This is a genomic window from Chryseobacterium sp. Leaf405, from assembly GCF_001425355.1.
Taxonomy (GTDB): Bacteria; Bacteroidota; Bacteroidia; order Flavobacteriales; family Weeksellaceae; genus Chryseobacterium.
This window is the reverse complement of the sequence record NZ_LMQN01000020.1, coordinates 1-57,671: the sequence shown is the minus strand read 5'-3', so window position 1 is coordinate 57,671 and position 57,671 is coordinate 1. Positions and strand designations below refer to the sequence as shown.

The window sequence follows — 57,671 nt, the reverse complement described above, 5'->3', positions numbered from 1 at the left end:
ACAAAAAAAACAATGGACTCTACTTGTAACAGCTTTTCTATGTATAGCTTTTACAAGCTTATCGGCACAGAAAAAAAAATTGAAGGACAGCACTCCGGAACAATGCGCAAAGATGCAGACCGAGTGGATGAAAACTAAATTAGCCTTAAATACTACGCAAGTTCAGCAGGTCGCTGCTCTTAATCTTCAATATGCTCAAAAGAATGACCCCGTTATTCAAAGTAATGAAGGTAAGATCTCTAAATTCAAAAAACTGAAAGCCCTTCAGAAAGAAAAATCTGATGCACTCAGCCAAATTCTGGATGCAGAACAATATAAAAAATATCAGGAGCTTAAAGATCAGATGGTTCAAAAACTTAAAGAAAAAAGAAAATGAAAAAACTATTTTATCCATGGGTAATGATCATTTTCATTACCACTTCAGCGTGCTCTCAGAGCAGTAATAACGATAATGATGAAACTGCTTTACAGGCAAGACCCGGTAACAGCCTTCAGGGACCTATACAAAAACCGACATCAGGATACGGTGCAGATGGGAACTATGAAGTAGCAGAAGTTACTTTTAATAATCCTCAATATGCAGGGACAAAAGTTTCAATTTTTTATCCGGAAGGGATCACTTCCCCCAGACCTACCATATTCTTTTCTCATCCGTTTGGCGGTGAGGATAAAGATTATAATATAGAGCTGTATAATTTTATTGCAAAGAAAGGCTATGTGGTGGTATTTGTACCCTACCGTACGATAGATATTAGTATTGATCACCGCTATCAGACCCTATGGGAAGGATTCATAAAGGCTGCCGCAGATTATCCTAACATTATTGATACCCAAAAAGTAGGTTTTATGGGACATTCTTTTGGTGGTGGCGCAAGCATCGATCTTGCCTACAAAGCATTTACAGAAAAAGGATGGGGGCAGAATGGCCGTTTTCTTTTCACCATGGCACCGTGGTATTCCTTTAACTGGAACAGTCCTTTAACCACTCAACAACAATTGCAGAATTTTCCAGCCAATACCAAAATGATAACACAAGTTTACGACGAAGATGATGTTAATGACCATCGAATGGCAATTGATATCTTTAAAAACATCAATATTGCCAATTCTGAAAAAGATTTTATCTATTTTAAATCATCCACCATTAACGGATATAATTACGTAACGGATCATGCTATGCCAAGCTCCCGCAGTGCCTTTGATGCATTAGATTATTATGGAGTCTACCGTCTTTTAGATGCCATGATGGATTACAGTTTTAATGGAAATTCCAATGCCAAAAATGTAGCTTTAGGTAATGGCTCGACTGCACAAGTTACAATGCCTTCCTACAACGGACAATCCATGACTCCACTGGAAGTCACTGATAATCCTATACCCAAGTATCTGCAAGTAAAATATCAGTTTCCTTGCGGAAGCAGCACTAATCCGAGAAGCGGCTATTGTAATTAATTTGTAACAACATTCTAATAATAAAGATAATTGCCCGCAAAAAGGAAAAATATTTACTTAAATAAGAAACAAATTACAACAGCCCATTCAAAGTTTTGAACGGGCTGTTATTATTTAAGGTTAAGATCTTTTAGATTCTGTATCCACCAGAAACTTCTAATCTCTGAGCATTAATCCATTTGGAGTCATCCGAACAAAGGAACGCTACAACACTTCCAATATCATCAGGTAAGCCTACTCTTCCTAAAGCTGCTTCTGCCGCTAAGTATTTATTTACATCCGACATATCACGTACAACACCACCATCAAAATCAGTTTCGATGGCACCCGGAGCGAGTGCATTCACCCGTATTTTTCTGTTTCCGAGTTCCAAAGCCTGATATCTCGAAAGCGCATCCAGCGCAGCTTTCATAGCTCCATACGCAGAATATCCGGAAGCTGAGAATCTTGCCAATCCGGAAGAAACGTTTACAATACTGCTTCCATCGTTTAATAAAGGCAATAATTTCTGTGTCAGGAAATAAGGTCCTTTGAAATGAATATTGGTCATTTTATCCAAAATCTCTTCTGTCGTCGTTTCATAACTTTCATTGATTCCAATTCCTGCATTATTTACTAATGCGTCTAGTTTTGCAGAGTCAAGTTGGGTATCCAAAATATTTTGTACCTCACTTACAAATTGGTCGAAACCTAAAGTAGTAGATATATCCAAAGACAATGCAAATGCTTTTTGTCCAAGCGTTTCTATCTCTTTTACTACTTCATCCGCAAATTCTTTTTTGGTTTGATAGGTAAGGATAATATCGAATCCCTTTTTTGCTAATTGTAAAGCTGAATCTTTACCCAGCCCGCGGCTTGCGCCTGTTACTAATGCTATTTTACTTGCCATTGTTTTTATTTTAAATATTTTTTAGAATTATTTTATTATTTAACTGCTTTTGTAACTAAAAAAAGAGTTAAATGTTTAATTATCAGTTAAGAAGATTCCCTTTGAATTGGTTGGGTGAAATTCCCACTTCTTTTTTGAAAAGCCTTGAAAAATAGGTGGTATTCTCAAAACCTAAAAGATGTGAGATTTCAGCAATATTCAGTTCTCCTTCTGTGAGTAAATTCTTGGCTTCACCAATCAGGAACAGATGGATAAGCTCTAGGGCTGTTTTTCCGGTTTCTTCTTTAAGAAGATCAGTTAAATAGCGTGATGATATATTCAGTTTTTCTGCCATTTGCGACACGGTTGGCAAACGGATCTCTTTTGTTTTTCTTTCTTCAAAATTTTCGTTGAGCAACGTGTGGAACTTTGTTACCGTTGAGCCGGTCAACGGTTTTCGGTTGATAAACTGTCTTCTGTAAAAACGTTGAGCATATTTCAAGAATAAATCCAAATGACTGATAATGATAGATTTGCTGAGCTCATCGGTATTATTGTGATACTCTTTTTCCATATTGAAATATAGATTCCAGATGATCTCCTCTTCCGCAGGTGAAAGATGTAAGGCTTCATTGACTTCATAATCAAAATACCCGTATTTCTTAATTTCGTGGTAAAGGGAAGTTCCGGGTAAAAAATCTTCGTGAATGATAATCAGAAACCCTTTTTCCTCCAGCATCACATTCTGAAACGCAACTTTCTGATTGGGCTTAATGAAAGAGAGCGATCCGAGATCGTGGTCATATTTGGTTTTACCGTAAGACATACTACCCGACTTCAATTTTTTAAATCCGATGATATAAAATCCTGAAGAAAATTCAAGTTTATTGTCTCCTTTGCACATCTCTTTTTCTCCATAAACCAAACTGAAAAGTGGATTTTCCGGTGGTTTGATGCCAAAAGCATTATGCAGGTCGCTGATTTTGGTGAAATGTTCCATTTTTTTAATTTACAGCAGAACTCAAAAAAAGGAGTTTGCTTATTTTTGTATTTGTCTTATCCGTGAGCCTCTACAGAAACATCCTGCCAGGATTCCCAAGTCTTAAGACGTTCCGAATAAGTATGCTGAACCCAGGCGAAAGTATTTTTTCCTAAGAGCAGTCTCAAAGGTGGATTTTCTGCATCAACAAGACTGAAAATTGCGGGAACGGTCGCACTTGGATTCCCGGAATCCTGGTCTTCTGCGTGTTCATAAAAATCTTTTCTTATCGTATCATAATCAGAAATTGTTGAACTAAGTGCCAAAGAATTATTCCCAAAGAAATCAGTTGAGAATCCACCCGGTTCTACAATCGTGACTTTAATGCCGAAACCGCTCACTTCGCCGGCAAGCGTTTCCGTAAGACCTTCCACAGCAAATTTAGCAGCACTGTAAAGCCCCATTAATGGTACTGTGTTGATTCCCAATGCACTGGAAAGCTGAATAATGTGACCTGATTTCTGCCCACGCATTACGGGCAGAATGGCCTGCATCATCCATAATGAACCTAATACATTGGTCTCAAACTGTGCTCTGACATCTTTTTCATTAAGCTCTTCAACTGCTCCAACGTGACCGAAACCTGCATTGTTGATCAACACATCGATCCTGCCAAAGTGGCCTTTTGCATTCTCAACAGCTTCGAAGCTTCCTATTCTATCTATAACATCCAGTTTTACAACCAAAAGGTTTGATGAAAATTCCTGTTTTAATTCTGCGAGTGCTTCAGGTGTACGGACGGCAGCAACCACATTGTCGCCGCGTCTTAAAAATGCTTCTGTCCAGATTCTTCCGAATCCTCTTGATGCACCGGTTATAAAAATTGTTTTTGCCATAATATTATTTTAAATATTTGATATGGACAAAGTTCCGCCAATTCTCAGTTACAAAGATGATACAAAAGTAGGCAAAAATGAAACGTTTTTACAATATCCATTACTGTAAGCATCGAAATTCAAATCAAGTGAATGATGATAATCCAAATAGCTACACAATTTATTTTGTGTGAGGATTTTTATTGAACAATTCTCTGTTAAATTTAACAACATCCGGATGAGAAGGATAATCAGACAGTGCCATTAGTTCAGCAACGGCTTTATCTCTTATCAATGGAGCATCTTCTTTCACACCATCCTTCAACGCATTTTTTAAATCTTGAATATCCAATTCCGTACAGTAAGCCGGCGTTCCCGGCTGATGCCTCCAAGATTCTGAAAGACTGCCTGAATCCACGACATCAAAGCCTACATCATTGACCAATCCGGCAATTACTTTTTTTGCTTCAACGTTATCACCTGCAATGGCCATTGCAATTCTATGGTCTTCACCTGGATTTTTCCCGCCATTTGCAAGTGTTTCGGCCAGTAAATTATTGAACGCCTTGATGACTGGTCTTCCCAATTGTTCAGATACCCAGATACTTTCTACTTTTCCGTTTTTGATTTCTTCAATATCCTCATCACGGAATGGATAATAGTTGGACGTATCTACTATAATCACATCTTCCGGCACTTCCGCTAATAAATTTTCAGGTAAAGTGGAGATTGCCGAAGTTGGAACAGACAGAATGATCACATCAACATCTTTCACAACATCTTTCTGACTGGCCGCTGTTACACCCAATTCTTCAGCTACTTTATTTAGTCTAGTCAAGTCGCCTGAATTATTAATTTTTACAATATGACCGGCTTCTGCCATTTTTTTAGCAATTATACCACCAATGGCCCCAGTACCTATTATTCCTATCCTCATTTTAATTTATTTTACTATTTGTAATAGTGCAAATTTACCAATATTCGCTTTCTTTTTTATAGTCCTTTCCTGAAGGAAAGTAGAATTGATTTTGGATGCCATTTTAACAACCTTACTTTCTTTTAGGAAAGCACTATCTTTTAGTAACCTATTTCTGTTTATTTTTGTATAATAAAATATGATGCTAAAGGGCGATATTTAAAATAATAATGGTTACAAAAAAGAAACTTAAATTATCTGCCGGAATTGCCGGCACCGGCTGGAATTTTACCTCGTGGATGCACAAAGATATGCCTGCTGATGCGGGCGAAAACCTGGATTTTTATATAGAACAGGCAAAAATTGCCGAAGATGCCAAATTTGAGACCTTATTTCTTTTTGATGTAAGCCACGTTGGGCCGGGAAATATTCCGCATTATTTAAGTATGTTCGACGGGGTGACCATTATGTCGGCCATTGCGATGAAAACAAGCCGAATAGGAGTATCTTTTACGGCAGCAACTTCGTATACAGACCCTTACAATATTGCAAGACAGACTTTATCTCTTGATAAAATCAGCAAAGGGTGGGCTTCATTGAATGCCGTCACTTCCAATCCCGGCGGGATGGTCAATTTTAGCCGGGGACATTTGGGAAAAGCCGACCAGTATCCGATGCAGCGTGAATTTTTAGAAATAGTGCTCGGCCTTTGGGATACGTTATGAAGATCATGCTTTCCCAAGGAATAAAGAAACGGGTGAGTTTTTAATTCCCGGTAAAATGCACACGATTAATTACCGTGGCCAATATTTTTCGGTAGACGGACCATTAAATCTAAGCCGCTCGGTACAGGGAAGACCAGTTTTGTATACTGCGGGAGCTTCACCTGCATTTGTAGAAATGGCGGCAACTTACACCGATGGCGCTTTCATACCCGGCTCCAGCTTGGAACAGGCTTTACACATTGCAAATGCGCTGCGAACCAAACTAACCGAAAAGAACAGAGCACCTGAAAATTTTATAGTGGCCACTGCACAGAACCCAATTGTAGCGAAAACCGATGCAGAAGCTCAACAAAAATATCTTGAACAGGTGTCATTAAACAGATACCGGGCGATGCCTGCACCATTATTTTTCGGTTCGGCAGAGCGGGTGGCCAACCAGGTACAGCAATGGTATGAGGCCGGTGCAATGGATATGCTGATTGTCAACCAGGATTACCCAACAGGACTGGCTGATTTTGCAGAATTGGTTGTACCGATTTTACAGGAAAGAGGCATTTTTCACACCGAATATGAAGCAGACACGCTGAGAGGGAACCTCGAATTGCCCAGACCGAAATTCAGAAAAATATAATCACAGGAAAAATTAAACTACCGGAAATTGGGAGAAAATTATTCATAAAATGAAAAACAATATAAAATATTCCATTTTGGAATTGGCAACGGTATCACAAAATACCACCGTCAAAGAAACATTGAATAATAGTCTGGCGCTCGCTAAAGTGGCAGAAGAAAACGGTTATGAAAGATTCTGGTTTGCCGAACATCACAATTCTGAAACAGTTGCAAGCTCTGCAACCGCTGTATTGCTGGGATATGTTGCGGAAAATACCAGCCGGATAAGAGTCGGTTCCGGCGGGATTATGTTACCCAACCACTCCCCATTAATCATCGCAGAACAGTTTGGAACATTGGCGCAGCTATATCCTAACCGTATTGATCTGGGATTGGGATAGAGCACCAGGTACGGATACAGCAACTGCACAGGCCATACGAACTGACTTTATGAAAGCAGCACATTCTTTTCCTGATGAAATTTAGAAAATTGAAAATTATTTTTCTCAGGCCAACAGAACTTCGAATGTTCGAGTTCCCCTGGCAGAAGGGACAGAAGTTCCCATTTATATACTGGGCTCGAGTACCGACAGTGCTCATTTAGCAGCCAAAAAAGGGCTGCCTTATGCATTTGACAGCCATTTCGCTACCACGCATCTGCACAATGCACTGCGTATTTATGAGCAGGAATTTCAGCCTTCCGAATTTTTAGGTGCACCCTACAAAATTGCAGGCATCAATGTTTTTATGGCGGAAACCAATGAAGAAGCAGAAAAATTATTCACTTCGCTGATCGGAACATTTTACGGGATGCTGACTGGAAAAATGCAAAGAGTACAACCTCCAACTGAAATGACCGAAGAATGGCGACAGATCTTTAACCATCCAAGCGTACATCAAATGCTGAAATATTCTTTTGTGGGCGATAAGGTGACCGTTAAAAAACAGGTAGTCAACTTTCTGAGCGAAACAGGTGCCGATGAACTGATTGCTGTCTCATCTATGTATTCATCTGAAGACCGTATCAAATCGGCTCAGCTGTTTGCAGAAGTAATGAAGGAAATTAATGTAAATTTGGCGACAGCTTAATCATTAAAAATGGCTCAAAAAAAAATACACTGCGACTGTCTGGATACCATCAAACCGGTGAGAGATACACTGGATGTCATCAACGGCAAATGGAAAATACCCATCATTATTTCCGTAGGCGTCGGGAATGAACGTTTTACCGATATTCAGGAAAGTATACCTGGCATTACGCCCAAAGTTTTAGCGAAAGAACTTAAAGATTTAGAACAACATAAATTGTTAAAGCGGATTATTATTGATGATTATCCAATAAAGATTTCTTACAAACTCGAGCCTTATGCCGACACTTTGACTCCTCTCATTTATGCTATGAAAGATTGGGGGATTAACCATAAGAGAAAGGTAACAGAATAACTGTTTTTTTTAAGTGGCAGATTATCTCAACATAATAAGAAAGCCAATTTGAAAAGTTATTTCCAGATTGGCTTTCTGTCGATTCGAAAATCTCTAAAGATCACCATTGTTACTAAGTCCGTTGAATTTTAGGAGTAATTATTAGCTGTCAATTTAGATCAATCAGTAAGAACCTGAGTAATAATTTATGCCAAATGGATTCCTAAAATATTAATTCATCAAAATAATTCATCAATGGGGCAGCCTGTCCTTAAAATATCCATACACCCAAGTTCCCACTACAGCACTGGTCAGCGTCACTATTACCGCCAATGCGCCTGTTCCGATCTGCGCAAACAGTGGTCCCGGACAGGCACCTGTAATTGCCCACCCAAATCCGAAGATCAAGCCTCCATAAATTTGTCCTTTGTTGAAAGTCTTAGGAGCAATGGAAATTTTCTCTCCGTAAATGGTTTTGATATTAAATTTTTTGATAATTAAAACTGAGATCATTCCTGTAAGCACAGCACTTCCGATGATGCCGTACATATGGAACGACTGCAAACGGAACATCTCCTGAATTCTGAACCAGCTGATCACTTCCGATTTCACAAATATGATTCCGAATAAAATTCCAACGATAAGGTATTTAAGATTGTGATACCATTTGTGCTGAAGATGGCTTTCGTTAGTGCAAATACCGTTCTTATGACGAATGTCTTTTTCTTTTGTCATTATTAAATACTTTTAGAGTGAAAGAATGAGTGGCAAAATCACGTTTGCCATAAAAAAACCACCAATCATAAAACAAATCGTTGCCACCAAAGATGGCCATTGCAGATTGGAAAGTCCCATTATGGCGTGCCCGCTGGTACAGCCGCCTGCATAACGAGTTCCGAAGCCAACGAAAAATCCGCCGACCACCATCAGGATAAAACCTTTTAACGTTAATAAACTTTTAAAATTCATCAGTTGGGTTGGGACAAGATTACTATAATCAGTAACTCCATAGGTTGCCAGTTCTGATTTAAGATATGGATTGACTGTAATTTCGCCGGGATTCATCAGAAATTGTTCGGCAAGCATTCCGCCGAAGAAAATTCCTAACACAAAAAACAGATTCCAGGATTCTTTTTTCCAGTCGTATTTGAAAAAACTGATATTTGCCGGAATGCAGGCTGCGCAAATATGCCGCAATGATGAGCTTATTCCGAAAGATTTATTGCCTAAAATCAGCAAAGCGGGAACAGTAAGACCAATTAGCGGACCGGCAATATACCACGGCCAGGGTTCTTTTATGATATCTAACATTACTAATATTTTTAATTTAAATTATTTCAAAACTTTACTCTGACAGACGAAATCACTTTTAGGAATATCAGTCTTTGTAATTGCATTAAATCCGCCTTCAATTTCGGAAAAATTTCGGTAACCTCTTGCCTGAAGAATGCTTGCCGCCATCATACTTCGGTAACCGCCTGCGCAGTGAAGATAAAAATGTTCGGTGGGGTCAATTTGTGTCATCCATTCGTTAATATACGCTAAAGGTCTGTTATAAGCTTCATTCACGTGTTCCGAACGGTACTCACTTTCTTTTCGCACATCAATAATTTTCACTTTTTTATTTTTGATTTCATCTTCAAAATCCATTGCAGAAATACGGTGGACAGTATCAATCTCATTTCCGCTGTTTTTCCAGACTTCGAAACCACCTTTTAGAAAGCCGACAACGTTATCAAAACCTACCCTGCTCAATCTTGTAACCGTTTCCTCTTCTTCGTTTTCATTTGTAACTATAAGAATCGACTGTTTTACATCGACGATCAAAGCGCCGGCCCAAGGTGCAAAATCTCCGTTTAAACTAATATTAATGGATTGAGGAATAAAACCTTTCGCAAACTTATCATTATTTCTAACATCAAGAATTAATGCTCCTGAATGTTCTGCCCTCTGCTCAAATTCTTCAGGTGGAAGTGCGTGAAGACCTTTAGACAAAACCTTATCAAAACTATCGTAGCCTTTTTTATTCATCGCCACATTCATCCCAAAATAGGCTGGCGGCGGAAGAAGTCCGTCTGTCACGGCGTTGATAAAACTTTCTCTATCTTTTTGATTCAAGGCATAATTGGTTTTCTTTTGATTTCCTAAAGTATCAACTGTCTCTTTCTGCATATTTTTTCCGCAGGCAGAACCCGCTCCGTGTGCCGGATAAACGATAATTTCATCATCTAGAGTCAGTATTTTTTGATATAAACTTTCATAAAGAAGCCCTGCCAAATCTTCCTGAGTCATATTTTCCGCTTTCTGAGCCAAATCCGGACGACCAACATCGCCGAGAAACAAAGTATCTCCACTGAAAAGTGCTTTTTCTTTCCCATTTTCATCAATTAGTAAAAAACAGGAACTTTCCATTGTATGTCCGGGTGTGTGCAAAACTTTAATTTTGATTTTTCCGATTTCAAAAATCTGGTTATCTTTGGCTATAATGGCTTTAAATTCAGGTTTTGCCGTTGGTCCGTACACGATTGGCGCATCTGTTTTTTCACTTAAATCGATGTGACCGCTTACAAAATCTGCGTGGAAATGGGTTTCAAAAATGTATTTGAGTTTTACATTATCCTTTTCCAGTCTGTCGATATAAGGCTGAGTTTCTCTTAATGGGTCAATGATGATTGCTTCACCATCTGAAACGATGTAGTAAGCGCCCTGAGCGAGACATCCTGTATAAATCTGTTCTATTTTCATTTTGATATTTTTTTATTTTTTAATCTCATACAAATTTCCGGGTTTGCATTTCTCTGTACAGCTACTTTTGTTACATAAGAATTTTAAAGAAAAAGTTCTTTTACGATAATGTATATTCCCATCATTAGAATAAACCATCCGAATGCAGGTTTCAGCTGTTTGCCATCAATTTTCTTTGATAACTGTGAACCGATTAGAATACCGACGATGGCAATTGCGGAGATGGTTGCCAATAAGCTCCATTCAATTCTGACATTATTCATTGAAGTAAAAAATCCGATAAGAGAATTGAATGAAATAATGACGAGTGAAGTTCCGATGGCCACTTTCATAGGGATTTTCAGTAAATTGACCAATGCCGGAATAATCATAAAACCGCCTCCTGCTCCTACCAAACCGGTCAAAATTCCGACAACAGAACCTTCTCCTACCGCCAAAATGGGATTGCTCTTTTTTGAAGGAAAAGCTTCTATTGCTACTTCTGCCCTTTTCTGAATCATTTTATAGGAGGCAATAATCATCAATCCTGCAAAAATCAGAAGCAGGAAAATATCTTTGGTCATCAAAAAATTTCCTATTTTAAAAATTTCATTGGGAATTAAAGGAAGAAGAAAATTGCGGGTAAGGAAAATGGAAATAATGGATGGAACGCCAAAAATTAAAGCAATCTTAAAATCAACCAAACTTTTTTTAAAGTAAGATACAGAACCAAACAGGCTGCTGATTCCGACAATAAAAAGGGAATATTCTGTCGCCAGAAAAGCATCAACGCCGAAGAGATAAACCAGAACGGGAACGGTAAGAATACTTCCGCCACCGCCAATTAATCCCAAGGAAATGCCAATAAAAACCGATGCGATATACCCAAAAACTTCCATTCTTTAAATTTTATGAAGCAAAAATGGAAATAATGACGAAGCTGTACCGCTACTTTTGTTACATAAGAAATTTATATTGAATCTAAGAGTGTAATTTTGTTTCTTCCCAATTTTAGTTTCCCTGAATCTTCCAATTGTTTCAGCAGTCTTGAAACGACTACTCTGGCTGTTCCAAGTTCATTGGCAAGCTGTTCGTGGGTAATGATGATGGTTTTAGATTGGGAGATTTCAGATTTTTTACTGAGAAGATTCAGTAATCTTTCATCTACTTTTTTGAAGGCAATCGCATTGATGATATCCAGTAATTCTTCAAAGCGTTTGTGATACAATCTGAAAATATAATCCAGCCATTCTGGATATTCTTTGATGAAAAGTGAAACCTTGTCGATAGGCAGAAAAAGAATTTCAGACACTTCTTCTACTTCGGCTTTCACAATGCTTTTCTCATTGTGCATCCCGCCAAGAAAAGACATAATGCAGCTTTCGCCAGCTTTGATATAATAAAGTAAAATCTCCCTGCCGTCTTCTTCCGTTCTGATAACTTTCAACAAACCTTTCATTACAATAGGAATAGAGCGGATGGACGCATTTTCATCTAAAATGATTTCGCCTTCCTGATACGTTTTCAGGATACTGTTTTGATTAAGTTTATCCAATAATTCTGGGGAGGAACTGAATTCGGAAGATAAGATTTGATTCATTTTTCATAGAATATCAGACAAATTTACATTTATTTTAATAGCAAAATGGCGGCACTTAAAATAAGTGGCGCCATTTTTTATTCGTTATTTCATATATTTTTATAAAACAACATCACATGGTTGTGGTCTTTCAGCAATTACCCTTAAAGATTTTGTCACATACAATCTCAGGAAACAACGTGGCTCAATATTATATATGGTTTTGCCATATATTTTTACTTCCATCGAACCGTCATTATCAAAGTTATAAATGACTATATGTTGTTTAGGATAAATATTTCTGAAATCAACAGCCATTTTGGTATATTCTCCAATAATATGAATGATCCTGTTTCTGTCATCTACTTCCAGGAAACTATACGAATCTATTAGATATTCATGTGGATCTAATCTAATCGCATAATCTGATTCATCATTAACAATTTCATCTCTTAAAGTAGCCGTATTGCCATTAGGGATAAATAAAGTATCCGGTCTTTCTTCTTCCGATTTAAAATTCTGACTGGCTTTTACAGATCCTTCTACAGTTAATTTATCATTGTAATTAGCTTCTCTCCCCATTCCGAAGAGTTCTCTTTTGGAATTAAAATTTAAACCTTCAAATCCACTATGCTTAGAACCATAAAAATAATATTCTTTTATTTTCGTTGCTAAAGATCTACCCTGCTGAGTATCTATAATCCCTGATTCACTTCCAAAATAATTATCCGAAAGAATTAATCCTGAATTTGTATTGATGGTGAATTCCGTGTTCAATTTTATTGCATTAACAATTCTAGGATCATTTCCTTGAGCTATTGTTCCCGCTACTGTACCAAAGTTAGCACTGAATTGAGTTCCTGTCAGATTGATTCCTTCACCATTTGAATAAGTAGTATTGGTATCTACCCATGGTACATTAACAACCATTTGTTTTGAAGAATTCATTTGGACCCCATACGTTCTTTTTCCTGCAGAATATAAAGAATCTACTGCAACTGTTTGTACTGCGTCACTTATTAATCTAACACCTCCAAAAACAGAAGATGACGCAACTGGTAGCGTATAACTAGCTTGAGTTAATGACCATTGTCCATTTCCATCTTTTCTTAAGTAACCATCTGTTCCCGCTAAGGCTTCAATAGCAGCTAAATCCGGATTATTGGTTGTAAAATTATTTGCAAATGAATAAGCATTAGTCCAGTTATTTATTTGTGTTGATGTTATTCCGTTAGCAATGTGATTGGTAGACATGGCATCAGTTATTCCAAAGCCACCCAAAGTAGTAGGATTAGAACCTCCGGTAATTCTACCTTTAGGATCAACCGTTACCATTTTATAAGAATCAGCTATAACTCCTGTATTGGATAAAGACAAAGAAAAATTTGTATTGGCAGACCCGTCAAAGGTGTTTGATCCACTTACATCTCCGTTAAAAGACAAACTTCTGTTATTCTGCAACTTGGTAGCTGTAGATGCATTCCCAACGAGTCCCTCAACACTTGTTATCTGGTTAGCAGTTATGGGTGTGTGGATCTTATTGTCTGACATCACCAAAACATCAGATCCCGGTTGAATTAAAACTGGTGCGGCATTAGCATCATTATTCACATTACTTATATACTGATTGGCTACAGCCGGTGTAACACTACCATCAGTAGCCGGATTATACATAACCTGCCCTTTTGGAAACTCTCCATTAAATCCTTCAAAAGAAATATTAAATCTACCTGCAAATATATTACCACTGGTTACAGAAGTTCTCGGTGAACCAATAAAAACATTTCGGGCATTTCCTCTTACAAGAATATCCCTAGAGTTGACTGTAGTTCCATTACTTGCTGATGGTCTGCCTGCATTAGTTGATGCACAGTTGATTAAATTAATACCCTGACCACCCGTAATTACATAACTCGTTCCTCTAAATAATCCCACGTTATCAGAACCTACATCTGAAATAGACACAACGGTAGTACCGTCTCCGGCTAATGTCGTAATATTTGTATTGGGCACAGTAGCACCCCTATTTCCATTACTTTCCGCACCACATGAAAGAAGAGTGACATTGAAACATCCACGAAGCCAATAACCATTACCACTAAACTCTGCAGCACACGCATTCATAACACTATACGAATGAGCGTAAAGAGCATAAGCTGTTTTATGGGTTGATGATACATAACAGTTTTCAATTCTCATGGAAGTTCCTCCGTTTATGAAAATACCGTGACCGCCGCCCTGAGATATTCTGACATCCTTTATGCTGCCTAAAATAGGTGTATCTAAATAAATAGCATGTGCTCTGGTCCCATGAATAAGAAGATTTTCAAGGATGATATTTGATATTGTATTACCTCCTCCGGTCGTTCCGGGATTTGATTTTTCAATATAAATACCTCCAGATCCGTCGATAGGTTTGGTAGCACTATCCTGCTGAGCATCATAGTTTGTGGTTCTAACTCCCGTTATATCCATATTGGATACTGTGATAACGTTCTGACCTCGAGCATAAAAATGATAACCACCATTACCATTAGGGTAAGTAATATTGGTCGTTACAATTCGGAGATCTTCACGAGAGCTTCTTCCCGTTCCATAAAATCTTACATTGGATGCATTGATGTTAAATATATTGCCTGAACCCAAAAAGTTTATAATTCCGGCAGGAAATTTTATATTAATTGGTTTAGTAATATTAATACTGGAATTAATCGTATACGAATCTGGTGCATCGAAGGGTGTATTAAGTGCGTTAATAGTATCGCCGTTATTCGCAGAATTAATAGCCTGCATTAATTTTTCCCCAAAATTTCCTGTAAATTCTGATAATGTGATTTCAAAACTTGATGGTAATTGATGAGCAGGCACTATCCCAGCAGCACTTAAGCTAGGAACACCGTTAGGTATTCCTATCAACACATTAGGTATATAATCTGAGAGCTTTGAGTTTAACTGTCCTAAATTAACCGAATGACTATTTAATGTTGCATTCGGAATAACCGGACTATGAGTGAAGGTTTTTGTATCAGCAATAGTTTCAACACCGTTTTTTCCTACAAACTGATTTAATGATTCAGATTTAGTATAATAATTTAAGAGATCGCTATTTGATAAAAATTGACCATTTGCCCACTCCCTAGAAGCGAACATTTCCCAATTAGATTCATTGTTTGACCCTGAGAATGTTTTGAAATAAATCTGACTAGCCAAACCACCAGAAAAAATATCAAACCCTCTTTGGTCGGCAGCAGACGAAAATCTCTCAACTCTCATACCCATCCCGAAATTCGTTGGATAATTAGCAGAACCAGCTGATGTAAAATATGGTGCCATTTCCATCCTTAAAGAACGAACGAATGCATCAGGTCTGCTTATAGGCAATATCGTCTGTAGAGTAGCTGATGTCCCCCCACCCGAAATATTAATAGTACCTGCGTTTGTAGTATTGGTTGATAGATTCTGTACAGCAGGTATTGCTTGTGTTTGTAAAACACCACTTGCCGTTGCAACAACCATTCTTGTACCTATACCTCCTAATGCAGTAGCTTTTAATACATCGGTATCACCTTCCCACCCAAAAAAACCATCATTACCATTAACAGTTCTATTATTGAGCCATTTATGTAGTCCCCAACTAGCCATTGAAGCTACTGTTGAACTGCTTGTACCGCCAATACCAAAAGTTTGGTTATTCGCAGACCAATTATGTCTTAAAATCATTTCTGCTCTTGACGTATTGGTTGTTGTAGAAATACTAAAACCACCTCGGTCTCTTGCAGTTAAGGAAGAACCGCCAACCTGTCCTTGTAAATTAGCTGAAAAAGTAGGACTATCAATCCAAAAATATCTGTTTGGCAAAGCTAAGTTAGGATTGTTTCCTATTGCAAAAGTATTACTATCAGCTAATCCTATATAATGACTTGCTGTATTGAATCCCATAGCAATACTATTGTTAATAGTATTATCCGGCCTTAGTATGGTTAGGCTATTAGCTGCGGCACCATTTAATGTTAAATTTCCTGATGTTGTTTTATTCCCTGTTAATCCAGATTGAGCAGAATTTGAAGTAATATAGTTTGAAGCTAATTGAGTAGCAGCCCACTCTCTTGAAGCTAATCGCTGTAATGGGATATTAACCAATGTAAATCCAGTGGTATCAGTTATAACGGATGATGCCCAACCGCTCGCCCAATCTAATGCACCGCCGGTGTACTTAGTGTCTATCCTTTCGATTTCATAAGATGGATAATTTCCCCAAATTGTAGTAGGTTCTCCAATATTAATCACCATCTTACCCTCCGGATCAAAGCCTACATTCACTACATCCGTCATGAAGTTTTCACTACACCATATTTGACCCGCCTTTCCCGCTGTTGCATGTATTCCGGCTGATAAGGTTTTATAAAAGCTTATTCTCAACTCTGCGAAGGTACCATTTGCATAACAATACATTTTAATAGTCACATCAAACATAGTTGCAGTGGATGCCGGTGGGGTAACACTGAATGATAATATTCCTGTTTGGGTGACGGCAAATGAGCCATTATAAACTTTATTGTGAACCCTTTCAAAATTATTTCCTACTCCGATCCTTGTTAATGATTTTCCTAAATTATACGTTGCATAATCATTAATATCCACCGAACCGTCTGCCTTTAAAAATTGGGCAGCAGTACCTCCTACAACTTTAAAGCCTTTCGAGGAGCTGTAGAAGGAATATTTGATATCACTCATATTACAAGTCTTTTCTGGTTACAGTGATTGATACTGGATTCGGCAAAGCAGAATCAAACTCAATATCTATTTTATTCGGATCGGTTAATTTTATTCTGCCATCGATTTTGTAAAATGTCACAGTATCATACATTGTTACATCCACATTTCTAGTTCCTAAGTTATGTCCTACAGTTGCGGTTCCGGAAATAGCTGTGCTGTATGATTTTAAAACATTACTTCCAGTAGTCACTCTACCTTTAGAATCAACTGTAACCTGATCGTAATTACCGGCAACTACACCAGTATCGGCTAATGTTAATGCTGAAGTAACATTTCCGGAACCGTCGAAGGTAACATTCCACGTTCCGTCACCTGTAGCAGAAATAGTTCTCGCTGTTGTCAGTTTTGCTGCTGATCCGGTAGTACTGATTGATGCAGTTCCTGTTAGTAATGTCGCAGGAACAGCGGTAACCGGGATTGCAACATTTCCGGAACCGTCGATTGTTTGTGTTGTTGCAGTAACTCCGGAAAGCGTTATAGTTCTTGCTGCAGTCCATTTTGTAGCAGAAAGAACACTTTTTGCTGTATCGGCGGTGTTATCGACATTCGGTAAACCAATATGAGACTTATTAAGAACCACAACACCAGTTTGACCGTTAACAGAATCTACAGCACCGGAAGTGATATAAACGAATGTTGTTCCGGTCCATCGGTACGTTTTATTAGTATCAAGAGATACATAAATTTTGCCTGTTTCCCCAGTGATAAGATTAGTATATGCCGCTTCTTTGTAAAACTTTCCGTCTGCAGCTCTATAATATCCTTCCAAAACATCATCCACATAAGATGGCAATTGAGATGCAGGCACCTGTCCTGATGCATCCAGCGCAGCAACTCCATTTGCTGCCCCTTTTTGTGATAACGGAACATAATTAGCCAAATCTGATGAAGTGGGCATAGAACCCAAATTCACTGTTATCCCGTTGGCTGTCTGATTAATTCCAGTAACCACATTCCCGGTACCTGAAGTAGTAATTGGCAAAGAAAATGTGGTTCCCGCCAATGTCAAACCATTACCTGCACTGTAGGTTGTATCGGTAGCGGATAATGAGATTGTACTCCCAGTTTGATTAATCGCTATATTAGAACCTGCTGCAAGGGTAATATCTCCAGATACTAAAGAACCGGAAGCCCCCCCTTTTAAACGGGTAATTGTATCAGGTGTTGTAAATGATCTGTTTGCCGACAAATCATAAGCGGTACCATTAATTGTTAAAGTTCGTGTTTTCGGTACATAATCTAACGGATTTAAATTCCCATCATGCCAAAAAGAACTGATCGACCGCGTGTTACCACCGGCTGTTAAAATATCATTGTCGGTTTTCCCTTCTATTTTGTATCCTACAGAACTTCTGTAATAAGCATATTTAATATCCATAATTTATATTTTTTTAATTGTTAACTGAATCATATTTGGGGGTATTGAGTCGAATAGCACTTCAATATTTTTTGCATCTATTCGTCTTATTTTCAGGGGCATTGTAAACATTGTAACGGTGTCGTAGGCATCAATTACAAAGTTTAATGTATCAAGATCATGTTTTATTACAGAGTCCCCCTGAACCCTCTGTTCGTGTGTATTTTTTCCGGAAGCAACTTCGTTTTCAATATTTTGAATTTTATCATATACCAAATCATTAAACTGATTTTGATAAGTGACTGCGCCCCAGTTTGAATAACTTTTTAAGAGTTTGATTTTATCATCCGAACTACCGATGAGGCCTTCCTTAAGTAGTTCTATCTGCTTCCTGTTTTCTTTGATGTAGTTCACGATTTCCTGAAGTTCATCAAGATTTACATCGTCAGTAGCAAGGATTTTATTAATGCTGTTAATACGTTCAAGCAATTCATTATCCTTTGCCTGAAACATATTCATAATTTGCCTGATTTGCTCTTTCGTATAGACATTTCCGGTCTCTTCACTTCCGTCTACAGTAGCTGCTAAATTGATTTTTAATTTTTCTTTCCATGCATCTACATTGGCAGCAGTAAGATTGGAAGCGTTAAGTTTTGCCAACACAAAATCATGTGCATTCTCATCATTTAGATGATTTGTAAAAGTTTGATTTAAACCTTCTACATCAGCCATTTTAATTTTTTCCTCTATATGACGGAATGAAGAGAAAGTTTCCTGAAACTGAGATTGTGTAGGAGTATCACCTTTTTCAAACCAGCTAAATATTGTTGTTAATGGTACTGCCATAATTATTGGAAATTAGGTTTGACTTTATCTTTTGTTATCATAAAATTTTGTTTTGTGATTAAATTAATTATCTAAATTCTTCATTTTTTTCCTCTATTTTTTTTTAAGTGTTTTACAAAATCTTATTTCGAAAAAAACAGATCAGCTTCCGCTTTTCTACGTTTGATTAAACCGTTCAAAACCTTACCGCCAGCGGTAATATATCTTGAAATAAACCAATCTTTAATAGTTTCTGAATTTGCTTTTTTATTAATGAGAGAAAATAAAGTATCAGAACCTCCGGTATTGTATGTATGCGATACCAGTGCATCAAATTGATTTTGCGTGAGGGAAACTTTAATGTTACTGTTAACTATTTTCTCATAAGTTGGCAGAACCGTAGCGAATAATTCGGCACCTCTTTCTTTGGTAATTGAAGAATCTTTCATCGTCACTTTTTTACCACCGGGATAATAGGTATTTCCATAACCGATTGTCGGTATTCCTGCTGAATCCAAATAAGGTTTGGAACTGAAACCTTCAAATAATAAAATTAAATTTATTCCTTTTTGTGATGTTTTCATTTCTTAAAATATTTATAGATGAAAAAGAGGAGTATTAAAGTGATTCCCAAGATGGTAACGAAAACCCATACTGCGATTTCAAAACCGGTTATTTTTACTTTTTTTGTTTCTTCAGAAACTACCGAAGTCTTTTCTTTGATCAATTCTTTTGAAACAGCATGTTGCGCTGCATCCTGAAAAATATTTGTAACTTCTTCTTTTTTATTTTCAGTCTTTTTGTTTGATGTCTTTGCATAATGATTATTGATTGAATACTCTGCATTTCCCATAATAGAAATACTCTGGATGGTATCAGTCCCAACAACATTGTGAAAAACAAAGGGAGTGGATAGATCAGATTTTCCTTTAATCAATAGATCCCCTGATATTTCATTTTTCTTTTCGTTGAATGAAACACCGGCATACGAACTCTGAGCAGATTCTACTCTCTGTAAGCTTAAAGAATCAACTTTCACTTTTTCAGTTTCCTGTTTACTTTCTTTGGAAACGGTAGTAATTTTCTGTTTGCTTCTACAGCAGCCCATTAGAAGGCCACTGAATATGATCAGTAGCAGAATTTTTGCTTTCATGGCTTTATTTTTAAAATTAAACGGGTTTACATCTCCGGTTTTGTGATTTTTTTACTCTTTTAAAGAGATTTTGTTGGAATATTTTTTGGTTATAAACGATTGGTTTGCTCAAATCAAATAGATTTAAGTCTGTTTCAGGAAAAGTAGAGTTTAATGAAGTTCTCGATACATTTTTCTTCATTTCATTACGAAAAACACTCGAACTTACACATTTGTTTTACGAGAAAATTTTATCTTCTTTCATATACTCTTTTCTGATACTTTCCAACAACATTTCGACATTTACTTTGTAATCATGATCTTTCAGTGCAATCGCTTTTAAGCTTACATCCTGTATTACATTCATAATATTGGAACCGGTAAGTTCGTATCGTTGAGCAATTTCGTCTAAATCAATGCCCTCAAGCTGTAATTGTTCGGGTAAATTGTGTTGCCAGATACGCAGACGTTCTTCATGCTTAGGATTATTGAATTTTATGCAGCTGTGAAAACGTCGCGTAAAGGCTTTATCCATATTATTTTTAAAATTGGAAGCCAAAATAATAAGCCCCGAAAACGTTTCTATTCGCTGTAACAAATAAGAAACTTCCTGATTGGCATATTTATCATGAGCATCCTTTACATTGGTTCGTTTTCCGAAAATAGCATCTGCCTCATCGAAAAATAAGATCCAGTTTTTATTTTCTGCCTTGTCGAATAATTTAGCTAACTGCTTTTCTGTTTCTCCGATGTATTTTGAAACCAACATAGAAACATCAACTCTAAAAACAGGACGGTTTGTGTATTTTCCCAAAAGACTTGCTGCAAGCGTTTTTCCTGTGCCCGGATCGCCATAAAACAGCACTCTGAAACCTGGTTTAAGTTTTTTCTGCATATCCCAATCTTCCATAAGAATCTGCCTGCTGTTGTACCAGGCTTCGATACTTTGAAGCTCTTGAAGCGTATTTTGAGGAAGTATTAAATCTGCCCAAGATCGGCGGGTGTGCAATTGTTCTGCCGGAAAATCGTTACTCATTTTTGGCAATAATTCTGATCCGAAAACGATCATGTTAAAAGCTTCCTGATGAACAGTTATCTGACTATTGGCAGGTGTATGATCGTAAGCTGAACCCGGAAAAACAATAATTTCATCTTTAACCAAAACAGAATCTGAACCGAAATAACCCAGTGCTTTTAATCTTTCTGAAATGCTGTCGCCTCCTAAAATATATTGAACCGTCTGAATGGTTGGATAAAAAAGCCTGCCATTATCGTTGACTGAACAAAAGTCAAACAACATACTATTGGGAAAATCCAAATAAATACGTTTCAGCAATGCCGGATCTAATCTTGGTAGCAAAGCCACTAAAAGAATAATAACTTCCTGATGGGCAAGCTCTTTCCCTGAAATATAGTCTCCTAATTGAAAGTTTTCATGGTTATTAGTTATAAATTCAGGTGCTCCTGTAGTAAAATCTTCCGCAGAATTGTTTATACGCCAGATAATAACGTCTTCTAAATGAGTAAATAATTTTTGTATTTTTTCTCCCTCCATTGGTTTTTAGTTTTTTAATGCTGTGATTAAAGATTTTTTTGATTTTAATTTTTTTAAGAATATTTACTAAAAGTAAAATGTAAATTATATTGGAAAGTCTTACTGAAAATGCCCGAGCAGCTGCTTTTCGAAAGTCTTTCTCTTACTGGAATTCCTACTTTTTAAAGAATCAATCTTCCGTTCTTACGGAGTTGTTATCTCTTTTTGAAAGAAAATAATAGATTTAATGATCTGTTATTCTGCATCATGGATGAGATTCTAATACCTGCGCATCAAAAAATTCCAATATTTCAAAAATAAAAGGCTTCCTGTTTAAGAGTATCTTACTCGATGTTTTAAAATATAATGTGCTACATCTGAAGATGTTTTGCATTTATTTTTTGGTTTGTTTTAATAAACCTCAACCGAAAAGTATCTCACAAATAAGTATAAATAATTGTAATGTTCTGTTTTCATTGGTTATTATTTTTTATTTACATTTAGTTTTTCTTTTAATAAATTTGTGTTTTCTGTTTATTGTAGTATTTAATAAAGCTTTTGCTCTTTAAATTTTTAAGTACATTAATTGATTACTAAAAGTAACCTCAACCGGAAAGCAGCTCACATTAGAGAGTCTTACCCAACTGTCGGAACAATTGTTTTGGAAAGCTTCTCACATAACGGAATTCCTACTTTTTAATCAACCTTACTCTTGAAAGAAAATAAAAGATTTTAAAACCTATTATTTTACATTTTGGATAAATTTTAATGATCTGCATTAAAAAATTCCAATATTTCAAAAGCAAAAGGCTTCCTATGATAGAGTATCTTACCCGATTGAGGTTATCTTTTTAATTAATGAGATAATTAATTAAATCATCCTCACGTCCCAGAATAATTTTTATATTCAAAGGGTTTGATCTGAATTTTGTCCCATTAATATCAATTTCCAAAAGCATTTGGATAAGAGAAAATGGTTTTCTGTGATGCACTGTATATCTGAATGATCCGGGTCTGTTAAAAGTACCTGCCGGATAAAAATCCCTATAGTCTTTACCAGGTCTGAAATAATTAATAGGATTAATATCAAGAACCATTTCATGAGATTTCACCGGATATTCGGACTCTCTGCCCCAGGATTTTGCGTCTTCCTGAAGTTCCTGATAAAAGCCGGCCTTTTTTACATAACCGCTTTTCAGCCTCTTTTTTTGTTTGTAACGTTTTATGATAATCTTGGGCTGATATTTATCTAAATCTAATTCGTTTGATAATTTTACATTTAAACATTTATAAGCCACTTTTCTACTTAAAACATGCTTAAATTTCTCTATCTCTTCTGGTGGATTTTCTTTATTATCTTCCACGTTTAAATGTCCTCTACTCGATGTTTCAAGATCTGTGGCAACGTAAAAATGATAATATTTATTCTGAATTTCCGTTGATTTTACTTCCAGTCCAAAATTAAACTCATTGAGATGGACATAATTATCTATGAATCTACCAAATTGACTTTCTGTTGGATATTTACCTGTTTCAAAATAGGTTTTCAGCTCCTGTCTTTGGGTTAATTTATTTATTTCTTCCATAATATTTTAATGTTTTGTGGCTTATGTCCTTCGTGTAATTAATTGCGGTTTCTATTACTGTATACAATTACTGTATTGATGTTTTTATTTTTGCTGATTTTTTTGAAAATGTCTATTGACTTATTATTAAAATAAACCTCAATCGAAAAGTAGCTCACATTTGAGAGTCTTACCCAATTGCCGTAACCAATTGTTTTTAGAAAGTTTCCCTATCATTGAAATTCCTACTTTTTAAAGAATCAATCTGCTCTTGAAAGAAAACAACAGATTCTATAGTATAGATTTTATGTTATTTTACTTCCTGGGTGAGATTCTAATATTTACACATCAGAAAATTCCAATATTTCAAGAGTAAAAGGCTTCCCGTTATTGAGGATCTTACTCGATTGAGTGTCTATTTTATTAATTAATCATGTAATTGATTATATTTCGCCGGTCTTATGATCTCCAAATAATTTTTTATATTAATTGAAGCGGCTTGTATTTTTGTGCCTTATGAATTAAAGTTCAAAATTCATCTTTTTTTTGTTCTTACCAAAGCTTTTTGCCTTTCCTATTCTGTAGTTGCAGTATTTGCTATTCTGTAAAAACCAGGTGATTGTCACGTAGTTTGAAAGTTCAAAGTTCATCCTTTTTTAGTTATTATAAAAGTTTTTGAAGCTCTTCATTCTGTAGTTGCAGTGACTCTTATTTATTAATGATGAAATAGTAGTTCTCCAACCTCTATTTAAGATACACTAAAGTTTCTGAGATGTAATTGTATTCAGATATTTTTAGTTTCATTTTGCCTCACTTGCATAATCACATACGATTTTGATATTTCTGAGCTTCTCTATAACATTGCCAGCCCAAACATTTTGATTTTTCTGCCCCGGCAATAAATGAGCTGTCATTAAAAGCCCACCACCATCTGCATCATAAACCCTGCATTCTATGGATTTATTAATTTCAGTAAGATCTGCTCTATACATACAAGCCAGAGAATCCCATAAATCGTAATGATCAGTAATAATATCTTTAGAGGTATATGCATTGGACCAGAAATTTCCATATATTGCATATTGAATAGATATTTCTGTTTTATTAACAAACGTAAAACCTGTATGTAAAATATTTATTTGTTGTTCAAAATTCTGTTTGCTTATTTGTAAATAAAACTTTTTATCTTCCACCATTCCCAATTCAAATCCGTCCGGAACTGTATCCAGATTATTTCCAAAGAGCCTGTTCATTCCGAACGTTCCATCTATCTGGGAATTCAAAAAATAATATTCATTTTCTCCCAATCCTTCCGCCGGAAATTCTTTCGTCCTAATAGAATAAGGTGCATTGCCATAAAAATATCGTTTTTCCTCTCTGTCATATCTTTTGCTAATTGCAAGCATCTGATCCTCTTCATCATTTGAACTTATTACGATAGGAAATTTCAAATCTCCAGTATTAATGATATTATATTCTATATATCCATTATCAATAGATGCCAAGCTATTGGACAGAGCAACCATTTCTTTATTAGTCAGTACATCTTCCTTAAGCCTTAAATAATCTATCAATTCTGCAAATTGATCTTCTGTTGGGTATTTACCTGTTTCAAAATAGGTTTTTAATTTTTCTCTCGTGGTTATTTCGTTTCCTTCCATGTATTTATTGTTCTTTTACTGCTTATGATTTATAGTTCAAAATTCATCCTTTTTTTGTTCTCATAAAAGTTTTTCACCTTATGGATTCTGTAGTTGCAGTGAGTCTTTATTTATTAATAATGATATAATAATTTACCAACCATTAATCATAATGTATAAAGCTTTTATCAACAAATTAATTTGGTGAATTTTTATACTAATCCATTCCTGTTATTTCTAGCGGAATAATAATTAAGAGGAAAACTTCTTACATGGTAATATCCTTTCATATTCGATAAATCTGTAGTATTTGGAACAGTAAAAGCTGAATCAAAACCTAAAGACACCGTGTAAGGAGCACTTGACCCTTTAGTTTCTATCGTGCTACCTTTTATTTTTACTAAATAGTTGCCGGTAGATCCTATTTGAACTGATTTGAATATACCTAATCTTTCTGTTTTTGCTGAATTGTTTAAAACTAAACAGACGGTCATTTCTGACGACACCATTAATGTAAAGTCAAATTCGATTAAAAATGGCAATCCTGCGTTTGGTCTAATCGCTTTTCTCGTTTGATCAAATAATTTAGCATTTACTGCACTACCAGTGGTATCTGTGCCAAACATATACTCATATCCATCTATATTAGTAGTTGCTATATTTATTTGGCTAGAATTTATGTCTGAATCTGTGTAAGCTGTATATCCTTCAGTAAAAGGAGCTATTATTTTAGCCTCTACATAGTTATAAAATTGTGTAGTTAGTAGACCAGACGCCGATGCTCTTGTGATGTTATTACCGTTAACTTGTATACCTTGTACAAATTTAACAGTAGGTCCTGTTTTTATTACTCTTGGGATTTCTCTTTCAGCATCAGCAATTATTGATATTTTATTAACTCCTATTATATTTGCCGTATGGTCAATATCTAAGTGTGTTATTAAATCGTTATTGGGAAATCCTATTCTCTCCAACCTTAAAAATCCTTCGTTGCTATTGGGGATATAAGTTAATTTATGTTGAATTAATATATGAGTATCCGGAGATAACCCAGAAGTACCTCCATATTCTTCATTATATACATCTCTAATAGTTGCATAATCAGTAGATATACCAATACATTTTTCTCCGGCAGGCAAAAAAGGATATCTGACCGATACCTGAACTTGCTCGACAATAGCGTTATACCCTCCTACTTTCAATCCATATTGATTAGCAAAGAAATTACCTTTTACTATCCTGGCAATATTGGTGGCTTTACCGCAATAAAGACCATATTTATTATTTTCAAAGATAAAATCCTGAATGTCAATACCTGTACCAAAACTAGGCGTATAAAATCCTTTTTCAAATAATCTTATTGAAAATGTTTTGCCTAAAATAGAGAAATCTGAGTCGCCAGATGATTGAATTTTTTCAAAACAACTGCCAGTCGCTCCCACACTTTGTAAAATGATGTTGAATAAAAATACACCTGCGTTTTGAGTAAAATTAAATAACATAAAATTATTTCCCTGTGTTAATATTCTAGAAGCACCTGGGTAATTAACCTTTCTTTCGCATTCACCTTTGATATATACATACCCAATATTAGTTGTAAATTCTATATTGTTAAGATAATAATCACCTTTATTGAATTTCATTTTCAGACCAAGCTCTGCCATTTTTTTAACTTGCGCAGAAGCGAAAATTATATCTGAAGAGTTGGTCTTAGAAGGGAATATTCCAAAATGTTCAACATCCAACCATTTTTTAGTGATACTTTCAGCAGCAATCCAAACCCCTCTATCCGTTTTAATCGTCAATCCACCATCATCAACCGCACTAGTAAAATTCTGAACAGAAAATTTATAGATTACAGGTGTTTTGTCTCCCGATTCATAATATCCCAATAACACAATTTCCTGACCTTCATAATAGGCATTTGTTTGACGTAACTCGGATATCGTTCCAATCTTTAACAGAATATCTTTAGGAATTGTTTTTTGAAAATACTTACCTCCTTTTTTGATGAAAATATTATCATCAACCTTCTCATTGGTCATTGCTGTTCCATTATACCAAACGGTCGTTTCAAGATAATTAAAGTCGAGTTGTAAATTGATTTTCTGAGCATTGGTAAACCCTTCCCACAGCGACTTATAATCAGCGAAGTCTTTAAACATAAAAGTTCGTGCAGTTCCCGTAAGATCGGTACCATAAAAACGTTCATTGTTGTAAGTGATCTGATGAGGCAATGTCTCCGTATTTTCATCAAAAACCATTGCTTTGGTGCGCAGTCTTCCATTGTTCAGATGAAGCATTTCGCTGGGTGTAGTGGTATCAATACCGTACTTTGCTCCATCGTAATACACGCTCGAAGCGGCAAAATCATTACCATCCCAGAAAATCAGATAATTGGAAGCCGGACTAATTGTTGTATTCGTGGGCAATTCCCCAACATCTAAAGTATTATCCTGTAATCCCATATTCGGATTTTCAATATTGTCAATAGGAATATTTTCACCTTTGTGATAAAATGAAATTCCCGATTCAGCAAATTGCTTTTCGTTTGGGAAGTCGCCAGTCTGAAACCAGCCTAAGATTGTATTTAATGGATTAGCCATTTAGTTTGGTATTTAAGTTAAAAATTAGGTTCTATGAATTATGAGTTCTATGATTCTGTAAAAATTTATTATCTGTACAGATATGGATTACTACCAAAACTGAGATTAAATTATTTTCATTCACACTTTATTTACTCTGTCATCAAAATGATTTTACAATTACGTGGGAATGTATTTGATTTGGTATGTATATTATCTGAAGTGAGCAGTCAGATTCTTATGTCTTTTACTTTTTGCTTATTTACTATTTAATAATTCACAGTCCAAAAGTCCTGATTTTTTTACTCTTATTAAAGTTTTTTGCCCTCTCTATTCTGTAGTTGCAGTAACTTAGAACAAGCCTATTCAGATAAACGTACTATGGTCAATAATTTCATGCTTATAAAACAATAAAGGCTCAGATTATAAAATCCAAGCCTTACCTTTTTAACTTATCCAATCAGGATAGTTTATTGCATTAGTCTATTTTAAAGAAGAAAAAAGCCACCGCTGCCCATTCTTTTTTCACTCCGCTGGCATAGCCAATGGTACCATGGCTGCTATTTTCAACGGTACCATTGTCCTTTATATAACCAATAGTAGAATGACTGCTGTTTTCTACTGTTCCGTCTTTTTTAACATAACCAACCGTAGATCCGCTTTTATTTTCTATCGTCCCATCGCTTTTGATACGACCAATGGTGCTGTGACTTTTATTTTCAACCGTACCGTCACTTTTGATATAGCCAACTGTAGAATGGCTTTTGTTTTCAACTGTTCCGTCTGATTTGATGTAACCTGCTGTATTACGGCTTCCTGACTCAATAGTTTGTGCGCTTATAATAGAAAGGTTAAAAAAGATTGAACAAATTAATAGTGTTTTTTTCATGGTTTTAAAATTTTAACGGTTATTATTTTTTAATTAGATTTACTGCCACAATATAGCAATTTTAGTGAAATAAAAAACAATCAACAATATTATATAAAAGTCAGTTTCCATAGTGGTAATCTAATCCGTCGCCACATTTTTAATCTTCAATACGAAAACCCAATCTGCTTTTGTGAATCATTAAAGAAATTGTTTTGTCCAATGCATTTCCAATTGATTTGGCTACGGCACTTACATTTCCGCTCGCAATGGCTTTATTTCAAAATTAAAATATTCTTAATCAAAATTTACATACATATTCTCTGAGTATTGAAGAAATTGTGGTAATAGTGTGTTGTTTTGTAGTTCTACAAAAGTGCTTTGAGATATGGTATTATAATCTGTTTCACACAAACTCAAATACATAAACTCTTCTTCCACATATAATATTAATTCATTAACTATATTTAACATAGTTAATACCCGACAAATATTTATTATTTCTTCGTTCTGAGTAATAAAATATTTTGATTTTGGATTGTTTAAATCTATGATTATTCTTCCAATAATATTATTTTTTAAATGAATCTGTTCAAACTTATTTAGACAAAGATTTTAAACAGCTTTACTATTAAGCTTGATCATAATCCCACTCAAAAAAATAAAACGTCATTATATTATTAAATATATTAATTATACAAGGAACACCATCCGAACCTAACTTAGATATCTTTTGTGAAGTTATTAGATGTGTAAATTCTTGGTTTATATACTTAAAGTTAGCATATAAATGACCTTTATAATTAATATCCAATGGTAAAAGATTATTTTGTTTTAAAGGATATAAAAAATCTTTATTTACTTCTATTTAGCTCATTCTATAAAAATCCATATAATCAAAATCTTCTTCTAATTGTAATGTTAATTCTGTTTTAGATATTAATTTAATAAAATCATTAACTACCTCAGAATCATTATTTCCGTCTAAAAATTCATTGATTATTTGTTTTTGCTGATCAAAAAAATTCCAAAAAAGATTGTTTAAATCAATTATCAATTTACTAATTGTCATATTTCTATTATTTTTTATTTCAAAGATATTACTATTTATACCCCCCTAAAGATTCTATCAAGCTCAATAATTGAAATCCTCCCCAAAGATATTCTTCGTCAGGCTCATTCGTAGTGGAAGACCAATCTAATGTTAAAGATCGAATGACATCGAATTTATAATCTTCTTTAGGAATAATAATTTTCATTCGTTCCTCTGCACGAGCAAGCATTCTTTCACTAAAAAAATTAACACCGCTTTGTACTTCTTCTATATTGTTTTTATCTACCTTTATTTTATCATTGTTACCGATTGTAATAATAAGCTTTTCTAATTTCTGCAATATTTCCATAAATAAATTGTATTAAAATGTTATTTTATTAGTTCCCTCTAAGCTATCAATGTTGTTCAATCCTGAGTTTAAAACTTCTTTATCTTTTCTGTTTGAATAATAATTTTCCATTCTTTCCTCAAAAAAATCAATTCGTTCAAACATTCCATTCTTTTTTCGTTCTTCAGTTACGGCATTAGTAAACTTAGGATTTAAATTTAATTTGTCAACTAATAGTTTTTCTCCTAAATCATTAATATTATATGGCATCGCTGGCTTACCTTGCACAAAAGTTTTATTACCTGGATTCATTTTTACACCGTTTACATCATAATCACCATCTTTGTTAATATATTCTGCCCATTCAACCCTTATTTACTTAGGAAAATATTGATCCTTTTCATTCTTGCTAGCATCATGATAATCTTCAATGGTGGTTTTTGTACCACATAATTCTATGCCTTTTATTTTTTTCTAATACTTGTTTTCCTTTCTTTTCTGCATTCTCTTCCATATTCGAGTTCACCACTCTTGTGATAGGTACTAAATTCCATGTTGCACCAGGTCCGTGTATATTGTCATTCAACATGTGACCTCTAATATAAATGGTATTTCTAATATCTTCAATCGCATGATTCCAATGAGCTCTCTTAGTTTCTCTTCCTCCATCATATCCCATAAATACAAGCTCTTTATTTCTTGTAGCATTGCCTGTAGTTCAACACTATGAACGGCTTTATCAGAATGTATATGAGTTGTTTTATATAATAAAATTGCGGATAAATTTTTCCCATTTTTAAAATTGATTTCTATATCCGCTTCTCTTTGCAAAAGTTTATTAGCTACATCTTTAAAATCTTCATTTTTATTTAATTTTTTGCCAATATTTCCATAAAATTCTTTGACTCTTTCCATAAAATTATCTTCTAAAACATCCAGCCAACCTACAATAGCAAACTTATGAAATATAATCCTTTAGGATTGTAGAACTATAATTACGACTCATCAATTATGTTTTCATAAAAATAAAAACTTTTTAAGAAATTATTGGATAATAAAAATACCACACGAAAGGATTCGTGCGGCACCAAGGTGAATTTCGCTTTTTCATTAAAGGGTTAAAATATCGAAGTTTTATTATTTTATTTTTCTAAAAGTTATAGATATTCGTCTTTTTCGAGGAATTATAGTACTTAACCACTTATCATTTTTCACTCCTTTTATACCATGTTTCCAATCATATCTGGCCTCTCCATTTAATAACAAAACACTTCGAGGATTTAAAAGTAATTCATGTTTTTCCGCATCTTTTGAAAATTGCATGATACAAGAAGATAACAGACTTACGGAAATTATTATATCTTCAAAACAGGGTATACAATCTATATGATTTGATATTCCCTGCCCGGGTTCATATTCATTGATAATAACCTGATCAAAAGAATTTTCAAGATTAAAATTCTTTCTAATTTTTTCCTCCAATGAAAGAAGCCAATCAGGCAAGTTGCCTATTTTTAAATCTTGATCAACATTTTTTTTCTTATAATCATAAATATATCCATAATGCTGAACTCTCCGCTTTAAATTTGTATCCCATTTTGTATTATCTACTTCTAACAAAATTAATTTCTCTTCTTCAATACTTAAAAAATCATCTTGATAAATAAGACCATTTATCATATTATTCTTCAACTTCAATGGCTAAAATATATCTTAAAAAATCGATGAAATTTTTATAAACAGGTTTATATCCTGATTCCAATTCATTAGAAAGCCATACTGAATTTTCATCTTTCTGTGTTGCATGATAACCATAAAAAGTACTTTCATCTTTATTATGGCACATAAGATCTGCTAATAAATATACATCTGATTTATTAAGTAATGGAGATGTGAGAAGGCTTGGATTCAGCCAATCATCAAAACCAAAAATCCCAACATCAAAACTATTCCCATAAATATTACATCCTCCATATTCGCTTAAAAAATAAAAATAGGCATCGTCTTTTATAAATTCGGCATCTTTCATTATACCTATTGTTTCTTTTTCCCAAAAATGCTCTATCTTTTTATCATTTCCTGTTTTAACTTTATATTTTGTAGCTATATCTTGCATAAGGTTATCCACCTCAATAATCTTATTAATCATAAAATATTTTATTTATTTTTAAAAATTAAAGTTACACCTTTTCCATCTTCCATTGAACCTGCAGATCTATCTTTTTGTGTCATTTTATGCTCATATCCTGGGAAATTTTTACTATCAAACAATTTTTTAGACTCTAAAACAAAACTATTAGCCTGTTCTTCTGGCTTCCACCTACTTACATAACGTTCATCTGAAAGGCTTAAAAGAACTTTGCCCCCTTTTTTTATTATTCTATTTGCTTCATTAAAAAAACTTTTAAGTAACATTTTATTATTTGTTGTACCTCCTCTCGTCTCTTCTTTTATCCAAGGAAAGTTAAATACAATTATTTCAAAATGATTAGGTTCATAACTTGTACTTGTAGCATCTACATTATATTCTATTATAGAACCTAATTTTTTATGTTCCTTTATATTATTATCTTTATCCTTATATTTCGTATTTTCAGAATCATAAGATGTAGCGACCATTCTGTTTTGAAGAGCTAAAGTATTGGCTAAACTTAATGAAAAACTGAAGTTCGCTTCCCCAACTAAAAGTATTTTATTTCCTTCACTAGGATTAAAATCATCTACTCTTAAAATCTCTGTAGGCGAATCTTTCTTAGGATTTACCTCGCCATGTACATGAACCTTTATTCCTTTTTCTACTTTTTCTTCTAGTATAATTCTTAATTCTTTTAATTCGTACTTATTTTTAATATCATGTAGTTTACTTTTTATCTTAGCTTGATTCATACCTGATTTTAACAAGTTATGAGATTCTTTTAACGCATCGTCCAAATCCCTTTTCTTTTCTTCAGTATTACGAAAGTCTTTTCCTTTTTTCTCTTTCTTATCTTTTTTGTTAGCATTAAACTTTCCGACTCCCATCTTCCCAAGCAATCCTCTAGCCTTTCCTTTAATAAAATTCCAGAACTTCACAATCGCATTCTCAATACGCTAGCGTATTTTTCGGATAACATCAACCACTTTATCAGCTAATCCGCCTATTCCCAATAATGAAGCTAAAAAGCAAATTAAAACTGGAACGGCTTTACCTAATTCATTTTCAATTGATTTGGCTACTGCACCTACATTTCCACTTGCAATAGCTTTATTTCAAAATAAAAAAAAGCGAAATTTCTTTAAAGAAATTTCGCTTCATATTTAGTTATTATTGTTCAATAAAATTGTTGATATGATTATTGAGATATAATGGAGGATGCATCATCATCCAAAATATAGAAAATTAAAATATTCTTATCTAAATGAACCAAACATGGAATATTATTTTTTAGATAATTCTCGCCTAATTCAGAATTAATAAATTTATCATTTTCATAATCAAAATTTACATACATATTCTCTGAATATTGAAGAAATTGTGGTAATAGTGTGTTGTTTTGTAGTTCTACAAAAGTGTTTTGAGATATGGTATTATAATTTGTTTCACACAAACTAAAATACATAAACTCTTCTTCCACATATAATATTAATTCATCGTGTATGACTTTATTTATTAATTCATTGACTATATTATTATCCTGAATACCCGACAAATACTTATTAATTAATTCTTTGTTCTGAGTAATAAAATATTTTGATTTTGGATTGTTTAGATTTATGATTATTCTTCCCATAATATTATTTTTAAGATATCAAATATACTATTTATAAAATACCCTCCAATTTTCCGTTAAATGTACCGTTGCCTAATGCAATGACAATGTCCCTCGTGGTAGTGTTTTCAAGGGGAGTAATTTGATATGCTACCATTGTTTCATTCATTGCGTTAAATATTATGATTTTTTCCTTTCCATCATACTTTGTTTGGCTGGGAATATCTTCACCTAAAATGTAACTGGTTTGTGCATAATTAATATGAACCCTATTAGCTTTCGCTATCTTATTCATATTTAATACTTTGTTATTTAAACTTCTTTCTACTCCTTCACTGTTAACACCTAATGTTTCCTGTATTGTAACAAGTTTTATTTTTATATTTGGATATATGTTTAGTACTTCTTGTGCAATCATTTCATTTAAGATACCATGAACTGAACTACCAGATATAATAGGTTCCACAATTGTAAAGGAGATATAAGCATTTTTATTTTTTTTCATACTTTGGTGAATATGTTTCACTATATCTTCAGGTTGTTGGGTTTTATGATTTTTACCTGTTGCTATATCTCGTGGCATTTTTTGTATCTTTTCATTTTTGATAGAGGTGTCTTTAGTTACAGCATCTCCCAAAAAGGAGCCACCCGTTTCTGTGGTAATAATATATTCTCCTTTAATTTTCTTACGCATTTCTTTTAATGCCTGTTGATACTCTCCCACAAACGGAGAATAGATAGCTCCCTGATGGATTTCCCATTTACGAATACCTGTCTCTGAAATCATGTCTTTTCTCAACTTATTATCATTTTGTTTGTTCAGTTTTGGTATATTTGTAATAAATTCAAGCATGTCATTTCTGAATTTTTCAGGATATTCTCCTTTGTCTATGTCGTATTCTTCATTTTTCACAAAAGCAATTTTCCGAGTACTGTATTTTAGTTCCTTATTATCTAAATCCCTTGTAACATCAACTCCTTTCTCTTTAGGGTTTACTTCTCCTTCAATGTGAGAAGTTTCCTTTCCTTCTTTATCTACTTTGGTTGTAACAATCTTAAGTTCCTTCAAATCATAAGTTTCTTCCAATACATCTAATCGTTTTTGGATTTCCTTTTTATCAAGACTTTCATCTTTCAGAAGTTTTGTTCCCTCTGAAATTCCCTTATGCAAGTCATGTTTCATTTCTTCCTGCGTACGGGTTTCTTTCTCTTTTTTAGCTTTGCCTTTCTTATCCTTATTACCAACACCAACTTTACTCAAAAGTTTCCCTGCCTTCCCTTTAATAAAATTCCAGAACTTCACAATTGCATTCTCAATACGCTGGCGTATTTTTCGGATCACGCCCAATACTTTATCTGCCAATCCGCCAATTCCTAATAACGATGCTAAAAATCCAATCAATACAGGAATAGCTCTTCCTAATGCATTTTCTATAGATTTAGCAACTGCGCCTACATTTCCACTCGCAATTGCTTTTATACTTTCTGTAAAAGCTTTTACCAATTCCATAATTTGTGCTGCTCGCTGGATGAAGAATTTCACTACATCGATAATCGCCATTGCGGCTTTTATAAATGCTCCTACCGGAGTCAGTAAGCCCATTACCCATTTAATTCCTGCCTGAATCACTTGATTTTGTACGATATCCATAATGGTATCCATTATAGTAGTTTTGAGATCGGCAAATTGGTCTTTCAAATGCTCCCAAAGTCCGGCAGCACCTTCTTTACGGACAATCTGTACCATTTCAAAACCTGTTTCAAGAACTTTCATTACAGGTTCTCCGATCACTCTTGAACCGATGGCTCTGATTCCGTTCCAGGTTAAACCAAGCACTTGTGTAGTAATAGAGAAAACTCCTTTTAAAGAGAATACATCTTCAGGCATGGTTAAAGAAATACCTTTCATGGCTCCGGTTAACCATCCGAAGAAGCCTGTTTTAAGGTGCGTCCAGATATTGGCTCCGAAATTGGTAAATCCTTGCGAAACTCCGGCAATAAGGTTTTTGAAGAATCCGATAGGATCCATAATAATCGCCTGAATTGCACTGATAACACCAGACAATAAATTCGTAAGCGTATTTTTAATTTCAATAATAATAGCAAACACACTGGTTTTTAGCACATCAAGAGCTTTATTTACCCATCCGCTGTTTTGTGATTTTAAATCAGCAATTCGGGTATCAATATTTGCAATATTGTCGGCATATTTTTTAGCCAAAACATCGATTAATGCATCTTTTTTGCTGTTTACGCTTTCTTCCAGTGCATTGAATTTGGTTTGGATCTCTGCAATGGCATCCTTCCCTATTTTCCTTAAACTCGGCGATAAACTGTCGACATACGTCTGTATCTCTTTTTTGCCTTTGGCAATTCTGGTTTTGGCTGCGTTAAGCTGAGTGGTAACATGACCGGCAATTTTATCAATAAACTTGTCCATAACTCTAATGTATAAGTCTTTACCGCTGTCAAAAAACTTATTGACTTCTTTAGGTAAGCCGGTAGCCTTGTCCCATAACCATTTTCCAGCCGCAACTAAAGCTCCATATTTCGCATACGCATCTCCGTAACGTTTCTTTTTATAAGCCTTCATTTCCTGATCAACATGATCTTCAAATGCTTTTTTAGCTTTTTGACTGCCATCATCAAATTGTTTTGCCACCGATGTATCCAGATTCTTCAAAATACCATCTACATCTGCTTTGGAGCTTACATAAATTCCATTAATATGATCGGCAATTTCTTTTCGTTTTTGGCTGTCTTTAGCCGACGTTTGTTTTTGCTCGCCATGCACATTGCCTAATCCGCCTTTTCTTGCACCATGCATTCCACTGATATGATGTGCAGCTTGTGATTGTGCATCATGACGGGTTTTTGACAACTCCTTAGTTTCATTATTTCTAAACTGTTGAGTTGCTTCAACACTTTGGGTTTTGGCTTTATTCTTTTGATCTAAAGCATCCGTAAACGAAGGTTCATTGGAATTTTCCAGCATCTTATCGGTTACTCCATTCGCTTTCATCTCGCTGTCGATACTTGCGGTTTGTTCTTTTATAGGCTGCTCTACGCTTGTTGCGTTTCTTTTCACAGGCATCGCTTTAGCAGCATTTGGTGTAGACGGAGCTTTACCAATATTCGGTGTCGGCATTTTTGCAACTTTACGATCAGGCTGTGCCGCAATATCCGGTTTTGCTGCGGTTGCAGAAGCAATATCATTTGCTGCGACATTCTTTTCCTTCTTCACATCGCCGACTGCTTTTTGATTGACTTCCTGAATATTATTATGTTTTTCGAACTCATCCGCCTCCTTTTCATTAGCAGGAAGCTCGATACCGTGTATTTTTGCACTCAGCAAAGCTTTGAAATCTTCTTTCCTGAACATTCCTGGATCCTGTGCACCCATGAAATTTACCTGGCTTGCCTGTGCCATACTTTGGCGTTCGTTGGAAGGAGACGGTGCTGCAGCCTGTGCATCATTTGTTGCTTTATGTGATGGTTCGTGCTGTTTTTGTTGCTTAGCCGTACTGCCGATTTTTCCGCTTAATGCCGTAAATTCAGGATTACTATTTGCATTTGGCGACACTTTTTCAATTTCGGCTGCTTCAGCTTTGTCAGGATTAACTGCTTGGGACTGATCCGCATCCGGTTTAATCGGGATTTCTTTTTTCTCTGTTGATTTTACTGCCGGATTTGTTTCTTCAATTTTTTTACTTTGTTGATGAACCACCACTTGTTCTTCTAGTGTTTTCGGCAGATAAGTTCCGGATTTAAGATCGTTATAATTCTGAGCCTGATTTGTATTTAATGTTGTTAAATAATCTTTTTCAGTCTTTTTGGTGTCGGGATGATTGATATCTCCGGTTTCCGCCAAACTTTCCTGATGTTTTTTAGACATAATTTCCGACCCTTGATCGTAAATAGTTTGCAAACCATGAACCGGTGTTATGGTTGCATTTAAGTTCATGCTATTGACAATTGGGCTTGAGAATCCGGCATTAACGACCGATTCTTCAGACTTTTGCGTTTGTATATTAGCAACTTCTGCCACTGGCGGCAGAGGTACAACCACCGGTTTTTTAGCCTTTTTATTTTTGTTCTGGCTTTGGTGGGCTTTGTTGTCTATTTCTACAGGTTTTGCTGCTTTCATTGACTTAGTTTTTTAATTTCATATTAATTTAAAAGACATACAAAACGCAATTATTACAATTGCGTTTTATATACCTGTTGAATGTGAAAAATCAGACCCGTGTATGGTAGATTTTTTTAAAGAATGTAAGTAATCAGAAGTGGTATGGTATTGAGAAACAGGTATGATGAGCCACTCCAAGTTTTGTTTTCTGTTTGTTTTGAGTTTTCATGTTAGCTGGTTCAAAAATCACATTTTTTGGGGAGAATACCTTACTTTTTGAGCGATGGATTCTGTAGTTGCAGTAATGTGCTTTTATAAGCTTTTATGATCCTTATTTAATTGATTTTTCTATTACACATCTCATTTTCCCTGCTATTTTTCTATCTGATCTTCAGGAAGGTTCAATGATTGTTCTTCTTTTTCTTCAGGCTGTCTGTTTGTTCTGACACCGTATCGATCTTCAATGAAAAGGTTCACTGCTTTATCAATCCAGTTGGGGAGATTTGTAGTGATCATCTTTAGGAACTTATCATAGCCATAACCCAGCACAAATAATACACCTGTTGAGTACCATTTATCATGCAGCTCGGCTCTGTTCATTAAATAACTCATTGTAAAACCAACGATAACAACTATCATCAAGGTGACAAAGTGTTCCCACGGTTTTTTTTTTTCTTTATTCTGTATTGAGATTAAGACCCTTAATAATCCTCCTGAAAATGCAATGGCAGTTCCGATTAAAAGAGCTTTTATAGTATCTAAATTCATCCTTATATATTTATTAAAATTTTTGATTTTTCCACAACTTTTAGTCGTGTTATTCCAGATCCAGTATGTACATATCATCTAAAATTTTTTTGCTTTTTTGCATATTTTCTTTTTCGTCTGCATACGCTAATTCATCGATAAGATCACTAATGTCTTTTCTGGGATTTTGTAATTTTTCTCTATTTCTTTTTATTTTTCTTCTTCTCTTATTTTTCATGGTTTCTGAAGTTTTAAATGAATAATTATTTTTTAATTTTTTAAAATTGATGTAATTTAATGGGGCAAACGGTTCTTCTTGAAGCTGATTCTTTACTTTAAACACAGAACTTAAAAGCAAAACCGTTTTTTACCTTAGTATTTTTTATCTGTAAAATAAATTTTGGGAAAGACTTTCGGATAACCCTTTCATCAATCTGATTTTGGGTTTGGTTATTGGTTAGTTTATATCCTTTTTACAATCTATGCCTGAAGAATGATGTTATATATTGTCCTTTCCGACAGAAAGAGCATTTCCGTTAATTCGGTTACGATCACCTTCATCTGTTTATCCTGATTACGTTTTACATAATCGATGACAAAATCTTTTCTTTTTTCTACTAATTCTTTGCTACGTTTCATTGTTTGGTTAAAAGTTTTTTATGTTAAAAGTTTTATTTTTGAATTAAACAAATCTTCGTGCTTCCTAATTTTCCCGTTTGATTAAGTCCATAGGAAACCCTAAAGGCTAACTTTAAGCCCTTAAACAGATGTCTAATTACATTATTTAGTTTTTGATTTTTTAGAAAGTTAATACCGGGTATAATCTGATAGAAATAATACCCTAACATATTCTTCTAAATTTTACTTTTAGTAAACCGACCATTCGTGAATAGGCTTATTTACCGATAAGTAATCTGTTTTTTAAAAGTGCACGACACGCAGAACAATCTTTACTGATAACTATAATTAATCGATATTTTATATGTTTAAACAGTAATGTTTATCTACATTATCCGGCTTATTTTTTATAATGAACAAAAGCAATATTTAAAATGAATGCTTTATTTTAAACAAATAAAAATAAACGCATTTAATTCACTAACACATGCACAAATATTCAAAAAACAGAGTTAAAAAGCGCACTTTGTACATTTTTAAAATCAGAAAATATTTCTCAATTCCTATCAGCGCCAGATAAAACAAAAAAATAAAATCTAACCAAAAAGATCACTCTAGTAGCAAAAACGAACTCAAAACATTGATTATAAATAGATACCTAATTTTAAAAATGCTTTTAAACATTAAACAAAATGTAAACAATCAATATAATTTTGTATATTTGCAGTGTTTCATCTTAACTACGGAACAAATATACGAACATTGTTCGCTTTTAAAAAAATAATTATGAACATTTTTCTATTTTTTTTACACAAACAACCATAAATATATCAAAATGAACTATTTAGAATTCAAAGAAATCAGAAAGAAACTAAACATGAAGCAGGCTGATATAGCAAAATCTATAGGAGTTGGCACAAGAGCCGTACAATACTGGGAAAAAGGCGAACGAAAGATACCGGAAACAACTGCTTATTTCGTAACCAATCTGCTTCTGAATCAACAGGAGAAGCAAAATGAAGACAGTGCATCTCCACTTGTTCTATCAGATTTAAAAATAATGAATGTTCCGCTTGCCAATCAATATGCACAGGCCGGCTATTTGAGCAGATTTGCAGATGAAGAATATATAGAAAGCTTACCCACAATTCCTTTCACTGCCGATATAGAGCACAGAGGTGAGTACATGTGTTTTGAAGTAAAAGGTGATAGCATGGATGACGGATCGTACGAAAGCTATCTGGAAGGCGATATTATTTTATGCAGAAACATCAGACAAGATTATTGGATGAGTAAGCTGCATTACGATAAATGGGATTTTGTAATCGTTCACAAAGAGAAAGGAATTTTAGTAAAGCGAATCATCAACCACGATGTTGAGAAAGGCATTATCACTCTTCATTCTCTTAATGAATATTACGACGATTTCGAAATCCATCTTCAGGATGTTGCGAAACTTTTCAATATTATCAGTACAAGACGTAAAAATAACAGAAGATAATGTAAAAGCTGTCTGATGTAATAAAATCCTCAAAATTGAGGATTTTATTAGTTTTATAGATGAACATTTAGGCAGTACAATTATATTGTGAAATACCGATGATTTGTCCATTTTTTTCTACATTATAAATAGTATATCCGTTATCATTTGCAAATCTTATCCATTTTATTCCATATTCGTTGAATCCGCTACTTGCCCCACCTGTATCAAAACTATTTAAATTTGGAGGTAGCGCAGGGGTATTTCCGTCAATCAAATAAATAAAACTTCCCACCTGCGGGGTAACGGTATCAAGATGTATTGTTTTCAGCAGTGTATTTCCTCCGAAACAGATCTTTGCGTCTGTGGTAATGGGGTCTTCAAATTTACCTGATACACAATAAGCATCGAAAGCATAAGGAGCTTTTTGAAGAATCCATCTTCCAGATTTAAAAGTAACCACATTCGACCATCCTGAAACTACGGAAGCGCCAGTAGATTTATCGAAACAATGCTTTCTTGCTCTAATATATAAATCTTTTGAAAAAGTAAAATTTCCGTTATTCATAAAAACATTTTCAATTTGCGTATAATTAAAATCTATTTTTAACTGAATAATATCGTTAAAATCCGGGTCTGTTGCTATCTGATATTCCGGAGTGGCAAGGTTTATAGGATCTACTAAATAGTTCATCACTATTTGACCATTATTCTGTATTTGCACACTGTTAATTTTCGGTTTTTCACAAGAGCTGCAATTCCCTATGGTAAAGGAACTCGTGTTTGCAGCATCAACTCCGCCAGCAGACAATTTCACCATCAAATTGTAGTCGCCGGGAGTCGGGATAACAGGAAGCGCTACCACACTGTCTGGATCTACATTGTTTATAACAGTTGAATTTCCCGATCCTTGAATTCCGTAGGACACCGTTGCAGCTGTATTGGTTACCGGCACCGAAGACGTATAATCTATCTCAAACGAAATTTTGCATTCTGCTATTGCCATTATATTATTTTTTTATTGTTATTAATTTTTATTGATATTGAAGAGGTGATTTTAATTTAAATCATTACTATCACCCCTTTTAAAATGCAGTAAATTATCCTTTTACAGAAACCTGAACCTCTTTAGTGATAAAAGCTCCACTGTCAGCATCAACGACCGTAAGCTTAAATTTATATATCCCAATAATGAAGTTTGTCACTAAAAGATCAGGTTTAGTAAATCCTGACAGTGTTACCGTAGAACCAGCAGTCTGTTCCCATGAATAAAGAAGATTTGGCGCTCCGGAACCCGTTCCGCTTAATGTAAAAGATTCCGATAAAGGGAATTCCTGAGGACTTTTTAAATCAAGTTTAATAGAAGGAGCACTGGCTTCACAGCAATTAACATTATTTGAAAAGATAATATTATTTACGACAACAGAAGCAACTGAAGGAACTTCATACCAATCGCTTATTGCAATGGTTTGATAACATCCACTATCCCCTACCTTTACCCTTATCGTCGGAATTCTTGTCGGAGTAAAATTGTAGAAAGTATAGCTAATATTTCCCTTAGAATCCGGATTTAAACTAATCCAGCCCCCATTATCCAGGAAATCCCAGCTGTAATCATAGTCTGCAAAATTTTGTCCGTTTTGTCCGGAAACGGTAAAGTTTACCGTTGTAGCTGTAGAGCCGGCTTCCGGATAAATAACAGAACTAACCACTATTTTCACATCCGGTTGTGAAGTAACTTTGATAGTGCAATCAGTAGGTTTTCCATTGACCGTAAAGGTAATTTCCTGACCATGCAATTCTTTACTTACGACTCCCGGATTAAAGAAATATAATCCTTTGATTAATTCTACACCTCCATTTAATTTATCATCCACAACAGCTTTTACCACTCCATTCGAAGGAAATACAGTAAAAGGTATACGACCGGATTTAGCACAAATAACAGCACTTGGTAAACTCAATTTAATTTCAGATTTCGGTGTACAACAGATATATGGAAGTGAAAAATCGGCAATAACTCTTGAGCCTCCAATGATATTCTCATAAACCATTATAAAGGTGCCGCCCCGTTCTACCCCACGCTTATGCTCTAATCCCGGGTGTTTTTCTACATATTCATTAAAATATGCTTTAGACAGATCTTTGTTACCTACCAATTCCGTTAAAGACAGAGACATAATATCAAATCCCAGCTGCTGCCTGTCTCTGATTTGCTTTATCTGTTGAAATGCCACCTGATAATCCATCCCCTGGTGTCCTTCTATAGTATAAAACGAATTTTTATCTATATTATATTGTAAAGAATCATCTGGTACGCTTGTATTGGGTGAATAGAAATTGATACCATATCCTAAATTATTCTTAGATGACCGATTGCTTGTTTTATCAAAATTCCACGTTTTCAAAAATTCATCACTGATTGTGTAATAAAACGGAACAGCTTTGTTACTTAGAGGATTTAATTTCTGCGAAGGAATAATTTTAATTTGCGCGCCTTCTTCAAAAGTAGTAGAATACCTAAAATTCTTTACCTGTAAAGCAAAACGATTCATTAATGCTTTTACTCTTTCTGTTGCTTTTTCATCATCTAAAACAGGAGAATTGTAAAACTGATGTCTAAATGAATCTAATTGATTTTCCGATGTTAACTTCCCAAGCATAATATGTTTAGGAAAAGAATCCAAATCGGGAAAACCGTTAGTAAATGATTTAGGAAGCAATTTTACAATTTCAGAATAGGTATCCATTATATCTTTTACAACATCATAAGCATACTGAAATCCCGTTGATTGTGTAAAACATTGTTGCAAAACATTTTTAAATATTGCATGATTAACACTTTGACCTCCTAATATTTCAGTGATTTTATTGATTTTCTCAAACACAAATTCACCATAATTATTTTTTTCTAAAGCAGCGGCATACAATCCTTTTAAATCGGAAGAAGAAAATTTTGTTTCGGATCCTTTTTCTAAAATAAGACGTTCTACAATAACCCGTTCTTGTTTTTCAGTGTTCAATACATTCTCAATAAACAAAGGATGAGGCTGAATGCGATCATTTCCAAGAATATTGGTGATTCCTTCTTTTGTCGTAACTAATACTTTGAGGTTTCTAATTTGTTGGATTCCATGATTATCACAATCTACTCCTCTACAAGGCTTTACTTCTTTTTCATAATCCTCTAAATACAGCAGCAAATATTTGTCTGCTAAATTTGGAAGATTACCAATAGGCTGAAAATCAGTTGTCGATTCTTCTTCTGTTGCCAATTCCCAAAGCTCAACCTGTTTGCCTTCGCCATTATTCTCATGAAAGGCAGGATATTTTATTTTGAAATTATCATATATCTTAAAATGTGTATAATTCTTACTTTCTATATTGACGGTTTTTAAATCACTCACATACAAATCTTTACTCACCTCACTTGTAGTCTGTAAGGTTAATAAATCTCCGTCGGTTGTAAGTGCCACACCCTGAGAAAGCTTTATACTGCTCAAAATCTTATTGGTATACATAAGATCTGGCTTGAGACCACACACAATACCGACTCCCTCCAGCATTACTTTAGACAAACGATCCTGATCTTCAAAAAAATCTAAAAATTCGTTGAACTGCGTATGTTCTATGTATTGTCCTTTGCTGAATTTGCGATATTGGGTTGATATATTACTTAATTGATTATTCATTATTATTAATTTTTTAATGATGTATTAAGATAGTTTTAAGACCTTCTCAGTTAGAATTCTAACTAAGAAGGTTTTTATATTCTCTTTTTGAGAATTCAATCATTGACAACTATCGCATTTACAAGAGTTAATCTTGCTGTATGCTTTTTTTGTTAAAGTCTTTAAAAACTCTTTATTTTTTTGAATAAAAACATCTGCTGTTTCGGTAATTAAAATCCTTTCATGTTCCATATCAAAACTTACATATACATTATTTCCAAGGATAAAAATTTGTTTTATGTCAATAACAGCATCCTTTGTTGTTAATAAACTATCTACCTGTATACTATTTCCTTCTTTCTCGTATTGATCAATTAATTTCATGTCTTAAGATTTTATTTTTCCTGTACAAGGATTAATCGTTAAAAAGTTATTCGTTGGACATCCGTTATAAATAATATTTCCTCCTAATTTTATAGTTGTCCAGGCAACACCGGTATGACAAGTAGCTTCAGCACAAACAAGAGAGAATGATATAAATCCATCTCCATTCGGATCTGTGTCTGCAATACTTTGCGCCTGAGCAGGTGATATCAAAAATGAATTAATTCTATTTGGTCCGGAAGTTTCATTATTAGGTCGGTTTTGCCCAGGTTGCAGAACTGCTCCTGCATTATTTAAATTGACTAAGCCTAAATTAACGATACCGTTCGCCATTAAATTAAATTTAGCACTGTTACAAGTGTGTCCACCAGGACACGGACCTAAACTTTGATTGTACTGAACTATGATTTCCATACTAGATAGACATTGAACAGTTGATTGTCCTGTTAATTTTAATGGTGTCAGTATAAATTGTTTACTACAACCATTAGCGTTGCTAACAGTTAGTACTGGATTAAAGGTATCTTCTTTCCCGGCAGTAAGATTATATACATGAGTTTGTTTTACTAAACCATTAGTTGCTGTTGGATTCTTAATTTGTTCTGATTTCCCGTCTCCAAAATTCCAAGAGTACTCAAGCCCAGAGAGATTATTTCCTGAAACAGTAAAGACCACGGTAGCCGTTGGATTTGTCGGGCTTTCTCCATTTACTGGAGTACCTGCCGTTACTGTGATATTTGGCTCTTCATATACAACCATCTGTGCTTCCACAGCATCATCATTAACCGTAAAAGTAATCGTCTGTCCAAAATAAGCCGCACCCACTAAACTAGGATTAAAGAAGCTCTGACCTCCGGATTGTGTAACTGCAGATATTAGAGTACCATTTACAAATGCTTTTACCTGACCATCCAGCGGAACAATTGTAAGAGCAAACGGAGCATCGTTTTGACATACTTTGTCTTCCGGTAATACCAGAAATACAGGTTCTTTCTTAGAGCAACATAAGTAAGGTAATGAGAAATCTGCCAAAACCTGATTATTTGTTTCTGATGCATAAATTAAAACAAAAGTTCCGCCCGGTTCTACACCAGCTACATGCTCCAAGCCTGATTTTCGTTCCAGAAATTCACTTAAAAGCTCGCTTACAACGTCGTCTTTTTTAGGATCCTGTTTTACGACAGTAACGGCATCCCCATCTTTAGAAAATTCAGCTTTGTTTAGTAATCTTAATTTTTCGTCTAATTTGGAGATATTGAATAACGTACTTTGTGAATTGGTGTTTTGGTTGCTGATATCACTGGAAATAGATACCAGCTGTTTTCTAAGATCATCAATTGACACTGCTTCTTTAACCGGTACCGTAGGTTTTTCACCTTTTTGTAAAACCAGTGCAATTACGTCAAAAGCCAATCCATATTTTGCTTTCAGATCATTGATGTTTTGTAATGCTGTTTTATAAGGCAATCCTAAATGACCTTCAATTCTGTAAAAGTCATTATTATCAATATTATAATTTAACGGATTCTGAACAAAGTCATCTCCTGCTAAATTGTTTGTATGATAACTTAAATTGTAAGTTTCCCTGTCTGTTTTTGTTTTTTCATAGTTCCATTTATTCAATAATAGCTTATCTACATTATAATAATATGGAATAGCCTTATCACCTAATCTTACATACAAATTGGAAGGAGTGATTTTAATAGGTCCGATATACGATTGAAATCCATTTATTTTCTGCACAAAACGATTAGCAAGCATTACCACTCTTTCGTAATTCTCATCATTATTAGTAGTAACAGGCGAATGATAAAAACTGTGACGGTAAAGAGTATGTTCACCTAATTCAAGTGCTGCTCCTACACGGCCCAGCATCAGGTGTTTCGGAAATGAGTTTATAGCTGGGCAACATTCAGCATTAAGATGCAAAACGAGTCCTTTTATTTCATTGTATGTATCAATTAAATCTTTCAGGAGATCATATCGATACTGATAATCTTCCAGCCTTGAAGCTGTGGGATACAATAAAGAAGTCAGTTTACCCGTAAGATCTAGCCCACCGAAGTTAACACCCACATTAAATGTACCGGCAATTGCCCCAAAACCTTTACTCAAGTCTGCAATGGTATTACTTGCATTAAGAAATCTTGTTTTTAAATCCGAAGCTTTTACGACACTTGCATCCAGAATAACTCTTTTAGCTTCTATTTTAGGCATCTGATCAAAAAGAACCTGATAATCATTATGAATTTTATATATAGTGTCTTTTGCTTCACCTTTAGTGATAAGATTTGAAACAATTTCTGAATCTGCTAAAAGTACTTTAAGATTAGACACCTGCTCAGCACCGGTATTATCACAATCTGCATCTTTACATGGTGTTTCATCATTAGAATAACTTTCTAAATAAAGAATGACAACCTTATCGTAGATGGTACTTCCTATTTCTTTTACACTTCTAAAACCTCCGCCATTTTGTAACTTATCGTATTCATCCTGGGTAATTAATTCTAGAAGAGGTATTTGTTTTCCGTCCATACGGAAATGTTTGTACTCAACTTCATCAATGTAATCTTTATAATACTTGTAACTTTTAGCATCAAAGCTGATCGTAACATCTGATATTTTTTCTAATTTTTGACGGAGTGTTATTAAATCTCCGTCTGTGGTAACACCGGCACCCTGTGTAATAACAATGGCTGTGTCTGCATCTATGGATTCCGTTTTAAAACCACATACCAACCCCACTCCACTTAACCTGGTTCTTGAGAGTCTGTCCTGATCTTCAAAATAATCAATAAATTCGTTTAATTGCCCATCAGTTAGTGCTTGGTTTTCGTTGAACTTTCTATATTGGGTGGTTACATTATCTAATTTAGTATTCATTGTTTGTCAATTTTTATATGTTTGATTGTCCTAATATGATTTTTCCGTCTAAGCTGTCATTATCATCTTTTGCACAGTCCAGAAGTCTTCCCGGTCGGTAAATATTATTCAAATTGGTAAGAGCAGTCAGTAAATCCTGGATGCTGTTTCCTAAATTTGCGGTATTATTTTTCGATTTATCTGACAGGTATTGTTTAAAAGCAACTTCAAATTCAGACAGATCACTTTTAGCGGTCTGAGTTTCGGTCAATCGGTCTCCCACCCAGCAGATTTTTGCTAAAACATGGGCAGGAATTTCCTGTCTGATAACAGTTTCGGCATAGCGTCTGAAATCGGGATCCTGAAAACGGTAAGCATACCCCGGAAGAACCACGCTCACACGGTAAGAATAAGGATCAAAAACATCTTCTTCACAATCTTCTTCACAGGAAGACATAAAGGTTTCCGAATATTCTACCGGATCTGTTTCAGCCAAATCTTCAATGTCATACATGACTTTGAAAGTACGGTCTATCTCCATGCAGCCGATACCTCCCATAAGTTTGTAATCTTTAATTGTCGGCTTTAATAATAAATGCTCAACGAGAAAAATACCCTCTTCTGTAAAATCTTCTTTGAAATACCTTACCGTCTCCATAATTCCCACTTTCAGTGCTTCCAGATTCGGGTAAGGATTGTTTCTTTTGTGAGTAGCAATTACATTTTTCTCTTGTGAATCATCTACGACGTCAAAATAATAATTACCTCCGCCTGAAAAACGGATTCTCATGTTCCCGACCAAACACGTATTATCTTCACATGATCCTAATTTGTCAAGTGTATTTTCAAGGTCTTCCTGATCGATCTGGATAATCTGATAAATCGCTTCATTCAGGTTTTTGGTAGCAGCATACTCTATCTGATAGGTGTTAATCGATGATAGAATAATATTGTTTCCGGGATCTTTTACTCTCCAGGTGTAATTTGCTTTATTGCCATTTAATGTTTTAATAATTAAGACGGGCGATTGGGATAAATTTCTCTGTTTATAGTCTTTAATCCCCAACAAACGGGCAATTCTTTTTTGTGCACCGGAAATATTTTTTGTATTCCAGATATCTGAATCTGCAAACAAGGTGTAATTATAACCCAATCCGCGATCTTTACTTAAAGATGTATATTCGTTTAAGAAATTCTGTTTGTTATTCAGGACAATTTCGTCGGCAGATTTTCCGTATAATGATTTCATTAAGAACGTGTAGTCGCTAAACGTTTCTGCAAAACGAGAAATTAAATGATCCAATACTTCATTTCGGCGTTCTACACTGTTGTCTAATTCTTCATACAGAGAATCTGTAAGCTCGTCACTTTCCGCAGGATAATTTGAAACCAATTCATTAAAACCTTTAATATTTTTCAGGGCTTGTGTGAAGTAAGTTCTTTTTAAATCACCATTTACACTTAATACTTCTTTTACTTTTTCAAGATGCTTAAAGTATCCGGCAAGAATCTGGTCAAAAAACAATAAATATCCTTTCATTTGTTTTGCCAGAGCTTCTCTCTCTGGGCTCAGATTTCCTATAATTCCTGAGATTCCCACTCCGTAAGTATCCGGAAACTCATTTAAAATAGTGGCATAGTTGGCTATATCATAAGATGTTCCTTGTGGTAATGCCAATTCTTTATTTTGTCTGGCATCATCTCTCAGTACTTCTTCTTCTCTTTTAAGCGTCTGTACGTATTCCTGAACTTTTTTGTCGTTTATATTCAACGGAAGAGAACCTTTACTGTAGCTGAACGAACTAAGCTCGCAAAGTTTTGGTTTTCTGCCTTTTTCAATACAAATCAGCCAATCGTTGGTCTGCTTGATCACATGATCACAACCCGCAATAGAAATTTCATGAATTTCTTTAACACCATCAACTTTCATGACTTCACTGATGATATCAGAAAGACGTACTTCTCTTCTCAGCTGGCTGTTTTTAAGTTCTTCAGTATCAATAAAACCATTGTCTAAAAGCGGACCTTCAAAAATCTGATCTGTCGCCAGACCTTTTTCAAGCATTTGTTTTAATGAGTAAAAATGAACCTCGGGAGACAGATAATTATTAATTGCTTTTAATACTTTAGCATGCACCAGCTCCTCATCGGCTTTGTTTACAAGACCAATACGGGCGCATACTGCCACTTTCTGAATTTCAACTTCTTTAATTTCAGCCAAATCTTCGCAAAGACTTCTATTGCTATGGTAGCGGTCTAATATCTGAAGATTGACGCTCGATTTTCCGCATCCGCTATTTTCATCATCAATATCTTCGGCGTAATCAACATACAGGTCATATAATCCCTTTATATTAAAGCTTTGCGTTTTATCTCCGATTGGTTTAAAGTCTAATTGCCCTGTTTTACAATCAACATATAATGCTTCATTATTAGGAACCAGCCAACAGTTACGGATCGGTCTTTTATGACCGGATGTAAAGTTGATATCTATAAATAGTTTTCTGTAATCAAGCTCGTTTAAAGGTCTTGACGGAAGAATTTCTGTAGCTTTTAAAAACTGGGTATGAATATCTTTCTTTGTATCTTCGGAGGTCAGGATATCCTCTATGTTCATGTTCATTCTCATGCCAAGATCGGTTATGGCATAGCTCAGAACTTCCAGCGTGGTAATACCCGGATCATGAGAGTTATAATCTGTCCAAAGTTTTCCTCCTAATTTTTCGATGTATTCAATACCCGTTTTGCGTAGAAAGTGAAAATCGGTCTGATCTCCGGTTTCTATATTTTTTGGTATACTAATGTGCTTATTTTCTGACATGGTTATGTTCTATTCTATTTATAATTAAATACATACTTGATTTGTACTATCTACACTGTGTTGTTTAGCAGAAACCAAGATTGATTTTGGATCTACTTCTATTAAAGATTTTTTCTGTACAACATTATTCACCAATATTTTGATCTCATCAATGTAATCTACATAATACAGCTGCTCCAGATAGTTAATTAAATGATTAACATTCAGTTCCACATTAAAATCAATATCTTTAGCATCTGTAAAAGCCCAGGGCGATATGTATTTTTTAATATCTTCATCTAATTGTTTCAGGTAAAATATTTCATCATACTGTTCAAAAAATTTCACCTTTGTCTGTACTTTTGCTTCTTTATAATTCGGATTAATTACCTGCGCCTTTACATGCATTGTATTTAATTCATTTACATAATTCTGAATTTTATTCAGACTCGCTCGGCTCACTCTCGGCTGATAGACATCAAAAGCATTTTTATTTTTAATATTCGGCACTACCATCAATGTTACATGACCCGGTGCCATATATGATTTTTCGGAGGTATGATTTAAACACTTTACTTTAAACACTTCCGGAAACTCCTGCAATACCAAATGCTCATAATCCCATTGCGTAATGGCTCTGTGCTTGTGTCTTAATCTTTCACTTACACGTCTGTAAAATTCTGTATCGGTTTCCTTGTATTTTCCGTCAAACGAATTGTAAGGCTGGCTCACCGACTTTATCTGCGGAACTCTGGTGATGAGTTTAGAAATTGTGTTTGCTTCCAGACCATTATTTAAATGAGACAGATCATTATCCTGATTTTGGAATGTTGCCAAAACAGCCTGAGTGTATATTCCCTGGATTTTGCATACCGCATCATAACTTCTTTGGGATTTCGCTCTGATCCAGACCAATCCGTCGGTAAATCTTGTATGATCTGTATTGATATCTTTAGGAATTTTAAACTTTACAATACCCGATTCCAGAAATCTTCTGGTCTCATTTTGCAGCATATATTTTGAGAGATCAATCCATGTATTATTGGAAAGAATATCCCATTCTATAAACTCTTTTTCCTTGAAAGTATCTGCTAAAGGGTTTTCACTTCCTTCCAGCATTTGAATTAATAATGAAACTGTAGCTTGCGGCATTGCTTCCAAACCAATGTACAGTTCACCTCCATTGTCATGTACAGGAACAATATTTCTGTTTTCAACTTCTTTTTCGTATTGCCCGAATGCATCTTCATGATACAATTGTACGCCGTTACTTTTTGAAGCTTCTCCGCCACCATCTTTACTTAAATATGAATAAGCATTTTCCTTTGCACTGTAATTCAATTCAATATCTTCCGCAAAAGGAATATAGGGTTCGTTCGGAATCAGTTTTTCACTCGCAGGGCTGCTGGATAATGCCAGAGTATATAATTTAGGATACACATCCTGTAGTGCCGACTGGTTCAGCGTTAATCTGATAGACTCGCTTGTTCCCGAATTTTCAGTCGTATTATAAATGGAAAATTGAGTTTTATAACCGTTTTCTGCTTTTTTAAACAACTCAATATCATTCCCTTTTTCACGCCATACTTCTTTTTCCAATAAAGCGGTATCTGCAGTAAAATAGGCATCAGAACGCACAATTGATGAAGTTTTTAATCCCTCAAAATCTTTTAAACTGATATTTTGATTCGGTTGAATGACATATCCGTTATATAAATCTGTTATAGAATTCGGGGTATTTTTCCAATTGATGGTAATATCTGCATTCTGCCATTTTTTGGAAAACATTTCAGGACATTTAATATAAAAATTAGATCCTTTAATAGGCTGTGCCGTGAATGGATAATAAGGTTTTTCAGCATTCAATGTACTGCTGTCATTTTCTATCTGAACAGATTTCACCCCTTTTACATCAACCGCTATTTCTATGTTTTGTACACGTTTTTCTGAAAGAGCTTCATAGATATCATAGTAATCTTCTCCTTCTATCATGAATCTTACAACAGGGAAATCGGTCTGAAATGTTTCTAACAAAACGTCCTTGTTATATTTTACAACTGCAGGAAAATTTTTAGGCAATGTAAAAGAAAGTTCCAGCTGATTTTCATCGTTTCTGTTACATTCTAAAACAATGTCTGATAACCACTCTTTCTCACCGCTACAAAACACTTTGATATTATTTTTAATATCTTCTGTTCGAATAGTCTGTAATTTCTGACTCGAATTTTTAATAAAATCGATTTTCAGAGTAATGGTTCTCTCACCTTCTTTTAGATCAAATAATGAAGATGCTACTGAAAAACCGAGTTTAGCTTTCGGCAGCTCTTTGTACATAGATTTATCTGAAGCTGTTTCGTCAGAATTATATCCGAACGGCCACCAGTAATTGCTTTCTTCCGGTAATTTATCACCCAGACCATCAGCGGAATTGGCTATCGGAGCCATTCTCAGCTCTCTTTTTTCGACATCATTCAGAAAACTTTTGATTTCAACTACTTTTGCCTGATTGGCAATAAGTTCTTCAGCTGTTTTGTAAACGCGTTTTTTTCCATTGGCATCTTTGTCGCCATCCAGCAATGTACCACCTGGAATTTTTTCCTGAATTGCTTTTTTGGCTAATTCAAAAATCACATAGACTTTATCTGACTTGGCATCATTTTTTTCAATTTGAAGAATTTCATTATAATAGAAATCCAAGTGCCTTTTTGTTAAATTATTGAAGGCTTTTTTTGAGAAATCCAATAATTTTAAAAAGCAAACAAATAAGGTCAGGTGAGGCGTCAGGTTGCTATCCTGTTCAAACTGGGAAATAAGATCTGTAACCTGTTTTTTCATACTTTTGTACTCAACGCTTTCTCTACGTGGAATGGCATTGGCATCATCACCCAGGAAGAAATTTCCCCAGTTTCCTTGCGGTGCTGTATTATCATCTTTATCGAAATAGTTGACACGCTGTGCAAAATTGTTTGCGAATAACAGCCAATCAAACAAATCGAAATCGTGTAATTCAAGATTGCCCGGATCTAATTCTGCTAAAAAGCGCTGCATTTGTGATTTTCCTTCACGATAATGTGAAAATGTATCTGTTTTTTTCATTTGTTTATATTTATCTTTCTATGGTCAGATGCAATACTTATGTAGTGTTTGGTAGTATTTAAAAATGGCTACAGACATCCTGTAATTGATTATATTTCTGTAGCTTCTCCCTTGTAAAAAGGAAAAACCATATTGCTTCTTGTATTCGTATTTCTTACTTCGTAGTCAATTTGTATCAAAACTTCACCTTCCAGTTCTTCCTGAGTGTCAATATCAATACTTAAAATATTTATTCTAGGTTCATGATATAAAATAGCACGCTCCACGATACCTTTCATTTGAGTGATAAGTGTTAGGTCCAGAGGCTTGAATAGCATTTCCTGCAGGTCACATCCGTAATTCGGGAACATTACACGTTCACCTGGACGTGTTGACAATAGAATCATAAGACTATTATTGATGTCTTCCACATCTGTGGTCATTGCCAGCTTTCCTTCATTCTGATTAAACTCAGGCGGAAAACTCCAGCCTATTCCTAAAAAATCTGTATTTATTTTCATATGGTATTTGTTATATTTGATTGTAACATCCTGCATCTGTAACATAGAGTTTTAGTTATTCTATCTGTTTTGTTATGGATGTTTTACGTTTTTTATTTTAGTCGGATGATAGTATCTTTCAATATCATCCTCCTATTAAAACAGTAGGTTCACCTGCGGATATTACCCCTCCGTGAGCTGTAGAATCTCCCATTCTTGCGGCTTGTTTTCCGCCTATTAAAACACTTGAAGATCCTGCTGCAATAGTATCTGGCGGACCTGTACACATTGCTTTATCTCCAACTCTTGCTGCAGGTTTTCCTCCGATAAGTACGGTAGGTTCTCCCGCAGGAATAATGGGTCCGCCTACATGCGGAACGTTTCCTGTAACCATAGGACAGGTATGCATATCTGTAATTCTTGCTGCCGGTTTCATGATGATTAATTAATTTTTACCTGAGATCCTTTTACTACGATCACTGCTCCTGATTTTAATTCAGAACCCGAACTGCCTTCCGCTTTGAACTGGGCGCTTGCTTTTATATTGATATTGATTCCTTCCATAGTGATGTCGCCTTTTGCTTTCATCTTAATGTCTTTGCCGCTTTCTATGCTAATACCGTCTTTATTAAGCGTAAGAATATTAAAATGCTCATCTTTTATTGTAATAATATCCGCATCTTCGTCTACAATTACTTTTTTGCCTTTTGGTGTTTCAAGTGTGTAAGAAATTTTGTCGTCATTAAAAATCATTTTCATTTCGCTTCGGGTAACAAATCCCTTTTCGTGGTTATCATCAGAAGCCACAATAGGAGCCGGCTTTGCACTGCTATTTAACATTCCGAGCACAACTGCGTCATTGGGATCGTCATTAATGAATCCGATGATCACTTCATCTCCAATTTCTGGTCTGAAAAAAGATCCCCTGTTTTCTCCTGCATCAAGGGTCGCCACTCTTGCCCAAATTCCCTCTTCTTCATTATTAATGATCGGTATTTGTACTAAAATTCTGTCTTCACCATCCGGATCAGATTCTAATTGTGATACGACACCGATATGCAATCCGCTGATTGAAGGGATAATTCCTGAACCCGGCATTTCACTTATATCATACGCTTCTGAAAACCATGTTGGAGAAAGCCCGAACTGAGCATCAACCAACCAATTTCCGTCAACGATCTCATGACGAACACCAGTAACGTATATTTTTCCGTTAAATCGGTTTCCTACTCCCTGTAGTGTTAATGAAACTCCCGGTTTTACAGATGGGATTCCCTGGAATTTTACTCTTCCTCTTGTTTTGGCTAACTGTTGAAAAGTTGCTTTTGCATCACCCCATTCCTGCAGCTCACCCTGGGTAAGATTTCCGCCGTGTTTCAATTGTAAATCTTCAATTCCAAAAACGTCTGCCAAATCACCGGAAGAAAGATTTCCATTAAGATTAATGGCAGGATCCTGTGCTTCAACTTCTGTTAATTCCTGATCTGTATAGCTCCATGTTTTGGCAGTAATTTTATTGAATTGATCTCTTGCATCAATTTCTCCGTCAAATTCATGTACCGATGATCCGTACACAACCGTTTCTACCGTTTCACCGCTAAAATTGGGTTTTGCGACTTTAACAGTGCCGTCTTCAACAAAACAAAGTTTTCCGTTTGCCTGTGCTCTGGTTAATATAAAATCCCAATCAGAAGCTTGGTACTGAACCAGTTCTTTATGTGAATTGGAAGTAGCCTCAACATCTGCAGTGGCACCGCTATTGCCAATCAGTTCTTCAATGATATCGCTGTCTGTACTTTCGTAGAAATATTTGCTTTTTCTTCCTAAAGTCATTTTTACAGCTTTATCTCTACATTCGATGATGAGGTAAGAAGATCCGTTTCTGACTTTAATATTGTGTTTTACCACAACTCCTTTAAAGATGGTTTCTTCTTTAGAATGATATCCGGCTGTAATCTCAATTTCTTTTCCGGGAATTAATAATTCTTCATTGCTTAATTTGAAATCCTGTTCCGGTACACTTCCGTCTAAAATCACAATGCGGGCGTAAGGAATTCTATTGACCTCTTTTTCTACGACAATGCTTTTCACACCGTACTTACCCGGCAATTCTGTTCCTTCTGACATTACTTTAAAAGTAATTAAATCGGAAGGTCTTGCTGTTTGTATGTATCCGCTATTGTTCATGTTATGATATTTTTTCTATAGGAGGAAAGAATAGTTCTTGTCCTGGAATTAACTGCCTGAAATTGATAAGGCCATTGATTTTTGCTACTTCTAAATAGTATTTGGAATCTCCGTAAATTCTTGCAGTCATTAAAGGGAGTGTATCTCCATCTTGTACTGTTCTTTTGTGAGTAAGATCTGGGGATTGTTTATTACCCATCCTTGCAGCAAGTTCTTTGCTAATTGATTCTAAAAAAGTTGCTTTACCTATGGCTCTTAAAGGACTTCCATCACTATTGAATAATTTATAATCTACTGTTAGTTCAGTAAGTGATCCTTCAAATTTAAATTTCCCCCAAGTAACAATAACTGTGTACGGCTTATGAATCGTTCCATTAAAATCTCCTGTTGCACTATAAAAATCCTCTAATTGTTTTTCTACAGCAGTTTTACTAAAAGAGTCTTTTCCTTTTATCTTATTTAAAAGCTTATTACCTGGATTAGCTTCTGTTACTCCTGTACCATCAAATAAAAATTCTAATTGTAAGGTTTGAGGAGATTTTTTTATAAATTTTGAATCAGTTGCGTTTGCTCCTTCTGGGTTTTCAGTATTATACTCAACTTTATGTGTTAAAGAATAGCCTGTTGGATTAATGAGGGCCGTAAAAACTACACTCTGTTTGTCACCAAACTCGTTATCTTTATAAGTTTGTATCGTAACTTTTCCTGTACCTGCCATTATCTTTCTTTTTTACGTTGTTGAATATTTACTGCCTGTTCTACACTTTCACTCACTGCCCGCATAATTTTTGCCACATCTACTGATGTTTCAGTTGTTGCTGCTTCTGTTTTCTCGTCCACATTTATTTTAATGTGAAGTTCTTTTATTTCTATTGGCATTTCGTTTGTTTTTAATCAATTTTTAATTTTAAAATATTAAAAATCAATGATTTAATCTGTTTATTTTAAAAAATCTAAGCACATAAAGAGTGTGTTCAGTCCTGTGATAGACTAATCCGTTGTTTTTTATGAAAAAATATTTTGCTAAAAGTTATCTTTAGACTAACACACTTCCAGGTGCTTAGATTCGATTAGAAATTACAAGCCTAAGCTTGCTAACGATGAGGGTATAGTGAAATATCTGTATTTCAGTTCTATGGTTTCAATAGCCAATTTGCTTTCTTCTGCGTTGAATTCTGAAACTTCCCATCTCACCGGGTATGCTCCTACTACATTCCAAACCATTAAGGGTGCTGTAGATTGCAGCCCTCCTGCGAGAGAAACAATCAGATTTCTGGGTTCAAATTCGAAGTTTTCCATAGCATTTCTGCACCAGCTTATCAATCCTGAACTTACAATTAATCCGCGCTTAAGCACTAAATTAGGATATTTTGGTCTTAAAGGAAGCTGATGAACAAATCTGTTTTCGCCACCTTCGGCGTATTCTTCGGTTGTAATGTCTGTTGATAAACCAGATATAGACTGAAATCTGGAGTCAATACCCTCTGTTGTTGAAATCCCGTTAACAATAAAAGAAAAACTGGTTGGAGGATATAAAAGAGCCATGATTAGTTATTTTCAATAGTTAAACCTTCGTGTGCCAATTCTAAAGTTTCAATGGCAACCTCATTACCTTCGGCTTTCAGATCTGTTGACTGTAATTTTAACGGG

50 protein-coding genes and 1 pseudogene (1 of these 51 running past the window's edge) are annotated in these 57,671 nt (G+C 34.9%); 7 read left to right on the top strand and 44 right to left on the bottom strand.

Annotated elements, in window-relative coordinates; translation table 11 throughout:
* Both ASG22_RS19650 and ASG22_RS19645 read left to right on the top strand, forming a co-directional pair.
* A protein-coding gene (locus ASG22_RS19650) for a hypothetical protein (RefSeq protein WP_055988285.1) crosses the window boundary here: on the top strand, positions 1 to 376 show its 3' portion. It extends 11 nt beyond the left edge of the window; the window shows 376 of its 387 coding nt (coding positions 12-387); its start codon lies off the left edge, out of view; its stop codon occupies positions 374 to 376.
* Positions 373 to 1,452, top strand: a complete 1,080-nt coding sequence (locus tag ASG22_RS19645) for a lipase (protein WP_055988283.1) — start codon at positions 373 to 375, stop codon at positions 1,450 to 1,452. The genes ASG22_RS19650 and ASG22_RS19645 overlap by 4 nt, the downstream gene beginning before the upstream one ends.
* A gap of 130 nt (positions 1,453 to 1,582) precedes the next feature.
* On the opposite strand, the gene ASG22_RS19640 is transcribed toward ASG22_RS19645, so the two are convergent.
* The 4 genes from ASG22_RS19640 to ASG22_RS19625 all read right to left on the bottom strand — a co-directional run bounded on the left by ASG22_RS19640 (position 1,583) and on the right by ASG22_RS19625 (position 5,111).
* Positions 1,583 to 2,341, bottom strand: a complete 759-nt coding sequence (locus ASG22_RS19640; protein ID WP_055988281.1) for an SDR family NAD(P)-dependent oxidoreductase — start codon at positions 2,339 to 2,341, stop codon at positions 1,583 to 1,585.
* An 82-nt stretch (positions 2,342 to 2,423) separates the two neighbouring features.
* Positions 2,424 to 3,320, bottom strand: a complete 897-nt coding sequence (locus ASG22_RS19635) for a helix-turn-helix domain-containing protein (protein WP_055988279.1) — start codon at positions 3,318 to 3,320, stop codon at positions 2,424 to 2,426.
* A gap of 56 nt (positions 3,321 to 3,376) precedes the next feature.
* Entirely contained in the window at positions 3,377 to 4,195 is an 819-nt protein-coding gene (locus ASG22_RS19630; protein WP_055988277.1) for an SDR family NAD(P)-dependent oxidoreductase, read from the bottom strand.
* A gap of 160 nt (positions 4,196 to 4,355) precedes the next feature.
* Positions 4,356 to 5,111 carry an NADPH-dependent F420 reductase gene (locus ASG22_RS19625; RefSeq protein ID WP_055988276.1) on the bottom strand — a complete coding sequence of 252 codons (756 nt, stop codon included), beginning with the start codon at positions 5,109 to 5,111 and terminating at the stop codon, positions 4,356 to 4,358.
* Positions 5,112 to 5,320: 209 nt separating this feature from the next.
* Here ASG22_RS19625 and ASG22_RS21225 point away from each other — a divergent pair, with 209 nt between their 5' ends.
* The 4 genes and pseudogenes from ASG22_RS21225 to ASG22_RS19610 all read left to right on the top strand — a co-directional run bounded on the left by ASG22_RS21225 (position 5,321) and on the right by ASG22_RS19610 (position 7,870).
* Positions 5,321 to 5,815, top strand: a complete 495-nt coding sequence (locus tag ASG22_RS21225) for an LLM class flavin-dependent oxidoreductase (RefSeq protein ID WP_202966708.1) — start codon at positions 5,321 to 5,323, stop codon at positions 5,813 to 5,815.
* A 55-nt stretch (positions 5,816 to 5,870) separates the two neighbouring features.
* Positions 5,871 to 6,446, top strand: coding sequence for an LLM class flavin-dependent oxidoreductase (locus tag ASG22_RS21220; RefSeq protein WP_202966707.1), 576 nt, complete (start codon positions 5,871 to 5,873; stop codon positions 6,444 to 6,446).
* A 49-nt stretch (positions 6,447 to 6,495) separates the two neighbouring features.
* A pseudogene (locus tag ASG22_RS19615) lies at positions 6,496 to 7,516 on the top strand (LLM class flavin-dependent oxidoreductase).
* Positions 7,517 to 7,525: 9 nt separating this feature from the next.
* Positions 7,526 to 7,870 carry a winged helix-turn-helix transcriptional regulator gene (locus ASG22_RS19610; RefSeq protein ID WP_055988274.1) on the top strand — a complete coding sequence of 115 codons (345 nt, stop codon included), beginning with the start codon at positions 7,526 to 7,528 and terminating at the stop codon, positions 7,868 to 7,870.
* A 231-nt stretch (positions 7,871 to 8,101) separates the two neighbouring features.
* Here the strand turns inward: ASG22_RS19610 and ASG22_RS19605 are convergent, their stop codons facing one another.
* From ASG22_RS19605 to ASG22_RS21065, 27 genes are all read right to left on the bottom strand, one after another.
* Positions 8,102 to 8,584, bottom strand: coding sequence for a DUF6691 family protein (locus tag ASG22_RS19605; protein ID WP_055988272.1), 483 nt, complete (start codon positions 8,582 to 8,584; stop codon positions 8,102 to 8,104).
* 12 nt (positions 8,585 to 8,596) lie between these two features.
* The gene (locus ASG22_RS19600) at positions 8,597 to 9,160 is read right to left on the bottom strand and encodes a YeeE/YedE family protein (protein ID WP_055988270.1); all 564 of its coding nucleotides are present in this window, start codon (positions 9,158 to 9,160) and stop codon (positions 8,597 to 8,599) included.
* Between the two features lie 21 nt (positions 9,161 to 9,181).
* A complete protein-coding gene (locus ASG22_RS19595) occupies positions 9,182 to 10,594 on the bottom strand; it encodes an MBL fold metallo-hydrolase (RefSeq protein ID WP_055988268.1) in 1,413 nt (470 codons plus the stop codon).
* Positions 10,595 to 10,677: 83 nt separating this feature from the next.
* Positions 10,678 to 11,472, bottom strand: a complete 795-nt coding sequence (locus ASG22_RS19590; protein ID WP_055988266.1) for a sulfite exporter TauE/SafE family protein — start codon at positions 11,470 to 11,472, stop codon at positions 10,678 to 10,680.
* 71 nt (positions 11,473 to 11,543) lie between these two features.
* Positions 11,544 to 12,173: a Crp/Fnr family transcriptional regulator gene (locus tag ASG22_RS19585; RefSeq protein WP_055988264.1), complete on the bottom strand. Its 630-nt coding sequence runs from the start codon at positions 12,171 to 12,173 to the stop codon at positions 11,544 to 11,546.
* 99 nt (positions 12,174 to 12,272) lie between these two features.
* The gene (locus ASG22_RS19580; protein WP_055988261.1) at positions 12,273 to 16,886 is read right to left on the bottom strand and encodes a right-handed parallel beta-helix repeat-containing protein; all 4,614 of its coding nucleotides are present in this window, start codon (positions 16,884 to 16,886) and stop codon (positions 12,273 to 12,275) included.
* 1 nt (position 16,887) lies between these two features.
* Entirely contained in the window at positions 16,888 to 18,306 is a 1,419-nt protein-coding gene (locus ASG22_RS19575) for a hypothetical protein (protein WP_055988259.1), read from the bottom strand.
* Positions 18,307 to 18,309: 3 nt separating this feature from the next.
* Positions 18,310 to 19,131, bottom strand: a complete 822-nt coding sequence (locus ASG22_RS19570) for a hypothetical protein (protein ID WP_055988258.1) — start codon at positions 19,129 to 19,131, stop codon at positions 18,310 to 18,312.
* Between the two features lie 122 nt (positions 19,132 to 19,253).
* Entirely contained in the window at positions 19,254 to 19,694 is a 441-nt protein-coding gene (locus ASG22_RS19565) for a lysozyme (RefSeq protein ID WP_055988256.1), read from the bottom strand.
* Complete coding sequence (locus tag ASG22_RS19560; RefSeq protein WP_055988254.1) at positions 19,691 to 20,263, bottom strand: hypothetical protein; 573 nt, start codon at positions 20,261 to 20,263, stop codon at positions 19,691 to 19,693. The genes ASG22_RS19565 and ASG22_RS19560 overlap by 4 nt, the downstream gene beginning before the upstream one ends.
* Positions 20,264 to 20,480: 217 nt before the next feature.
* The gene (locus tag ASG22_RS19555; RefSeq protein ID WP_055988252.1) at positions 20,481 to 21,797 is read right to left on the bottom strand and encodes an ATP-binding protein; all 1,317 of its coding nucleotides are present in this window, start codon (positions 21,795 to 21,797) and stop codon (positions 20,481 to 20,483) included.
* Between the two features lie 830 nt (positions 21,798 to 22,627).
* Entirely contained in the window at positions 22,628 to 23,362 is a 735-nt protein-coding gene (locus ASG22_RS19550; protein WP_055988251.1) for a hypothetical protein, read from the bottom strand.
* A 779-nt stretch (positions 23,363 to 24,141) separates the two neighbouring features.
* Positions 24,142 to 25,002, bottom strand: coding sequence for a hypothetical protein (locus ASG22_RS19545; protein WP_055988249.1), 861 nt, complete (start codon positions 25,000 to 25,002; stop codon positions 24,142 to 24,144).
* 191 nt (positions 25,003 to 25,193) lie between these two features.
* Positions 25,194 to 27,587: a hypothetical protein gene (locus ASG22_RS19540; protein ID WP_055988247.1), complete on the bottom strand. Its 2,394-nt coding sequence runs from the start codon at positions 27,585 to 27,587 to the stop codon at positions 25,194 to 25,196.
* Between the two features lie 457 nt (positions 27,588 to 28,044).
* A complete protein-coding gene (locus ASG22_RS19535) occupies positions 28,045 to 28,455 on the bottom strand; it encodes a 5-fold beta-flower protein (protein ID WP_055988245.1) in 411 nt (136 codons plus the stop codon).
* 847 nt (positions 28,456 to 29,302) lie between these two features.
* Positions 29,303 to 29,506: a hypothetical protein gene (locus ASG22_RS19530; RefSeq protein WP_055988243.1), complete on the bottom strand. Its 204-nt coding sequence runs from the start codon at positions 29,504 to 29,506 to the stop codon at positions 29,303 to 29,305.
* A gap of 31 nt (positions 29,507 to 29,537) precedes the next feature.
* On the bottom strand, positions 29,538 to 29,837 hold the full coding sequence (locus tag ASG22_RS19525; protein ID WP_055988240.1) for a hypothetical protein: 300 nt from the start codon (positions 29,835 to 29,837) through the stop codon (positions 29,538 to 29,540).
* A gap of 12 nt (positions 29,838 to 29,849) precedes the next feature.
* Positions 29,850 to 30,128 (bottom strand): hypothetical protein, encoded by a 279-nt coding sequence (locus ASG22_RS19520; protein WP_055988238.1) that lies wholly within the window; start codon positions 30,126 to 30,128, stop codon positions 29,850 to 29,852.
* A gap of 270 nt (positions 30,129 to 30,398) precedes the next feature.
* A complete protein-coding gene (locus ASG22_RS21180; protein ID WP_055988236.1) occupies positions 30,399 to 30,731 on the bottom strand; it encodes a hypothetical protein in 333 nt (110 codons plus the stop codon).
* Positions 30,732 to 30,953: 222 nt separating this feature from the next.
* Positions 30,954 to 31,496, bottom strand: a complete 543-nt coding sequence (locus ASG22_RS19510; RefSeq protein ID WP_055988234.1) for an alpha-ketoglutarate-dependent dioxygenase AlkB — start codon at positions 31,494 to 31,496, stop codon at positions 30,954 to 30,956.
* Position 31,497: 1 nt separating this feature from the next.
* Positions 31,498 to 31,965 carry a hypothetical protein gene (locus ASG22_RS19505; protein ID WP_055988231.1) on the bottom strand — a complete coding sequence of 156 codons (468 nt, stop codon included), beginning with the start codon at positions 31,963 to 31,965 and terminating at the stop codon, positions 31,498 to 31,500.
* An 8-nt stretch (positions 31,966 to 31,973) separates the two neighbouring features.
* Positions 31,974 to 32,888, bottom strand: coding sequence for a class I SAM-dependent methyltransferase (locus ASG22_RS19500; RefSeq protein WP_131726219.1), 915 nt, complete (start codon positions 32,886 to 32,888; stop codon positions 31,974 to 31,976).
* A 260-nt stretch (positions 32,889 to 33,148) separates the two neighbouring features.
* Positions 33,149 to 33,586 (bottom strand): hypothetical protein, encoded by a 438-nt coding sequence (locus ASG22_RS19495; protein WP_055988227.1) that lies wholly within the window; start codon positions 33,584 to 33,586, stop codon positions 33,149 to 33,151.
* 31 nt (positions 33,587 to 33,617) lie between these two features.
* Positions 33,618 to 37,712 carry a hypothetical protein gene (locus tag ASG22_RS19490; RefSeq protein WP_055988225.1) on the bottom strand — a complete coding sequence of 1,365 codons (4,095 nt, stop codon included), beginning with the start codon at positions 37,710 to 37,712 and terminating at the stop codon, positions 33,618 to 33,620.
* A 354-nt stretch (positions 37,713 to 38,066) separates the two neighbouring features.
* Positions 38,067 to 38,462, bottom strand: a complete 396-nt coding sequence (locus ASG22_RS19485) for a hypothetical protein (protein ID WP_055988223.1) — start codon at positions 38,460 to 38,462, stop codon at positions 38,067 to 38,069.
* Between the two features lie 49 nt (positions 38,463 to 38,511).
* On the bottom strand, positions 38,512 to 38,679 hold the full coding sequence (locus tag ASG22_RS21070) for a hypothetical protein (RefSeq protein ID WP_157844736.1): 168 nt from the start codon (positions 38,677 to 38,679) through the stop codon (positions 38,512 to 38,514).
* Between the two features lie 242 nt (positions 38,680 to 38,921).
* The gene (locus tag ASG22_RS21065) at positions 38,922 to 39,080 is read right to left on the bottom strand and encodes a hypothetical protein (protein ID WP_157456450.1); all 159 of its coding nucleotides are present in this window, start codon (positions 39,078 to 39,080) and stop codon (positions 38,922 to 38,924) included.
* 814 nt (positions 39,081 to 39,894) lie between these two features.
* Here ASG22_RS21065 and ASG22_RS19475 point away from each other — a divergent pair.
* Positions 39,895 to 40,560 carry a S24 family peptidase gene (locus tag ASG22_RS19475; protein WP_055988219.1) on the top strand — a complete coding sequence of 222 codons (666 nt, stop codon included), beginning with the start codon at positions 39,895 to 39,897 and terminating at the stop codon, positions 40,558 to 40,560.
* Positions 40,561 to 40,627: 67 nt separating this feature from the next.
* On the opposite strand, the gene ASG22_RS19470 is transcribed toward ASG22_RS19475, so the two are convergent.
* From ASG22_RS19470 to ASG22_RS19415, 13 genes are all read right to left on the bottom strand, one after another.
* Positions 40,628 to 41,545 carry a hypothetical protein gene (locus ASG22_RS19470; RefSeq protein ID WP_055988217.1) on the bottom strand — a complete coding sequence of 306 codons (918 nt, stop codon included), beginning with the start codon at positions 41,543 to 41,545 and terminating at the stop codon, positions 40,628 to 40,630.
* A gap of 94 nt (positions 41,546 to 41,639) precedes the next feature.
* Positions 41,640 to 44,231: a PKD domain-containing protein gene (locus ASG22_RS19465; RefSeq protein WP_055988215.1), complete on the bottom strand. Its 2,592-nt coding sequence runs from the start codon at positions 44,229 to 44,231 to the stop codon at positions 41,640 to 41,642.
* A gap of 99 nt (positions 44,232 to 44,330) precedes the next feature.
* Positions 44,331 to 44,594: a hypothetical protein gene (locus ASG22_RS19460; protein WP_055988214.1), complete on the bottom strand. Its 264-nt coding sequence runs from the start codon at positions 44,592 to 44,594 to the stop codon at positions 44,331 to 44,333.
* A gap of 3 nt (positions 44,595 to 44,597) precedes the next feature.
* Positions 44,598 to 47,480: a PKD domain-containing protein gene (locus ASG22_RS19455; RefSeq protein WP_055988212.1), complete on the bottom strand. Its 2,883-nt coding sequence runs from the start codon at positions 47,478 to 47,480 to the stop codon at positions 44,598 to 44,600.
* 13 nt (positions 47,481 to 47,493) lie between these two features.
* A complete protein-coding gene (locus tag ASG22_RS19450) occupies positions 47,494 to 50,280 on the bottom strand; it encodes a hypothetical protein (RefSeq protein WP_055988210.1) in 2,787 nt (928 codons plus the stop codon).
* Positions 50,281 to 50,304: 24 nt separating this feature from the next.
* Positions 50,305 to 53,355 carry a baseplate J/gp47 family protein gene (locus ASG22_RS19445; RefSeq protein WP_055988208.1) on the bottom strand — a complete coding sequence of 1,017 codons (3,051 nt, stop codon included), beginning with the start codon at positions 53,353 to 53,355 and terminating at the stop codon, positions 50,305 to 50,307.
* 89 nt (positions 53,356 to 53,444) lie between these two features.
* The gene (locus ASG22_RS19440; protein WP_055988406.1) at positions 53,445 to 53,855 is read right to left on the bottom strand and encodes a GPW/gp25 family protein; all 411 of its coding nucleotides are present in this window, start codon (positions 53,853 to 53,855) and stop codon (positions 53,445 to 53,447) included.
* A gap of 124 nt (positions 53,856 to 53,979) precedes the next feature.
* The gene (locus ASG22_RS19435; protein WP_055988206.1) at positions 53,980 to 54,270 is read right to left on the bottom strand and encodes a PAAR domain-containing protein; all 291 of its coding nucleotides are present in this window, start codon (positions 54,268 to 54,270) and stop codon (positions 53,980 to 53,982) included.
* A 5-nt stretch (positions 54,271 to 54,275) separates the two neighbouring features.
* Complete coding sequence (gene vgrG, locus ASG22_RS19430; protein ID WP_055988205.1) at positions 54,276 to 56,021, bottom strand: type VI secretion system tip protein VgrG; 1,746 nt, start codon at positions 56,019 to 56,021, stop codon at positions 54,276 to 54,278.
* 1 nt (position 56,022) lies between these two features.
* Entirely contained in the window at positions 56,023 to 56,739 is a 717-nt protein-coding gene (locus tag ASG22_RS19425) for a hypothetical protein (protein WP_055988202.1), read from the bottom strand.
* Positions 56,739 to 56,900, bottom strand: a complete 162-nt coding sequence (locus tag ASG22_RS21175; protein WP_185113827.1) for a DUF5908 family protein — start codon at positions 56,898 to 56,900, stop codon at positions 56,739 to 56,741. The genes ASG22_RS19425 and ASG22_RS21175 overlap by 1 nt, the downstream gene beginning before the upstream one ends.
* 198 nt (positions 56,901 to 57,098) lie before the next feature.
* Positions 57,099 to 57,566, bottom strand: coding sequence for a phage tail protein (locus tag ASG22_RS19420; protein WP_055988200.1), 468 nt, complete (start codon positions 57,564 to 57,566; stop codon positions 57,099 to 57,101).
* A gap of 2 nt (positions 57,567 to 57,568) precedes the next feature.
* Positions 57,569 to 57,671, bottom strand: a 103-nt coding sequence (locus ASG22_RS19415) for a phage tail protein (protein ID WP_185113826.1), incomplete at its 5' end; no start/stop codon positions are given.

Excerpts from the sequence above, each read along its gene's own strand:
- ASG22_RS19645 (WP_055988283.1), top strand. The coding sequence starts at position 373 with ATGAAAAAACTATTTTATCCATGGGTAATGATCATTTTCATTACCACT.
- ASG22_RS19640 (WP_055988281.1), bottom strand. The coding sequence starts at position 2,341 with ATGGCAAGTAAAATAGCATTAGTAACAGGCGCAAGCCGCGGGCTGGGT.
- ASG22_RS19635 (WP_055988279.1), bottom strand. The coding sequence starts at position 3,320 with ATGGAACATTTCACCAAAATCAGCGACCTGCATAATGCTTTTGGCATC.
- ASG22_RS19630 (WP_055988277.1), bottom strand. The coding sequence starts at position 4,195 with ATGGCAAAAACAATTTTTATAACCGGTGCATCAAGAGGATTCGGAAGA.
- ASG22_RS19625 (WP_055988276.1), bottom strand. The coding sequence starts at position 5,111 with ATGAGGATAGGAATAATAGGTACTGGGGCCATTGGTGGTATAATTGCT.
- ASG22_RS21225 (WP_202966708.1), top strand. The coding sequence starts at position 5,321 with ATGGTTACAAAAAAGAAACTTAAATTATCTGCCGGAATTGCCGGCACC.
- ASG22_RS21220 (WP_202966707.1), top strand. The coding sequence starts at position 5,871 with ATGCACACGATTAATTACCGTGGCCAATATTTTTCGGTAGACGGACCA.
- ASG22_RS19610 (WP_055988274.1), top strand. The coding sequence starts at position 7,526 with ATGGCTCAAAAAAAAATACACTGCGACTGTCTGGATACCATCAAACCG.
- ASG22_RS19605 (WP_055988272.1), bottom strand. The coding sequence starts at position 8,584 with ATGACAAAAGAAAAAGACATTCGTCATAAGAACGGTATTTGCACTAAC.
- ASG22_RS19600 (WP_055988270.1), bottom strand. The coding sequence starts at position 9,160 with ATGTTAGATATCATAAAAGAACCCTGGCCGTGGTATATTGCCGGTCCG.
- ASG22_RS19595 (WP_055988268.1), bottom strand. The coding sequence starts at position 10,594 with ATGAAAATAGAACAGATTTATACAGGATGTCTCGCTCAGGGCGCTTAC.
- ASG22_RS19590 (WP_055988266.1), bottom strand. The coding sequence starts at position 11,472 with ATGGAAGTTTTTGGGTATATCGCATCGGTTTTTATTGGCATTTCCTTG.
- ASG22_RS19585 (WP_055988264.1), bottom strand. The coding sequence starts at position 12,173 with ATGAATCAAATCTTATCTTCCGAATTCAGTTCCTCCCCAGAATTATTG.
- ASG22_RS19580 (WP_055988261.1), bottom strand. The coding sequence starts at position 16,886 with ATGAGTGATATCAAATATTCCTTCTACAGCTCCTCGAAAGGCTTTAAA.
- ASG22_RS19575 (WP_055988259.1), bottom strand. The coding sequence starts at position 18,306 with ATGGATATTAAATATGCTTATTACAGAAGTTCTGTAGGATACAAAATA.
- ASG22_RS19570 (WP_055988258.1), bottom strand. The coding sequence starts at position 19,131 with ATGGCAGTACCATTAACAACAATATTTAGCTGGTTTGAAAAAGGTGAT.
- ASG22_RS19565 (WP_055988256.1), bottom strand. The coding sequence starts at position 19,694 with ATGAAAACATCACAAAAAGGAATAAATTTAATTTTATTATTTGAAGGT.
- ASG22_RS19560 (WP_055988254.1), bottom strand. The coding sequence starts at position 20,263 with ATGAAAGCAAAAATTCTGCTACTGATCATATTCAGTGGCCTTCTAATG.
- ASG22_RS19555 (WP_055988252.1), bottom strand. The coding sequence starts at position 21,797 with ATGGAGGGAGAAAAAATACAAAAATTATTTACTCATTTAGAAGACGTT.
- ASG22_RS19550 (WP_055988251.1), bottom strand. The coding sequence starts at position 23,362 with ATGGAAGAAATAAATAAATTAACCCAAAGACAGGAGCTGAAAACCTAT.
- ASG22_RS19545 (WP_055988249.1), bottom strand. The coding sequence starts at position 25,002 with ATGGAAGGAAACGAAATAACCACGAGAGAAAAATTAAAAACCTATTTT.
- ASG22_RS19540 (WP_055988247.1), bottom strand. The coding sequence starts at position 27,587 with ATGGCTAATCCATTAAATACAATCTTAGGCTGGTTTCAGACTGGCGAC.
- ASG22_RS19535 (WP_055988245.1), bottom strand. The coding sequence starts at position 28,455 with ATGAAAAAAACACTATTAATTTGTTCAATCTTTTTTAACCTTTCTATT.
- ASG22_RS19530 (WP_055988243.1), bottom strand. The coding sequence starts at position 29,506 with ATGACAATTAGTAAATTGATAATTGATTTAAACAATCTTTTTTGGAAT.
- ASG22_RS19525 (WP_055988240.1), bottom strand. The coding sequence starts at position 29,837 with ATGGAAATATTGCAGAAATTAGAAAAGCTTATTATTACAATCGGTAAC.
- ASG22_RS19520 (WP_055988238.1), bottom strand. The coding sequence starts at position 30,128 with ATGAATCCAGGTAATAAAACTTTTGTGCAAGGTAAGCCAGCGATGCCA.
- ASG22_RS21180 (WP_055988236.1), bottom strand. The coding sequence starts at position 30,731 with ATGGAAAGAGTCAAAGAATTTTATGGAAATATTGGCAAAAAATTAAAT.
- ASG22_RS19510 (WP_055988234.1), bottom strand. The coding sequence starts at position 31,496 with ATGATAAATGGTCTTATTTATCAAGATGATTTTTTAAGTATTGAAGAA.
- ASG22_RS19505 (WP_055988231.1), bottom strand. The coding sequence starts at position 31,965 with ATGATTAATAAGATTATTGAGGTGGATAACCTTATGCAAGATATAGCT.
- ASG22_RS19495 (WP_055988227.1), bottom strand. The coding sequence starts at position 33,586 with ATGGGAAGAATAATCATAAATCTAAACAATCCAAAATCAAAATATTTT.
- ASG22_RS19490 (WP_055988225.1), bottom strand. The coding sequence starts at position 37,712 with ATGAAAGCAGCAAAACCTGTAGAAATAGACAACAAAGCCCACCAAAGC.
- ASG22_RS19485 (WP_055988223.1), bottom strand. The coding sequence starts at position 38,462 with ATGAATTTAGATACTATAAAAGCTCTTTTAATCGGAACTGCCATTGCA.
- ASG22_RS21070 (WP_157844736.1), bottom strand. The coding sequence starts at position 38,679 with ATGAAAAATAAGAGAAGAAGAAAAATAAAAAGAAATAGAGAAAAATTA.
- ASG22_RS21065 (WP_157456450.1), bottom strand. The coding sequence starts at position 39,080 with ATGAAACGTAGCAAAGAATTAGTAGAAAAAAGAAAAGATTTTGTCATC.
- ASG22_RS19475 (WP_055988219.1), top strand. The coding sequence starts at position 39,895 with ATGAACTATTTAGAATTCAAAGAAATCAGAAAGAAACTAAACATGAAG.
- ASG22_RS19470 (WP_055988217.1), bottom strand. The coding sequence starts at position 41,545 with ATGGCAATAGCAGAATGCAAAATTTCGTTTGAGATAGATTATACGTCT.
- ASG22_RS19465 (WP_055988215.1), bottom strand. The coding sequence starts at position 44,231 with ATGAATAATCAATTAAGTAATATATCAACCCAATATCGCAAATTCAGC.
- ASG22_RS19460 (WP_055988214.1), bottom strand. The coding sequence starts at position 44,594 with ATGAAATTAATTGATCAATACGAGAAAGAAGGAAATAGTATACAGGTA.
- ASG22_RS19455 (WP_055988212.1), bottom strand. The coding sequence starts at position 47,480 with ATGAATACTAAATTAGATAATGTAACCACCCAATATAGAAAGTTCAAC.
- ASG22_RS19450 (WP_055988210.1), bottom strand. The coding sequence starts at position 50,280 with ATGTCAGAAAATAAGCACATTAGTATACCAAAAAATATAGAAACCGGA.
- ASG22_RS19445 (WP_055988208.1), bottom strand. The coding sequence starts at position 53,355 with ATGAAAAAAACAGATACATTTTCACATTATCGTGAAGGAAAATCACAA.
- ASG22_RS19440 (WP_055988406.1), bottom strand. The coding sequence starts at position 53,855 with ATGAAAATAAATACAGATTTTTTAGGAATAGGCTGGAGTTTTCCGCCT.
- ASG22_RS19435 (WP_055988206.1), bottom strand. The coding sequence starts at position 54,270 with ATGAAACCGGCAGCAAGAATTACAGATATGCATACCTGTCCTATGGTT.
- vgrG (WP_055988205.1), bottom strand. The coding sequence starts at position 56,021 with ATGAACAATAGCGGATACATACAAACAGCAAGACCTTCCGATTTAATT.
- ASG22_RS19425 (WP_055988202.1), bottom strand. The coding sequence starts at position 56,739 with ATGGCAGGTACAGGAAAAGTTACGATACAAACTTATAAAGATAACGAG.
- ASG22_RS21175 (WP_185113827.1), bottom strand. The coding sequence starts at position 56,900 with ATGCCAATAGAAATAAAAGAACTTCACATTAAAATAAATGTGGACGAG.
- ASG22_RS19420 (WP_055988200.1), bottom strand. The coding sequence starts at position 57,566 with ATGGCTCTTTTATATCCTCCAACCAGTTTTTCTTTTATTGTTAACGGG.